This window comes from Streptomyces sp. LE64 (genome assembly GCF_052606915.1).
On sequence record NZ_CP199708.1, the window covers coordinates 682,613 to 738,859 of the forward strand.

A 56,247-nucleotide genomic window follows, 5' to 3' on the forward strand; every position below is an offset into this window, starting at 1 on the left:
AGGTATTTCGGCGCGGTCGGGCGCCCGGGGGGATGGGGGTCGAGGGCCGCGCGGCGCGGCGGGCCGTCCACGGGGGCGTCGAGTCCGAGCGCGTCGCCGAGTTCGGCCTCCCGCTGGAGCATGCCGGCGCGCACGTCGAGGGCGAACTCGCGCACCCGGTGGCCCGCGTCGAGGGCCTTGTCGGCGGCCTGGGCGGCGAGGCTCTCCGGGGTGAGCTGCTTGAGCTTGCGGTTGACCTTGGCGGTGGCCCAGACACCGGCCGCGGCACCCGCGGTGAACCAGAACGCACGGCGGAACATCGCTGTCTCAGTCCTTCTTCCGCCGGCCGCGGCGGGCGGTGGGCACGGTCCGGCCGACGATGACGGTGCGGCGGTTCCGCTGGGCGGGCTGGGCGGGAGCGGGCGCTGCGGACTCGGGGTCGGCGCCCTTGCGTCCGATGGCGCGGCGCACCCCGTAGCCGAACGCGGCGACCTTCACCAGGGGGCCGCCGAAGGTGGAGGCGACGGTGGTGGAGAGCGCGGAGGCGTTCGAGGTGACCTCCTGCACGTCGGAGGCGATGGCGTCGACCCGGTCGAGCTGCGTCTGGGCGGAGCGCACAGCCTCGGTGGCACCGGCGAGCAGCGGGACGGCCTGGTCGGTCACGTCCGCGACGAGCTTGGTGGTCGCCTTGAGCGTCTGGGTCAACCTCACCAGCGCGACGGCGAGGAAGGAGACCAGGATCGCCCAGAAGACGGCCACCAGGATCCCGGCAACCTCTCCACCGGACACTGTGCACCGCTCCCTGAGATGTGCGCCCGAACGGGCCGGGCTCGTATGTGGTCGTTCGCCGCCGGTCGTGGCCGACGGACGTCGTACGAGCCTATCGCGCCGGGGGTGGGGTTCCGCACGCGCGATTCCCCGCCCGCGCGGAGGGGAACCCCGGGGCGGGGCCTCGAACGGGGCCCGCGCGCACCTGGACTGATTGTACGTAACGCTTATGCGTGGGTACGCTCCGTTGCTCATGCGACCCACATCGCGGCACGGGCGGCGAACGAACGATTCTGCGCGCAGCGCCCGGGCGCCCCGTGACCTCCCGCTGGAACTGACCGCCCTGGTGGGCCGCGCCCCCGAGCTGACCCTGCTGGGCGAGGCCACGGCGCACTCCCGGCTGGTGACCGTCGTCGGCCCCGGCGGGATCGGCAAGTCACGGCTGGTCGCCCGGGCCGCCGCCACCTGCGCCCTGCCGGACGGGGCTCGCCTGGTGGACCTCGCCCCGCTGGCCGCCGGCGAACTCGTCGAGTACGCGGTGGCCCAGGCCCTGGGCCTGACCGAGCACGCGGTCCGACCGGCCCGCGCGGTGCTGGTGGACCACTTCGCGCCGCAACGGGCCCTCCTGGTCCTGGACGGCTTCGAGCACCTGGTGGACGGCTGCGCCGGGCTCGTCCGCACCTTGTTGCGGGCCGCACCGGGCCTACGGGTGCTCGCCGCCGGGCGGCGCCCCCTCGGGGTGCGGGGCGAGCGGGTGGTCCCGCTCGCCCCGCTGGCGGAGGGCGACGCCGTGGCCCTGTTCGCCGACCGGGCCGGTGCGGTCCTGCCCGGCTTCGCGCTGGACGAGGCCAACGCGGCGGACGTGCGGGAGATCTGCCGCCGGTTGGACGGCATCCCGCTCGCCGTGGAGCTGGCCGCCGGCCGGCTCACCGCGCTGTCCCCGGGGCAGTTGCTGCACCGCCTCGACGACCGGTTCCGGCTGCTGACCGGCGGCGGGCGGGACGCGCTGCCCCGGCACCGGACGCTGCGCACCGCCATCGGGTGGAGCCACGAGTTGTGCACCACGCAGGAGCGGTTGCTGTGGGCACGGCTGTCGGTCTTCTCCGGCACCTTCGACCTGGAGGCCGCGGAGTACGTGTGCGGGGGCGACGGGCTGCCCCCGGACGAAGTGCTCGACGTGCTGAGCGCCTTGCTGGACCAGTCGGTGGTGCACCGCGAGGACGGGCCCTCGGGGGCGCGCTACCGGATGCTGGAGACGGTCCGCGCCTACGGGGCGGACTGGCTGGAGGGCTCCGGGGACACGGCCCGGCTCCGCCGGCGCCACCTGGACTGGTACGCGGCGCTGGCCGCCTGGTGCGAACTGGAGTGGTTCTCCCCGCGGCAGCGGGAGGTCGCCGCCCGGGCCGCGGCGGAGCTGCCCAACGTGCGCGCGGCCCTGGAGCACGCCCTGACCGAACCCGGCGGCACCCCGGTGGCCCTGCACGTCGCGGGCACCCTGTGGTTCTGCTGGGTGGGGTGCGGTCGACTCGCCGAGGGCCGGCACTGGCTCCAACGCGGGCTGGAACTCGACTGCGGCCCCGAGGGGGCCTGCGAGAGCCCGCCGGACGTCCGGCTCAAGGCGCTGTGGGTGCTCGGCCACGTCGCGGCGCTCCAGGGTGACACGGTGGCGGCCCTCGCCGCGCTGCACGAGTGCCGGGAGGAGGCGGAGCGCACCGACGACGCCTTGGCCGTCGCCCACGCCGAACACCGCACCGGGGTGCTGGCGCTGGTCGCCGACGACGCGGAGCGCGCCGAGCGGCTGCTGCGCTCGGCGCTCGACCGCTACCGGGAGATCGGCGAACTGAACAGCAACGTGCTGATGGCCCGGGTGGAACTGGCGACGGCACTGATCTTCCAGCACGATCCGCTCGCCGGAGGGCCCGGGGACCCGGACGGAGGCCGGGACGCGGTGGCGGAGGCCGTGCGGTGGTGCGAGGAGGTGCGCGAGGCGTGCGAGGACCACGGGGAGCGCTGGGCGCTGTCCTACGCGCTGCTGGTGCTCGCCTACGCGGCCTGGTCCGAGGGCGATCCGGCCCGGGCCCGACGGCTGTTGGAGGAGGGCCTGGTCATCGGCCACGCCTTCGGGGACCTGCTGGGCGTCGCCCTGGCCGTCGAACTGCTCGCCCTGGTCACCCTGGACGAGGGCGACCCCGGGGAGGCGGCGGTGCTCCAGGGCGCGGCGGGCGGTCTGTGGCCCTCGGCGGGGCGGCCGTCGTTCGGGCCGGCGTCGCCGAGGGCGGCGCGGGCGCCCCGTGCGCTGGGCGAACGACGCGCCCGCGCCGCCCTCGGCGACGCACGGTACGAGGAGGGCCTGCGGCGGGGCGCGCCGCTCGGCCTGGACGCGGCGGTCCGGCGCGCCCTGGGGCGGGGCGCCGGCCCGGTGCCGGCCCCGCCGGAGTGCCCGCGGGAAGCGGCGGACGCACGAACACCGGGGCCCGTCGCCCCGCCCGCTCCGTGGAGCGGGGAGGCGACGGGCCCCGGTGCGTGACGCGGAGGTCTACGTCCGGATCAGCGGGCGTAGTACTCGACGACGAGCTGCTCGTCGCAGATCACGGGGATCTCCTTGCGCTGCGGGTCCCGGTCGAGGCGGAAGGCCAGGGCCTTCAGGTTGACCTGGAGGTAGCGCGGGGTCTCGCCGTCGGCGGCGTAGCCACCCTCGCGGGAGACCTGGAACAGCGTCTTCTCGCGGGAGCGCTCGCGCACCATCACGACGTCGTCGGGGCGCACGCGGAAGGAGGGCTTGTCGACCTTCTTGCCGTTGACCTCGATGTGGCCGTGGACGACCATCTGGCGGGCCTGGTAGATCGTGCGGGCGATCCCGGAGCGCAGGACCAGCGCGTCGAGGCGCCGCTCCAGCTCGATGATCAGGGCCTCGCCGGTCTTGCCCTGGACCTTGCTGGCGCGGTCGTAGGCGCGGACCAGCTGACGCTCGGAGACGTCGTACTGCGCGCGCAGGCGCTGCTTCTCCAGCAGACGGACCTTGTAGTCCGAGGTCTGCTTGCGACCGCGGCCGTGCTCGCCCGGCGGGTAGGGGCGGGCCTCGAAGTACTTGACGGCCTTGGGGGTCAGCGCGATGCCGAGGGCACGCGACTTCTTGACCTTGGGACGGGACTGGTTCGCCACGAACCAACCTCTCTCACTCTGTACGAATACGGCTTCACCAGGGTTAGGGGAGGTCGCATCCGCAGCCGGGGAAACCCGCCGGACCCGGAGGGTCCTTCGGGCAGCCGCTCCCCTGGTCTGGGCACATACGTGCAGCACGCGAGTGGCCCACCGACCTCCGCAGGGGGGTGGTGGGCTGCCCGCGACACCGTTCGACGGTGCGCGACGCTCCTGGGACCGTCCTCGCGGACGGATCCCGGCTGCCTGTCCCGCTCTGGTGAGCCGACCGGGGTCGGACACGGGACGCAGCGCTCCGGCAAGTTTACCCGGTGTCCGGGGCGCCGGTGACCCGGCTACTGCTCCGGGGCCGGCGGGGCCGGCGGCGGCTCGCCCTTGAGGCGCGCCCGGACCCGCTCCACCACGTCCGCGTAGCGGGCCTCCGCCCCGTAGCGGGTGGGCTGGTAGTAGCGCTTGGCCTCGACGGCCTCCGGGGCGTACTGCTGGGTCGCGATGCCGCCGGGCACGTCGTGCGGGTACACGTACCCCTGGGCGTGGCCGAGCTTGGCCGCGCCCCGGTAGTGGCCGTCCCTCAGGTGCGGCGGGACCGGGCCGGCGAGGCCCGCCCGGACGTCGGCCAGGGCGGCGCCGATGGCGAGCGTCGCGGCGTTGGACTTCGGGGCCAGTGCCAGGGCGATGGTCGCGTGGCTGAGGGTGAGCGCGGCCTCGGGGAAGCCGATGAGCGCCACGGCCTGGGCGGCGGCGACGGCGGTGGGCAGGGCGGTGGGGTCGGCGAGGCCGATGTCCTCGCTGGCGGAGATCATCAGCCGCCGGGCGATGAAGCGGGGATCCTCACCGGCCTCGATCATGCGGGCCAGGTAGTGCAGGGCGGCGTCCACGTCGGAACCGCGGATGGACTTGATGAGGGCGCTGGCCACGTCGTAGTGCTGGTCACCGGCGCGGTCGTAGGTCACCGCGGCCCGGTCGACCGACTCCTCCAGGGTGGTCAGGGTGAGGGCGCCCTCGCCCTTGGCCAGGGCTGCGCCGGCACCCGCCTCCAGGGCGGTCAGGGCCCGACGGGCGTCCCCGCCGGCGATCCGCAGCAGGTGCCCCTCGGCGTCCTCGTCGAGGGTGAGCGCGCCGTCGAGCCCCCGGGCGTCGGCGAGGGCCCGGCGCAGCAGTCCGCGGACGTCGTCGTCGGCCAGCGGCTCCAGGGTGAGCAACAGGGAGCGGGAGAGCAGCGGGGAGATCACCGAGAAGTAGGGGTTCTCGGTGGTGGCGGCGATGAGGGTGATCCAGCGGTTCTCCACGGCGGGCAGCAGGGAGTCCTGCTGCGCCTTGCTGAAGCGGTGGATCTCGTCCAGGAAGAGAACCGTTTCCTTGCCGTAGCCGCCGGTGGCGCGGCGGGCGCCGTCGATGACGGCGCGGACCTCCTTGACGCCCGCGGTGATCGCCGACAGCTCCACGAACCGCTTGTTGGTGGCCTGGGAGACGACGTACGCCAGGGTCGTCTTGCCGGTGCCGGGCGGGCCCCAGAGGATCACCGAGGAGGGCCCCGCGGGGCCGCCACCGCCCTCGCCGACCAGTCGGCGCAGGGGTGCGCCCGGCTTGAGCAGGTGTTGTTGGCCGACGACCTCGTCGAGGCTGCGCGGACGCATGCGCACGGCCAGCGGCCTGCTCGCCGGGTCCCTCTCCTGACGTTCCTCGGCTGCCGCGGTGAAGAGATCGGGTTCCACATCGGGAAGCCTATGTCACGGCACCGACAGCGCGGCCCGTGCCGCCGGCGGCACGGGCCGCGGGGCTCAGCTGGCGTTCCAGAGCTGGTCCTGCCAGCGGGTCAGCACCAGCATGGCGATGATGCCGACGTGCACCAGGGGCAGGACCCAGGTGAACTCCTCCAGGAAGCGCTTCAGCCCGGCCGGCGCCGGCAGGAAGCCGTTGCGCACGTTGAACGAGGTCACGTACCAGAACATCAGGATCGTCGCGACCCAGGCGAGGTTGCACCACAGGCACAGGGCGTTGATCTCGTACAGCGACTGGTAGGTGAGCCAGGCGCAGAAGCCGACGCCGAAGAGCATGCCGGCGTTGAGGGTGAGCCAGTACCAGCGGGGGAAGCGGGCGCCGGCGAGCAGGCCCATACCGACGCAGATGACCATGCCGTAGGTGACCAGCCCCAGCATCGGGTTGGGGAACCCGAAGACGGACGCCTGGTCGCTCTTCATGATGTTGCCGCAGGAGATGATCGGGTTGACGCTGCACCCGGGGACGTAGTCCGGGTCCTCCAGCAACTTGAACTTGTCCAGGGTGATGATCCAGGAAGCCAGCAGGCCGGCGGCGCCCGTGACCACCAGCAGCAAGGCGAGCCCCCGCCCGGCCCCCGCTCTGGTGGTGGGGTCCGGCGAGGGGGAGGGAACCCGGGGTTCTGCCGCCGCTGTCTTGGTCATCTCGGTCATCTCGCCGCTTCCGTCAGTCGAGTCACGGTCCAAGGGCATCGTCATTGTGCCGTACCCGCCTGTGGACGCACCGTTCGCTGCGCATAAGCGTCGTCCGCCGGGCCGGGCGCCGTCGCAGGTGGCCGCGGGCCGGGGACGGGACGAGGGGGTCGAACGGCACCCGGCCGCGCGACCCCCTCGTACGGTTGTGCTCCCCGCGCCTCAGCCGAGCCGGGAGCGGACCCCGTCCACGACGGAATCCAGGGCGATCGGTTCCTGGGCGCCCGACTCCATGTCCTTGAGCTGGACGACGCCCTCGGCCAGGTCCCGCTCCCCCGCGACCAGCGCGAACCGGGCGCCGGAGCGGTGGGCGGACTTCATCGCGGACTTGATGCCCCGGCCGCCGTAGGCGAAGTCGGCCGCGATCCCCGCCCGGCGCAGTTCGGCGACCACCCCGAAGAGCGTCCTGCGGGCCGCCTCGCCGAGCGGGACCGCGTACACGCTGGTGGCGGGCGGGAGGTCGAGGACGATCCCCTCGGCCTCCAGGGCGAGGACCGTCCGGTCCACGCCGAGGGCCCAGCCCACCGAGGGCAGCGCGGGGCCGCCGATCATCTCGGACAGGCCGTCGTAACGACCGCCGCCGCCCACCGCGGACTGGGCGCCGAGGCCGTCGTGGACGAACTCGAAGGTGGTGCGGGTGTAGTAGTCGAGACCGCGCACCAGCCGCGGGTCGTCCTCGAAGGCGACGCCCTGGGCGATCAGCAGCTCGCGCACCTCGGCGTGGTAGGCCCGGCACTCCTCGCACAGGTGGTCCCGCAGCAGCGGGGCGCCCACCAACTGCGCCTGCACCTCGGGACGCTTGTCGTCGAGCACCCGCAGCGGGTTGATCTCGATGCGGCGGCGGGTCTCCTCGTCGAGGTCCAGACCGCGCAGGAAGTCCTGGAGGGCGGCCCGGTAGGCGGGCCGGCAGACGCGGTCGCCGAGCGAGTTGAGCAGGATGCGGAACCGGCTCAGGCCCAGCGACCGGTACGCCTGGTCCGCGAGCACGATCAGCTCCGCGTCCAGGGCCGGGTCCTCGGTGCCGATGGCCTCGGCGCCGACCTGCGAGAAGTGGCGGTAACGGCCCTTCTGGGGGCGCTCGTAGCGGTAGTAGGAGCCGGAGTACCAGAGCTTGACCGGCAGGTTGCCGGCCTTGTGGAGGTTGGCCTCCAGTGCGGCGCGCAAGACGGAGGCGGTGCCCTCGGGGCGCAGCGCGAGTTCGCTGCCGCCCTTGGTGGTGAGGGTGTACATCTCCTTGGTGACGATGTCGGTGGACTCGCCGACGCCGCGGGCGAAGAGTTCGACGTCCTCGAAGCCGGGGGTCTCGACGTAGCCGTAGCCGGAGGCGCGCAGCGGGGCGGCGAGGGCGTCCCGCACGGCGAGGAACGCCGCGCTGGTCGGGGGGATCAGGTCGTACGTGCCCTTGGGGGCGGTGAAGGTGCTCACGGGGTCTTCGTCTCGTCACATTCCTCGTCGGGGAGCCGTGGGGGCTCCCTGGCCGTCGGCCACCTGCCGCAGATGGGGGTTGGTGGCGCGTTCCCGGCCGATGGTGGTCTGGGGACCGTGGCCGGACAGCACCACGGTCGAGTCGTCCAGGGGCAGGCACACCCGGGCCAGGGACCGCAGGATCTCGGGGTGGCTGCCGCCGGGCAGGTCGGTACGTCCGATGGAGCCGGCGAAGAGCAGGTCGCCCGAGAAGAGGACGGACGGGACGTCCGCGGCCTCGGGCATCCGGAAGGTCACCGACCCCCTGGTATGGCCCGGGGCGTGCGCGACGGAGAACTCCAGACCGGCCAACTCCAGCGCCGAGCCGTCGGTCAGCTCCCGCAGGTCGTCGGGCTCCCCCACGGTCAGCTCGCCCATCAGGGGGGCGCCGATGGCCCGGCCGAGCGCCTTCTCGGGGTCGCTCATCATGTACCGGTCCTCGGGGTGGATCCAGGCGGGCACGTCGTGCGCGCCGCACACCGGGACCACCGAGGCGACGTGGTCGATGTGGCCGTGGGTGAGGACGACCGCGACGGGCTTGAGGCGATGCTTGGCGATGGCCTCCTCGACCCCCTGGGCGGCCTGGTGGCCCGGGTCGATGATCACGCACTCCTCGCCCGCGGCGGGGGCCACCAGATAACAATTGGTGCCCCAGGCCCCGGCGGGGAACCCCGCAATGAGCACGATCGTCCTTCGTGTGTCTCGGATCTTCTCGCCGACGCCCCGCACGAACGCGTACGAACGGGAGGCCGTGACGCCCTCCGTCCGGAGGGCTCGACTTCCCCAGAGCCTACCGGCGCTGCCGTTCCCACAGCGAACCCGGATACGGTACGGGGCACATGTGCAAGCGGTCAGGGTCTTGCAGGCGGAGCGACGACCCGGCCACGACAGGAACGGAGACATCCCGTTGGTCAGCCAGGAGCAGCGGCGGCGGCAGCTCGCCCGGGAGAAGTTCTTGCGGCAGCAGCAGCGGCGCGAGGACGCGCGCCGCCGGGGGCGGACGCGCAACGCGGTGATCGCGTCGGCGCTCGCGGTGGTGTTGGCCGGCGGCGCGGTGTCGTACGCGGCGGGCGCCTTCGACGGCGACGACAAGAAGAAGGAGACCGACGCCGCCGCCCCGCCGAGCAAGGGCCCGGACCCGTGCGCCAAGCCGGCCGCGGGCAAGCCGAAGACGGCGACGTACAAGAAGGAGCCGAAGCTCGCGATCGACGAGTCGGCGACCTACACGATGAAGCTGGACACCACCTGCGGTGCCATCGACGTCGAGTTGGACGCGGCGGCGGCGCCCCGCACGGTGAACTCGTTCGACTTCCTGCTGGACAAGGGCTACCTGGACCACACGACGTGCCACCGGCTCACCACCACCGGCATCTACGTGCTCCAGTGCGGCGACCCGCAGGGCACCGGGCAGGGCGGGCCGGGCTACTCGATCCCGGACGAGAACCTGAAGGACAAGCGGCTCAAGGGGAACGTGTACCCGGCGGGCACGGTCGCCATGGCCAACCAGTACAACCCGCAGACGAAGCAGGGCCGGGACACCGGGGGCAGCCAGTTCTTCCTGGTCTACCAGGACAGCCAGCTGCCGCCCGACTACACCCCGTTCGGGACGGTTTCCGCGGAGGGCATGAAGGTCCTCAAGAAGATCGCGGACGCCGGTGCGACGGCCCCCGACCAAATGGGGATGACCAAGCCCAATGCGACGGTGGTCATCAACAAGGCCACGGTCACCTCGTCCTGATCCCCAACTGCACAATTCCGATCGCGCGGGATGCGGACAGCCGCCCCGCCGGTCGCCTAGATTGACCGTGACGAAACTGTGGACGATGTCCGGGGGCCCTTCGGCCCGCGCGGGCATCATGTGGAGGAGGCGCTGTGAGCAGCGACCCGTGGGGCCGCGTCGACGAGACGGGGACCGTGTACGTGCGGACGGCCGAGGGTGAGCAGGTCGTCGGTTCCTGGCAGGCGGGCTCTCCCGAGGAGGCGCTGGCCTACTTCGAGCGCAAGTACGAGGGTCTGGTCGTGGAGATCGGCCTCCTCGAACGTCGGGTGAAGACCACCGACCTGTCGGCCAAGGACGCCCAGACCGCCGTCGACCACCTCCGCGAGCAGGTGGACGCCCACCACGCGGTGGGCGATCTGGACGCGCTCCGCAAGCGGCTCGACGCCCTGGTGGGGACGGTCGAGACGCGTCGTGAGGAACGGCGTGCGGAGCGGGCCAAGCAGTCCGACGAGGCGCGTCACGCCAAGGAGGCCCTGGTCGCCGAGGCGGAGGAGCTGGCGCGCAGCGACCAGTGGCGGTCCGCCGGGGAGCGCCTGCGGGCGCTGGTGGACACCTGGAAGGGGCTGCCGCGGCTCGACCGCAAGTCGGACGACGAGCTGTGGCACCGCTTCTCGCACGCCCGTTCCGCGTTCTCCAAGCGGCGCAAGGCGCACTTCGCGTCCCTGGACGCGCAGCGCGAGGACGCCCGCAAGGCCAAGGAGAAGCTGGTCTCGGAGGCCGAGGCGCTGTCGGGTTCGACGGACTGGGGGCCCACGGCCGCCCGTTACCGCGAGCTGATGGCGGACTGGAAGGCGGCCGGGCGGGCCCAGCGCGAGCACGAGGACGACCTGTGGAACCGCTTCCGCGGCGCCCAGGACGTCTTCTTCGCGGCGCGCAGCGGGGTGTTCGCGGAGCGCGACGCGGAGCAGGCGGAGAACCTGAAGCTGAAGGAGGAGTTGGCCGGGGAGGCCGAGAAGCTCCTCCCGGTGACGGACCTGAAGGCGGCGCGGGCCGCGTTCCGTTCGATCAACGAGCGCTGGGAGGCCATCGGCCACGTGCCGCGGGACGCCCGCGGCCGGGTCGAGGGCCGGATGCACGCCGTGGAGCGGGCCTTCCAGGAGTCGGAGGAGGCCGAGTGGCGGCGGACCAACCCCGAGGCTCGGGCCCGTGCCGCGGGGCTGACCGGCCAGCTCCAGGCCGCCGTGGACAAGCTGCGGACGCAGATCGACGCGGCCCGTGCCCAGGGCAACACCGCCAGGGCCGACAAGCTGGCGCGGGAACTGGAGGGGCGGCAGGCGCTGCTCGACCAGGCGCTCAAGGGCCTCCAGGAGTTCGGGGGCTGACCCAGGTCGCGCCCACGGGAAGGGGGCGGGCCGCACCGGATCGGTGCGGCCCGCCCCCTTTCCGGTGTGCGGGGTGCGGCGGGCCGGTCAGGGCCGCCGGGCGGAGGTGACGCGGTAGACGTCGTAGACGCCCTCCACGCCGCGGACCGCCTTGAGGACGTGGCCCAGGTGCTTGGGGTCGCCCATCTCGAAGGTGAACCGGGAGGTGGCGACCCGGTCGCGGGAGGTCTGGACGGCCGCCGAGAGGATGTTGACGTGCTGGTCCGACAGGACCCGGGTGACGTCGGAGAGCAGTCGGGACCGGTCCAGCGCCTCCACCTGGATGGCGACCAGGAACACCGAGGACTGGGTGGGGGCCCACTCGACGTCCAGGATGCGTTCGGGCTGCTTGGACAGGGACTCGACGTTGACGCAGTCCGCACGGTGCACCGAGACGCCGCTGCCCCGGGTGACGAACCCGATGATCGGGTCGCCGGGGACGGGGGTGCAGCAGCGGGCCAGCTTGACCCAGACGTCCTCGACGCCCTTGACGACCACCCCGGGATCGGCGTTGGAGCGACGCTTGCGGGTCCGCCCGCGGGCCGGCGGGACGCTCTCCGCGATGTCCTCGCTGGCCGCCTCCTCGCCGCCGAGCGCGTGGACGAGCTTCTGGACCACGTTCGCCGCGGCGACGTGACCCTCGCCGATCGCCGCGTACAGCGAGGAGATGTCCGGGTAGCGCATCTCGTGGGCGAGGGTGACCAGGGAGTCGCCGGTGAGGATGCGCTGGATGGGGAGGTTCTGCTTGCGCATCGCGCGGGCGATGGCGTCCTTGCCCTGTTCGATGGCCTCGTCGCGGCGTTCCTTGGAGAACCAGGCACGGATCTTGTTGCGGGCGCGCGGGGACTTCACGAAGCCGAGCCAGTCCCGGGAGGGGCCGGCGCCGGCCGCCTTGGAGGTGAACACCTCCACCAGGTCGCCGTTGTCGAGGGTCGACTCCAACGGGACGAGCCGACCGTTGACCCGGGCCCCTATGGTGCGGTGCCCGACCTCGGTGTGGACGGCGTAGGCGAAGTCGACCGGGGTGGCGCCGGCGGGCAGGGCGATGACGTCGCCCTTGGGCGTGAAGACGAAGACCTCGTTGCGGGAGAGGTCGAAGCGCAGCGACTCCAGGAACTCGCCGGGGTCCTCGGTCTCCTTCTGCCAGTCCAGCAGCTGGCGCAGCCACGCCATGTCGTTGACGGCGGCGCCGTCCTTGCCGGCCTTGCCCGCCGGGCTCTTGGGGGCGTCGGTGCGGACCTTGGAGGCGCCCGCCACCGCCTCCTGCTTGTACTTCCAGTGCGCGGCGATGCCGTACTCGGCGCGGCGGTGCATGTCGAAGGTGCGGATCTGGAGTTCGACGGGCTTGCCGTTGGGGCCGATCACCGTGGTGTGCAGCGACTGGTACATGTTGAACTTGGGCATCGCGATGTAGTCCTTGAAGCGCCCCGGAACCGGGTTCCAGCGCGCGTGGACGGTGCCCAGGGCCGCGTAGCAGTCGCGGACGGTGTCCACCAGGACGCGGATGCCCACCAGGTCGTAGATCTCCGCGAAGTCCCGGCCGCGGACGATCATCTTCTGGTAGACGCTGTAGTAGTGCTTGGGGCGGCCGGTGACCGTGGCCTTGATCCGGGCGGCCCGCAGGTCGGCCTGGACCTCGTCGGTCACTATGGCCAGGTACTCGTCCCGCTTGGGCGCGCGCTCGGCGACCAGGCGGACGATCTCGTCGTACATCTTGGGGTAGAGGATCGCGAAGGCGAGGTCCTCCAGCTCCCACTTGATGGTGTTCATGCCCAGCCGGTGAGCGAGCGGGGCGTAGATCTCCAGGGTCTCGCGGGCCTTCTTCTCCTGCTTCTCCCGCTTGAGGTAGCGCATGGTGCGCATGTTGTGGAGCCGGTCCGCGAGCTTGATGACCAGCACCCGCGGGTCCTTGGCCATCGCGACGACCATCTTGCGGACCGTCTCGGCCTGGGCGGCCTCGCCGAACTTGACCTTGTCCAGCTTGGTGACGCCGTCCACGAGGAGGGCGACGGTGTCCCCGAAGTCCCGGCGCAGGGTGTCCAGCCCGTACTCGGTGTCCTCGACCGTGTCGTGCAGCAGGCCGGCCATCAGGGTCGCCGGGTCCATGCCCAGCTCGGCCAGGATGGTGGTGACGGCCAGCGGGTGCGTGATGTACGGGTCCCCGCTCTTGCGCTTCTGGCCGCGGTGCCAGCGCTCGGCGACCTGGTACGCCTTCTCCAGCTGGCGCAGGGTGGCCGTCTCGGTCTTCGGGTCGTTGCCGCGCACTATCCGCAGCAGCGGTTCCAGGACCGGGTTGTACGGGGTGGAGCGCTGGACGCCCAGCCGGGCGAGGCGGGCCCGGACGCGGTTGGAGGAGGCCGGACGCGCGGGGACCTGCCCCTGGGTGACCCGGGCCGGGACCGAGGAGGCGGCGGCGGGGGCGGGCCGTGCGGGCGCCTTGGGGCGCGAGGGCTCCTCGGCCCGGCCGCCGCGCTTGTCGGCGGGCTTGCCCGGCCGCCCGTCCGGTGCGGGCCTGGCGGGCGCGGTGGTGCGGGCCGCCGCCCGTTCTGCCTGCGGATCGGGCGTGGCGGCGACTGGCTGGGGCTCGTCTGGCAAGTGCGCTCCTCGTGCGCTTCCGGGTCCCCCGGTCAGGTCCCGGAAGGCCCATGGTATCGACCCCGGGCCGGGACCTCCTGTCGTGGTGGGGCCGTCGGGCTCCCGGCCCCGCTCTCGGGGACCGGGCGGGACGGTCGCGGGAGGACCGGGTCCCGGGGGACCTGCGTCGGGGGCGCCGTCCCGGTGGTGCCCGGGAGGGCTTCCGGTGCCCATGGGACATCCTGTGTGGGGTGAACGCAAGAGACGGGCCCGGAATTTCTCCGGGCCCGTCGTTCACTGCCACCGCACGTGCGAGCGCGGTGTCACAGGGTGATCAGCGCCTCCAGCGGGGCGCCGTCCAGGGCGGACTCCAGACGGGCGCGGCCGTTCAGGAAGCCCAGTTCCATCAGCACGACGACGCCCGCGACCTCGGCGCCGGCCCGGTGTATCAGGGACAGCGAGGCCTCCGCCGTGCCGCCGGTGGCGAGGACGTCGTCGATGACCACCACCCGGTCCCCCGGGCTGAGGTCCTCGGCGTGCACCTCGATCTCGGCGGAGCCGTACTCCAGGTCGTAGGACTGGCTGAGGGTCGCTCCGGGAAGCTTGCCCGCCTTGCGGACCGGGATGAAGCCGACCCCGGCGCGCACGGCGGCCGGAGCACCCAGGATGAAGCCCCTGGCCTCCAGCCCGACGACCTTCGTGGCCCCCTGCCGCACGGCGAACGCGGCCAGCGTGTCGGTCAGCTGGGTGAACGCCTCGGGGTCCGCGAGCAGCGGGGTGATGTCCTTGAACACCACTCCCGGCTCCGGGTAGTCGTTGACGTCGCGGATGCGACTGAGCAGCAGATCGCGCACCTCGGTCACCGGCGCTTCCCCGAGGATCGGCCGTGGCCCCGTTGGCTCCGCGGACCGACGACCGCGGGCTGCGTTCCGTCCGGGTCGGCGTCCCGCGCCCCGCCGTCGGAGAACCCGCCGGCTTCGGTTTCGCGCGTGGCCTGGGCCCGCTTGGCGAGCACGCGCTTCTTGAGTGCCTTCATCTGCGGTTCGCGCTCCTTGAAGTCGGCGACCAGTGGCGTGGCGATGAAGATGGACGAGTAGGCGCCGGCCGCGAGGCCGACGAACAGCGAGAGCGAGATGTCGTTCAGCATGCCCGCGCCGAGCACGCCGCCGCCGATGAACAGCAGGCCGGCGACCGGCAGCAGTGCCACGACGGTGGTGTTGATGGAACGCACCAGGGTGCTGTTGATGGACCGGTTGGCGACCTCGCTGTAGGTGAAGCGGGTCTGCTTGGTGAGGTCCTTCGTCTGTTCCTTCAAGGAGTCGAAGACGACCACCGTGTCGTACAGCGAGTAGCCGAGGATCGTCAACAGACCGATGACCGTACCCGGGGTGACCTCGAAGCCGACGAGCGCGTAGACCCCGACGGTGATGGTGAGGTCGTGGATCAGGGCGATCAGGGCGGCCAGCGCCATGCGCCATTCGAAGGCGATGGCCAGGTAGATCACCACGAGGATCATGAACACGCCGAGGCCGGTCCATGCCTTGTTGGCGATCTGCTCGCCCCAACTCGGTCCGACCAGTTCGGCGTTGATGTCCTCCGCCTTGACGCTCAGCTCCTGCGCCAGCAGCGGACGGAGCTGGTCGGCCTTGGCGGTGTCGACGTTGCTGATCTGGATGCGCATGCCGCCGGTGCCGAGTTCCTGCACGATCGCGTCGTGTCCGGCCGCCTCCTCGGCGACCTTCTCCGCCTGCGAGGCGGAGACGCTGGTCTTCGGCGTGGTGAAGACGGCACCGCCCTGGAACTCGATGCCCATGTTCAGCCCGCGCACCGCCAGGCCGACGATCGCCGTGATGGTGATCAGGATGGAGACGCCGTACCAGAAGCGGCGCTTGCCGACGAAGTCGTACCCGACCTCGCCGCGGTACAGCTTGGCGCCCAGTTCGCCGAGTCGCGACATGTCACGCCTCCTTCGGGTCGGTCAGGGGGGCGGAGGGGCGACGGCCGCGGCGGATCGGCGGTGTGATCCCGAGGCGCTTGGGGTCGAAGCCGGACCACGGGTGGCCGTCCGCGAAGAACTTGGTGCGGGCCAGCAGGGTCAGCAGCGGCTTGGTGAAGAAGAACACCACGACCACGTCGAGCAGGGTGGTGAGGCCCAGAGTGAAGGCGAAGCCCTGCACCTTGCCCACGGTGACGACGAAGAGCACCGCGGCGGCCAGGAAGGACACGAAGTCGGAGACCAGGATGGTGCGCCGGGCCCGGGGCCAACCGCGTTCGACGGCCGGCCGCAGCGAGCGGCCCTCGCGGATCTCGTCACGGACCCGTTCGAAGAACACGATGAACGAGTCGGCGGTGATGCCGATGGCGACGATGGCACCGCAGACCGCCGGCAGGTTCAGCGCGAAGCCGATGGCCGGGCCGAGCAGCGCCATGATCACGTAGGTCAGCGCCGCGGAGACCAGCAGCGAGGCGATCGCGACCAGGGACAGACCGCGGTAGTAGACCACCAGGTAGATCACGACGAGCGCCAGACCGATGGCACCCGCGATCAGACCGGCTTCGAGCTGCTCGCCGCCGAGGGCCGCGGTCACCGTGGTGACGCTCTGCTCCTCGAAGGTCAACGGCAGTGCACCGTAGGAGAGCATGTTGGCCAGGTTGGTGGCCTCCTCCTGGGTGAAGCTGCCGGAGATCTGGGCGTTGCCGCCGGTGATCGGGCCGTTCACGGAGGGGGCGGAGGCGATCTCGCCGTCCAGGACGATCGCGAACTGGTTCTGCGGGGCGGCCTTCTTGGAGATCTCGGAGGTGATCGTGCCGAACTGGTCCGAGCCCTTCTTGTCGAAGTCCATCGTCACGATCCAGCCGGAGGCGCCCTGGGTGTCGATGGTGGCCTCGGCGTCGGAGATCTGCTTGCCCTCGACGGCCACCGGACCGAGCGAGTACTTGAACTGGGAGTCCGGGTCACAGGCGACGACGGGGTCCTCGGGCTTCGCGGCCCTGGCCTTGTCGCTGGCGGCGAGGCGGGCTTCCCTGGTCGAGCAGTCGAGCGCTTCGAGCTGCTTGTCCAGACCGGTGGGGGCCGGGGCGGCGGGGGTGGCCGGGGCCGAGGGCTCGGCGGAGGGGCTGGCCGAGGCGCTGGGCGTGGCGTCGGCGGCGAGGGCGCCGGTGAGCGCGCGTCCCTGGTTGGTGGCGCCGTCCGAGGGCTCGGCGGAGCTGCTCGCGGTGGGCGCGGCGCTCTTGTCGTCGTCCTTGCCGTCCTTCTCGTCCTTGCCGCTGGAGGCACTGGGGGACGGGCTGGGCGAGGCACTGCCCGGGTCGGTGATCGGCAGACCGTTCAGCACGGGGCGGAAGGACAGCTTGGCGGTCGTGCCGACCTGCTCGCGCGCCGTCTTCTCGTTGGTACCCCGGGGGATGTTGACGATGATGTTGTCGTTACCCTGGGTCTGGACCTCGGCCTCGGAGACACCGAGGCCGTTCACCCGCCGCTCGATGATGCCGACGGCGGTTTCCATGTTGGTCTTGTTGACCGCGTTCTTCTGACCGGGCTCGCTCTTCGCCTTGAGCGTGATGCTCGTGCCGCCGGCGAGGTCGATCCCGAGTCGCGGAGTGGTGTGCCCCGATAGGAACATCCCCCCGGTGAGCGCCACGATGGCGATCAGGATCAGGACCAGCGTGCGCCCGGGCTTCCCCTGTGCGCTCGGCTTACGGCCCTTCTTGGGTGCTGCCACCTTGTCGTTTCTCCCTCTCCAGCCGCCCCGCGCAGGTCGGGCGCCGACGGCCGGTCACTGGTGTGGAGACCCGCGTGAAGCCAGCACGACCCGGGAACCCCGCACACGAGCGGTGGGGTCGGGGTTCCCGGGCGTGACTACTTCGCGTCGGACTCGCCGTCGGTCTTCTTCGGCTCGGCGTCGGCCTTCTTCGCGGCCTGGTCCGCCGTGCCCTCGGCGGTGTCAGCGTCGCTCGTGCCCGGCTTGGCCAGGTCGATGCGGGGGGAGTCAGCGGCTTCGGTGAGGGAGGATGCGTCGTCGGGGACGACTGCGCCGTCGATCTCCCCGGACTCGTCGTCGTCGGCGAATTCGGGACCGTGGACGAGACGGTTGTACTCGTCGTCGTCGAGGACGGCGCCGATCGCGTTCTTGGCGAAGATCAGGTGGACGCCCGGGGCCGCTTCGAGGAGCACCGTGTCCTCGCTGACCTCCTTGACGGTGGCGTACATGCCGCCGATCGTGCGGACACCAGATCCGGGCTGGATGTTGTCGCGCATCTGGACGGCCTGCTGCTGCTTCTTCTTCGCAGACCGCGTCATCAGGAACATGGCCCCGATGAGCACGATGAACGGGAGGAGGGTCACGAGACTCACGGGTCGGAACTTCCTTCAAGGGACCGCTTGCGATGCGGCCTGGTCATTGGGGGTGGGTGGCGCCCCCGACAAGGGGGCATCGGCGGAGTCTAAGCGAGTCCGCATCGTTGGAACAACGCTCAGCATGGCACCGGGGTTCCCGCCCCCGCGAGGACGCGCGCCGTCACGCCCCGAACAGGCCCTGTTGTCCTGATCCGCCCACGAGCCCGCCCGGAGCCTGCTGCGGGGCGGTGAGTCCCAGGTGCGCCCAGGCCGCCGGGGTGGCCACCCGACCACGGGGCGTACGCGCCAGGAGCCCTTCGCGCACCAGGAAGGGCTCGGCGACCTCCTCCACCGTCTCGCGCTCCTCCCCCACCGCCACGGCCAGGGTGGACAGCCCGACCGGGCCGCCGCCGAAGAGCTTGAGCAGCGCCTCCAGCACCGCCCGGTCCAGGCGGTCCAGTCCACGGTCGTCCACCTCGTACACCCGCAGGGCAGCCGCGGCGACCTCCCGGGTGATCGCACCGTCCGCCTTGACCTGGGCGTAGTCGCGCACCCGGCGCAGCAACCGGTTGGCGATGCGCGGGGTGCCCCGGGAGCGTCCGGCGATCTCGGCGGCGCCCTCGGCGTCGAGGGGGACGTCGAGGAGGCCGGCGGAGCGGTGGACGACGCGCTCCAGCTCGGCCGCTCCGTAGAACTCCATGTGCGCGGTGAAGCCGAAGCGGTCGCGCAGCGGCGGCGGGAGCAGACCGGCCCGGGTGGTGGCGCCGACCAGGGTGAAGGGCGGCAGCTCCAGCGGGATCGCGGTGGCGCCGGGTCCCTTGCCGACGATGACGTCGACGCGGAAGTCCTCCATCGCCATGTACAGCATCTCCTCGGCGGGCCGCGACATCCGGTGGATCTCGTCGAGGAACAGGACCTCGCCCTCCTGGAGGGAGGAGAGGATAGAGGCCAGGTCGCCCGCGTGCTGGATGGCGGGGCCGCTGGTGATGCGGATCGGGGCGCCCATCTCTGCGGCGATGATCATGGAGAGGGTGGTCTTGCCGAGGCCGGGGGCGCCGGAGAGCAGGACGTGGTCGGCGGTGGCCCCGCGGGCCCGGGCCGCCCGCAGCACCAGGTCGAGTTGTTCGCGGACCTTCTCCTGGCCGATGAACTCGTCCAGGTCCTTGGGACGCAGGGCGGCCTCCACGGCTTGGTCCTCGCCGTCGGCCGACGGTCCCACCAGCCGGTCCGCCCCGGAAGCAGAGGTCGCGTCGGTCGTGTCGTCCCAGTTCATCAGGTGTGCCTCGGGGGTCGGGGGCGGGCCGGCGCGGGCAGCGCTCAGCGCGCCCGGTTCAGGGTCTGGAGGGCGGCCTTGAGGAGGTGACCCACCGGGGGGACGCCCTCGGCGGCCTCGGCCTGCGGGGTCACGGCCTCCACGGCCGCGTCGGCCTCGCGGGTGGCGTAGCCGAGGCCGATGAGGGCGGTGTGGAGTTGGTCGCGCCAGCCGGGTGCGGCACCGGCGGCCGGCGTCCGGACCTCGGTGCCGACGGGTGCGCCCAGCCGGTCCTTGAGCTCGATCAACAGCTTCTGCGCGCCCTTCTTTCCGATGCCCGGGACCGCGGTGAGCGCCTTCTCGTCCGCCGCGGCGACCGCCCGGCGCAGCGCGTCGGGGCTGTGCACCGCGAGCATCGCCTGGGCGAGTCGGGGACCGACCCCGCTCGCGGTCTGGAGCAGTTCGAAGGTCTGCCGTTCGTCGTCGTCGGCGAAGCCGTAGAGCGTCAGCGAGTCCTCGCGGACCACCAGCGAGGTCGCGATCCGCGCGGGCTGGCCCAGCCGCAGCGCGGAGAGGGTGGCCGGCGCGCACTGGACGGCGATCCCCACGCCGCCGACCTCGACGACGGCCCCATCCGGGTTGAGGGCGGCGATCGGGCCGCTGACGAAGGCGATCATCGGTTGACCTTCCGTGCGAGGGCGTGGGCGCGGCGGGCGGCCTCGTGGGCCTGCTGGAGGCGGTTCGCGGCGGGGGCGCGCCAGATGTGGCAGATGGCGAGGGCGAGGGCGTCGGCGGCGTCGGCGGGCTTGGGCGGGGCGGTGAGCCGGAGGATGCGGGTGACCATGGCTCCGACCTGCGCCTTGTCGGCCCGCCCGCTGCCGGTGACGGCGGCCTTGACCTCGCTGGGGGTGTGCAGGGCGACCGGCAGCCCGCGGCGGGCGGCGCAGAGCACCGCGACGGCGCTGGCCTGCGCGGTGCCCATGACGGTGCTGACGTTGTGCTGGCTGAAGACCCGCTCGACCGCGACGTACGCGGGACGGTGCTCGTCCAGCCACCGCTCCACGCCCTCCTCGACGGCGACCAGGCGGTGGCCGAGGTCCGCGTCGGCGGGGGTGCGGATGACGCCCACGCCGATCATGGCGAGCGGGCGGCCGGCGACGCCCTCGACGACCCCGACGCCGCACCGGGTCAGCCCGGGGTCCACCCCCAGTACGCGCACGCCGTACCGCCTTCCGTCGATCATGTGTTCAGGCAGGCTATCGGGGACCGCTGACAATCGCGGACCGCGACGCGTGCGGCAGCCCGTCGGGGCCGAACGCGTCGACGGGCCGGCGGGGTGCTCCCCCATCGGCCCGTCGACGAGCGGGCTCGCGCGCCCGGTCCGGCACGCGTCAGGCGTCGATCTTCGCCATGACGTCGTCGGAGACGTCGAAGTTGGCGAAGACGTTCTGCACGTCGTCGCTGTCCTCCAGGGCGTCGATCAGCTTGAAGATCTTGCGGGCGCCCTCCTCGTCCAGCTCGACCTGCATGGTCGGGACGAAGTTGGCCTCGGCGGAGTCGTAGTCGATGCCGGCGTCCTGGAGGGCGGTGCGCACGGCGACCAGGTCGGACGCCTCGCTCAGCACCTCGAAGGACTCGCCGAGGTCGTTGACTTCTTCGGCACCCGCGTCGAGGACCGCGCCGAGGACGTCGTCCTCGGTCAGCTCGCCCTTGGGGACGATCACCACGCCCTTGCGGTTGAACAGGTACGACACCGAGCCCGGGTCGGCCATCGAGCCGCCGTTGCGGGTCATCGCCACGCGCACGTCGGAGGCGGCGCGGTTGCGGTTGTCGGTGAGGCACTCGATGAGGACGGCCACGCCGTTGGGACCGTAGCCCTCGTACATGATCGTCTCGTAGTCGGCGCCACCGGCTTCGAGACCGCCGCCGCGCTTGATCGCCGAGTCGATGTTCTTGTTCGGCACCGACTGCTTCTTGGCCTTCTGCACGGCGTCGTACAGCGTCGGGTTGCCGTCGAGGTCGACGCCGCCGAGGCGGGCCGCGACCTCGACGTTCTTGATCAGCTTCGCGAAGAGCTTGCCGCGCTTGGCGTCGATCACGGCCTTCTTGTGCTTCGTCGTGGCCCATTTAGAGTGGCCGGACATCTGCCTGTCTCCTTCGCGTAACACATCTCTTTACGAACGCCAGCGATCCTACAAGGATCGCGCGGCCCGCCGTTCCGTCCGCGGGGAAGACTCCCCGGGGCGTCTGCCCCGACGTTCCGCAGGCCGCGGACGCCGCCGTCTCAGGCCGCGAGGGCGGCCCGTGCCATCGCCACGAAGTGGGCGTGCACCCGGTGGTCGCCGGTCAGCTCGGGGTGGAAGGAGGTGGCGAGCGCGTTCCCCTGCCGGACGGCGACGACATGGCCCCCGTGGGTGGCGAGCACCTCGACCCCGGGGCCGACGGACTCCACCCAGGGCGCCCGGATGAAGACCCCCTCCACCGGTGCACCGGTGATCCCCTCGACGGTCACCGCGGCTTCGAAGGACTCGTTCTGACGGCCGAACGCGTTGCGCCGCACCACCATGTCGATGCCGCCCACGGTCTGTTGACCGGAGCGCGGGTCGAGGATCCGGCCCGCCAGCAGGATCAGCCCCGCGCAGGTCCCGTAGACGGGCATGCCGGCGGCGACCCGGGCCCGCAGGGGTTCCATCAGGCCGAAGAGGACCGCGAGTTTGGAGATGGTGGTGGATTCGCCGCCCGGGATGACCAGGGCGTCCACCCGGGAGAGCTCCTCGGGACGGCGGACCTGGCGGGCCGTGGCCCCGGCCGCGTCCAGGGCGGCCAGGTGTTCGCGCACGTCGCCCTGGAGGGCGAGCACCCCGATCACGGGCGCGGGTCCGTCCGCCACCGGTGCGGCGGGGACGACGGGGGGTGCGGAGGGGGTGGTCATGGCGGGGTGCCCTGTGCCTCACTGCTCGGTGCGGTACGGGGCACGGCGCCACGGGGACGCCGTACCCCGGGGGTCGGGACGCGCGGTCACCAACCGCGGTTGGCGTACCGCTCGGTCTCGGGGAGGGTGTCGCAGTTGATGCCCACCATGGCCTCGCCCAGGTTGCGGGAGGCGTCGGCGATGACCTTCGGGTCGTCGTAGAAGGTGGTGGCGCGGACGATCGCGGCGGCCCGCTTGGCGGGGTCACCGGACTTGAAGATGCCCGAGCCGACGAAGACGCCCTCGGCACCGAGCTGGCGCATCAGCGCGGCGTCCGCGGGGGTGGCGACGCCGCCGGCGGAGAACAGCACCACCGGGAGCTTGCCCAGCTCGGCGACCTCCTTGACCAGCTCGTAGGGCGCCCGCAGGTCCTTGGCGGCGGCGTACAGCTCGTTGTTGTCGTAGCCGCGCAGGCGCGCGATCTCGTTCTTGATCTGCCGCAGGTGGCGCACGGCCTCGACCACGTTGCCGGTGCCCGCCTCGCCCTTGGAGCGGATCATCGCCGCGCCCTCGGCGATCCGGCGCAGCGCCTCGCCCAGGTTGGTGGCCCCGCAGACGAACGGGGTGGTGAAGGCGAACTTGTCCGAGTGGTTGACCTCGTCGGCGGGGGTCAGCACCTCGGACTCGTCGATGTAGTCGACCCCGAGCGCCTGGAGGACCTGCGCCTCGACGAAGTGGCCGATGCGGGACTTGGCCATCACGGGGATGGAGACGGCGTTGATGATGCCCTCGATCATGTCCGGATCGGACATCCGGGCCACGCCGCCGTCCTTGCGGATGTCGGCGGGGACCCGTTCCAGGGCCATGACGGCGACGGCACCCGCGTCCTCGGCGATCTTCGCCTGCTCCGGGGTGACGACGTCCATGATCACCCCGCCCTTGAGCTGCTCCGCCATGCCGCGCTTCACGCGCGCGGTACCGGTGGCGGGGTCGGCCTGGGCGGCCTGGTCGGTGGGGGCAAGCGTGCTGGACACGGAGGACCTCGCTCGGAAGGGTTCGGAAGACTCGCGGAGGAGTCTCGGGGGGTGGAGTTCTGCTGCCCCGAGGAAACCTCCCGGGCTCTTCGAGCGGCAAGGGCCAATGGGGAGCCGGTGGATCGTTTTCCCCCGCTCAGGGGCCCGGTGGATGCCTCCGGTGCCCCTGGTGGCCCCACCGCACCCGGCCACGCTCAGGCGGCGCGGTCGGCCAGGGCGGTCGGTGGCTGGTCGTCCATCTCGAAGGCCAGCGGGAAGGGCGCGTGGCCGGCGAGGCGGAACCAGCGGACCTTGCGGTGCCGGCGCAGTGCCCGGGCGGCCCGCACGGCGTCGTTGTGGAACCGCCGGGCCATCGGCACCCGGCGCACCGCCCGGGCCAGTTCACCGGCGGCCTCCTCGCCACCCGGCGCCTCGCGGACCGCCTCCACCTGAGGGGCCTCGCCGAAGACCGCCCGCAGCGCCTGGCTCAACTCGCTCTCGGCGACCTCCCGCTGCTCCTCCTCCGCCTGCCGGGCCGCGTGGGCCGCCTCGTACAGGACGATGGAGGCCGCCGGGTCCAGGACCCCCGAGGTCGCGAGTTCCTGGGCGACGGAGGCCCGGCGCAGCAGTTCGGCGTCGAGGGCGGCGCGGGCGGCGTCGATACGGGTGTGCAGCCGGTCCAGACGGCCCGCGGTCCAGCTGAGGTAGAGGCCGATGACCAACAGGGCCACCGCGATCCAGATGAATGTCGAGGTCACGGGGGAAGGCTAGCCGTCCGGTGGCCGGCCACCGGACGGCCCGTCCTCAGCTCCCGATGCCGAAGCGGGCGCGCAGCCCGGTGGCCCGTTCGTCGGCGGCGACGGCCGCGGCGCCCGCGGTGACCGTCTCGTACACGGACAGGATGTCCGCACCCACGGTGGACCAGTCGAACTGGCGCACGTGCTTGCTGCCGTGCTCCCGCAGTTCCGTGCGCCGGTCCGGGTCGCCCAACAGGCGCACCGCGGCGTCGGCGAGGGCCTCGGCGTCCTCGTTGGCGAAGAGTTCGCCGGCGCTGCCGTGGTCCAGCACCTGGGCGAACGCGTCGAGGTCGGAGGCGAGCACCGGCGCCCCGGCGGACATGGCCTCGACCAGGATGATCCCGAAGCTCTCGCCGCCGGTGTTGGGCGCCACGTACAGGTCGACGCTGCGCAGCAGCCGGGCCTTCTCCTCGTCGCTGACCATGCCGAGGAACTCGACCCGGGAGCGGAATTCGGCGGGCAGCGGGGCGAGGGCCTCCTCGGTGTCCCCCCGGCCGGCGATCAACAGCCGGGCGTCCGGCCGCTCGGCGAAGATCCGCGGCAGGGCCCGCATCAGCACCGGGAGGCCCTTGCGGGGCTCGTCGATCCGTCCGATGAAGCCGAGGGTGTCGCCCTGCCACTCGGGGCGGGGCTCGGCCCGGGCGAAGAAGTCGACGTCGACGCCGTTGGGGATGACGACCGCGTCGCCCCCCAGGTGCTCGACCAGGGTCCGGCGGGCGTACTCGCTGACCGCGATGCGGGCGCTGATCTTCTCCAGGGCCGCCTGGAGGATGGCGTAGGCGGCGATCATCGCCCGGGAGCGCGGGTTGGAGGTGTGGAAGGTCGCCACGATGGGCCCCTGGGCGGCCCAGCAGGTCAGCAGGCCGAGCGAGGGCGAGGCGGGTTCGTGGATGTGGATGACGTCGAAGGTGCCCTCGTGCAGCCAGCGGCGGACCCGGGCGGCGGAGAGGAAGCCGAAGTTCAGGCGGGCCACCGAGCCGTTGTACGGAACGGGAACGGCGCGGCCGGCGGAGACCACGTACGGCGGCAGCGGGGTGTCGTCGTCGGCGGGTGCCAGGACGGACACCTGGTGGCCGAGCCCGATCAGGTGCTCGGCGAGGTCCCGGATGTGGAACTGCACGCCGCCGGGGACGTCCCAGGAGTACGGGCAGACGATGCCGATCCTCATGCCGTCCCTCCCCCGGGTGCGCCGGCTGCGGGGGCGAGGTCCGCGAGCCACAGCCGCTGGAGCATGTGCCAGTCCTCCGGATGGTCGGCGATGCCCGAGGCGAAGGCGTCCGCCAGGGCCTGTGTCATGACGGACGTCTTCTCGGCGCGGGTGCCTGACACGGGCACCTCGACGGGCGGGTGGACCCGGCCGTGCATCGTCGTGTCGCCGTACCAGAGGGTCGCCGGCATCAGCAGGGCGCCGGTCTGCTGGGCGAGCAGCGCCGGTCCGGCGGGCATCCGGGCCGTCTCGCCGAAGAAGTCGACCTCGATGCCGGATGCGGACAGGTCGCGGTCGGCCACCAGGCAGACCAGGCCGCCGGCGCGCAGACGGCGGGCGAGGACACCGAAGGCGGCACCGCCGTCGTGCGGAAGCACCTCCATGCCGAGGCCCTCCCGGTAGGCGACGAAGCGGTCGTACAGGGTCTCCGGCTTGAGGCGCTCGGCGACGGTGGTGAACGGGGTCTTCAGCGCGGTGGTGACCCACGCCCCGGCGAGGTCCCAGTTGGCGAGGTGCGGCAGCGCCAGGACGACGCCCCGGCCGGCGGCGAGGGCGTCGGTGACGCGGTGGATGTCCGCTATCGCGCATCCGGCGCTCACCCGCTGCTCGCTCCAGGTGGGCAGCCGGAAGGACTCCATCCAGTAGCGCAGGTAGGACCGCATGCCGGCGCGGGACAACGCGGCCAGCCGTTCGGGGCCGGCGTCCGGCACCACGCGGGCCAGGTTGGCCTCCAGCCGCAGCACCGCAGGGCCGCGTCGCCGCCACGCCAGGTCGGCGAGGGTGCGGCCGAGGCGGGTGGCCACCGGTTCCGGCAGCCGCTTCACGGTGGCCCACCCGGTGCCGTACAGGGCGTCGCTGAGGCGGTCGCCGAAGCTCATCCGGCGTTCTCACCGCCGAGCGCGCCCCGCCCGCTGGGCGGGTTCGGCTGGCCGGCGTCGGCCTCCGCGGCCTCGCGACGGACGGTGACCACCCGCTGGACGAGCGTGACGAGGCTGCCCAGGGCGACGATCCACAGGGCGACGGGCAGCAGGACGTCGATGCCGGGGACGCCGAAGGCGTGCAGTCCGGCGAGGCCGGCGGCCACCAGCGAGACCACGAGCCGTTCGGCCCGCTCGACGAGGCCGTTGACGGCGACCGGCAGACCGATGGACTCGCCGCGGGCCTTGGTGTAGGAGACGACCTGGCCGCTGGCCAGGCAGAAGATCGACACCGCGCACAGGACGTCGTTGTCGCCCTGCCCCGCGTACCAGAGGGCGAACCCGCCGAAGATCGCCCCGTCGGCGACCCGGTCCAGGGTCGAGTCGAGGAAGGCTCCCCAGCGGCTGGAGCGACCGAGCTGACGGGCCATGTTGCCGTCCACCAGGTCCGAGAAGACGAACAGGGTGATGACGACGGTGCCCCAGAAGAACTCGCCCCGGGGGAAGAAGGCCAGCGCGCCGACCACCACTCCGGCGGTTCCGATCAGGGTGACCGTGTCGGGGCTCACCCCGCGGCGGATCAGAAACGCGGCGAACGGCGTGAGGACACGCGTGAAGAATGCACGCGCGTACTTGTTCAGCATGGCCTTCCCGGATGTTCGGTGGATCGGGCGGCCCTGATGACCACCGGCTGGCCCATGGTAGCCACGCTCGGCCCGATGCTCCCCCGGGGCGCCGTGCGCCCCGGACGCCGCGTCCGACGGACGGACGTGCAGGAGGAGGGGTGGCGGGGGCGGTCCGGGGGTGCCGCGGGCCTCCCCGGAGCCGGCTCCCTGCGCCGCGGGCCCCTCAAGCCGTCCGCGGGGCGCGCCCCGCGGACGGGCGTCCCGGATGCCGGGCCGAGCGTGCGGAACGGGGTCCGAGCTGGGCGTCCGTGAGCATGCGCCGGCGCGGGCCGGGGCGCGTCGGTACAGCCGGCCGCTCCCCGCACCGGGTGGCCTTTTCCCGTCCCCTGACGGATGCGCACCCCGGCGGATACGCTGAGTCCTGATCGGGTCGCGGTGTGCGTCACCTGCCGCGACCGCGACGGACGGGACGCCCGCTCCGCTCGTCGGTCTGATCAACAGGCGTGCGGGGTAGGCAAGTCGGGAAGCCGCAGCAGCGACAACGCGGCGAAGGAGGGGGTTCCGCGGTGGCGGAGGGTTTCGATTTCACTCCGGGGGCTCAGGTTCCGCTCTCGGGCTCGTCGGGGCAGACCGCGGCCACCACGGCGCTCGCCTCGGCCGCGTACCGGGACGGCCCGTTGGAGGACATCAAACAGGCCGATAACGACTGGTACCAGTCCGGCATCAGCGGGGGCCGCAAGTGGGCCACCCTGTTCACCCCGAACCTCGGTGAGGCGTTCTCCCGGGCGATCCAGGTGCGGATGCTCGGTGGTGGGCGCGCACCGCTCATCCAGTCCTTCGGGATCGATCCGCAGTCGGTGGTGGAGCACGCCCTCGCGGCGAGCCGCATCCGCAAGCACCGCGACAGTTGGCTGACCGCGATCATGGCGCTGTGCGGGCTGGTGTTCCTGCCAGGCCTGCTCGGCTGGCTGTTGGTGTTCCAACTGCGCAAGTGGGCCAACGGGGCCGGCGACAAGCGGGCCTCGACCCTGAGCACCGCCCTGCTGGTCGGGGTGTGCCTGTTCGCCGCCCTCCTGCTGCTGCGGCTGCCGTTCACCGGCTTCTGGCCCTGGTACGCGCGGGCCGCGATCGTGGTCCCGGTCATCGGCTGGGTGTGGGCCAAGCGGATCTGCGAGCGCACGGCGCACGACCTGCGCGCCCGCTGGGACGGTCTGCTGTCCGGGGGCGGGGTCGGGGCGAAGGTCCCCGAGTCGGTGCCCACCCACCCGGGCCAGGGCGCGGCCGAGGCGCTGCGGCAGGGGTTGGCCAGGCTCGGCGCCGAGCAGCAGTCCAATTCCATCTTCTACGCGGGGCCCAAGGGCATCCTCGGCATGGGCACCCGTTGGGGCAGTTGGCAGCTCGCGGAGGAGTTGGTGTCCCGCGAGCCGGGCAAGGAGATCCATCCCTTCCGCAGCTGGGACGTCATCCGGGCGATCCACGACCAGCTGAAGATGCTGACCCGCGGTCCCCTGCACACCGGCGGCTTCCCGACCCCGTCCATACGCCACTGGATCGTGACCCCGGTCGGCGAGGGCGCCAAGGGCGTGTCCCGGCCCAGCGGTTCGGACGTGGACGCGTACCAGATCAAGCAGCACGAGATACAGCGGATCTGCAACGAGCAGCAGTTCGGCAGCGGTGACCGGCACTACCTGGGCGTGCAGTTCGTGCTCTGGGACGGCCAGTTGGTGATCACGATGATGATCACCGTGACCGTGCTCCACGAGACCCTGCGCATCGAGGTCACCGGGTACGCCCTGGGACCGGTGCACGGGCTGTTCACCACCAAGTCGTCACCGCGGACGAAGTCCGTGTCGAAGGCGATCAGGTTCTGGGAGAGCCGGACGGTGACCCTGCCGTTGATCGAGTCGGACGAGGTGGTGCGGTTGGCCGTACGGGCCCCGTTCACCTGGTACCCGCCGCTGCTGGACTGGCTCGGCGGCAAGCTGTCGCTTCCGGAGCCCTTCGGACTGCGGCACGCCTGGGCGGCGGCGCCGTGGCGGCACCGCTTCATGGCGGACGACGCGCTGCGCGCGGCCACCCCGGTGCTGCGGGTGGTGCACAAGGCGGCGTTGAAGGTCCTGGAGGAGAACGGCGTCGACACCACTTCGTTCGGGTCCCGCTCGTCCTCGCTCTCCGGTGCCGTGCAGGACGCCGCTCCGCGCAAGGCCGACCTCTACGACGCCTGACCCCGGGCCGGACCGTTCCCCGGTGCACGGGGAACGGCGGCCGGGCCGGCTCAGGCGGGCCAGGCGTCCGCCAGGAGGGCCCGGGTGTCGGCAAGGAGTTGGGGCATCACCTTGGTGTGACCGACGACGGGCATGAAGTTGGTGTCGCCGCCCCAGCGGGGCACCACGTGCTGGTGCAGGTGGGCGGCGATGCCCGCACCGGCCACGGTCCCCTGGTTCATGCCGATGTTGAAGCCGTGCGCCCCGGAGGCCGCCCTCAGGGCCGTCATCAGCCGCTGGGTGAAGTCCGCGAGCTCCAGCGTCTCGCCCCGGTCCAACTCGGTGTAGTCGGCGACGTGCCGGTAGGGCACGGCCATCGCGTGGCCGCCGGTGTACGGGTACAGGTTCAGCACCGCGTAGACCAGTTCGCCCCGGGCGATGACCAGCCCGTCCTCGTCCGATTTCGTCGGGATGGTGCAGAACGGACAACCGTCGTCCACTCCGGGGCCGGTCGGCTTGTTCTCTCCCTGGATGTACGCCATCCGGTGGGGGGTCCACAGCCGCTGGAACGCGTCGGGGACGCCCACTCCGATCTGCTGCTCCGGCTCACTCGTCGTCATGCTGTGCAGCATAAGACCCCCGGGAGGGCGATCCTCCCGGGGGCCGTGGGCCGGACGTCGATCAGACCTGGGTGCGGTCCGCGACGACCTGTTCGATCTTGGCCAGGGCGTCGGCCACCGGGATGCCGTTCTCCTGCGAGCCGTCGCGGTAGCGGAAGGACACCGCACCGTTGGCCATGTCCTCGTCGCCCGCGATGATCATGAACGGCACCTTCTGCCGCTGCGCGTTGCGGATCTTCTTCTGCATCCGGTCCGAGGAGGAGTCGACCTCCACGCGCAGCCCCCGGCGACGGGCCTGCCGGGCGAAGTCCTCCAGGTACGGCACGTGTGCGTCCCCGATCGGGATGCCGGTGGCCTGCACGGGCGCGAGCCACGCCGGGAAGGCGCCCGCGTAGTGCTCCAGGAGCACCGCGAAGAACCGTTCGATCGAGCCGAACAGGGCCCGGTGGATCATGACCGGACGCTGCTTGGACCCGTCGGGGCCGGTGTACTCCAGGTCGAAGCGCTCGGGCAGGTTGAAGTCGAGCTGCACCGTCGACATCTGCCAGGTGCGGCCGATGGCGTCCTTGGCCTGTACCGAGATCTTGGGCCCGTAGAAGGCGGCGCCGCCCGGGTCGGGGACCAGCGGCAGCCCCTGCTTCTCCGCCACCTTGCGCAGCGTCTCGGTGGCCTCCTCCCACACCTCGTCGGAGCCGACGTACTTCTCCGGGTCCTTGGTGGAGAGCTCCAGGTAGAAGTCGGTGAGCCCGTAGTCGCGCAGCAGGCCCAGCACGAAGGTCAGGGTCGAGTCCAGCTCGTCCGCCATCTGCTCCTTGGTGCAGTAGATGTGCGCGTCGTCCTGGGTGAAGCCGCGGGCCCGGGTGAGACCGTGCACCACGCCGGACTTCTCGTAGCGGTACACGGTCCCGAACTCGAACAGGCGCAGCGGCAGCTCGCGGTAGGAGCGCCCGCGCGCGTCGAAGATCAGGTTGTGCATCGGGCAGTTCATGGGCTTCAGGTAGTAGTCCACGCCCTCGTCGAGCTGCATGGGCGGGTACATGCCGTCGGCGTACCAGTCGAGGTGCCCGGAGGTCTCGAAGAGCTTCCCCTTGGTGGCGTGCGGGGTGTAGACGAACTCGTACCCCTCCTCCTCGTGGCGGCGCCGGGAGTAGTCCTCCATGACCCGGCGGACGATGCCGCCCTTGGGGTGGAAGACGGCGAGGCCGGAGCCGATCTGCTCGGGGATCGAGAAGAGGTCCAGCTCGTTGCCGAGCTTGCGGTGGTCACGCTTCTCGGCCTCGGCGAGGAAGTCGAGGTGTGCCTTGAGCTCCTCCTTGGACGGCCAAGCGGTGCCGTAGATGCGCTGGAGCATCGGGTTCTTCTCGCTGCCGCGCCAGTACGCGGCGGCGTTGCGCATCAGCTTGAACGCGGGGATGTTCCGGGTGGTGGGCAGGTGGGGGCCCCGGCAGAGGTCCTTCCAGCACAGGTCGCCGGTCTTGGCGTCCAGGTTGTCGTAGATCGTCAGCTCGCCGGCGCCGACCTCGACGTCCGCACCGTCCTCGTGGGAGGCCGCGCCCTTCAGACCGATGAGCTCCAGCTTGTACGGTTCGTCCGCCAGCTCCTCGCGGGCCGCCTCGTCGCTGACCACCCGGCGGGAGAAGCGCTGGCCCCGCTTCTGGATCTCCTGCATCTTCTTCTCGATGGCCTTGAGGTCCTCGGGGGTGAACGGCTTCTCGACGTCGAAGTCGTAGTAGAAGCCGTCCCGCACCGGCGGGCCGATGCCGAGCTTCGCCTCGGGGAAGAGCTCCTGCACGGCCTGGGCCATGACGTGCGCGGTGGAGTGGCGCAGGATGTCCAGGCCGTCCTCGGAGGCGATGTCGACGGGCTCGACGGACTCGCCGTCCCGCACCGCGTACGCCAGGTCCTTCAGCTCGCCGTCCACCCGGGCCGCGACCACCGCGCGCTCGCCCGGGAAGAGCTCGGCAGCGGTGGTGCCCGTCGTCACCGTGCGCTCTTCCCGCTCGGAATCGCGTTGGATGATCACACGGACGTCTGACACCGGTCTCTCCTGCCTGAAGGTGGGGCGCTCCGGTCGATGGGAGGCGCTCCCCGGATCGTACCGAGCCGGGGCCGCCCCTCGCGAAACGGCTACCGCCCGCGACGCTCCGCGCACGCCCCGGCGGTCCGGCCCCCGCCGGGTCCCGGGGCGCCCGCGGGTGGGCGGGGTGCGCCGGGGCGCGTCCGCTGCGCCCCCGGTGGTCCCGGTCCGTCGTCGAACTTCCGTATCCGTGGCGGACCTTGCCGGGCCCGGGTGTGCTCCCGGCCCGCCCGGGTATCACCCGGGCAAGCAGGGCGAGTTCAACTGCCGGGGGCGACGGAGGAGTTGGGTGACATGATGCTCTGGTACGAAGGCCCGCTGACCGCCTTCGGCACCGAGACCACCGGTCCGGACGTCGAGTCCGACCGGATCGTCTCGGCCGCCGTGGTCTGCCAGGACGCGCCCGGCGGACGCCCCCGGGTGACCCGCTGGCTGGTGAACCCGGGGGTGCCGATACCCGCCCGGGCGACGGCGGTGCACGGCCTGACCGACGAGCAGGTGGCGCTGACCGGGCGCTGGCCCTCGCCCGTGGTGGAGGAGATCGCCCGGGCCCTCGGCGAGCAGGGGGCGGCGGGCCGTCCGGTGGTGGTGATGAACGCGCCGTTCGCCCTGACGCTGTTGGACCGCGAGGTGCGGCGGCACCGGGCGACCCCGCTCGGGCAGTACCTGGAGACCGCCCCCCTGCGGGTCCTCGACCCCTGGGTGTTGGACCGGCACTTCGACCGCTACCGCAAGGGCGACCGGACCCTGACCGACCTCTGCGCCCACTACGACGTGGAACCGGTCCCGGCCCACGAGGCGGCGACGGACGCGCTGGCCGCACTGGAGGTGGTGCGCGCACTGGGCCGCCGGTTCGCGTCCCGCCTCGACCGGCTCACCCCGGCCGAGCTGCACACGCTGCAAGCGGTCTGGCACGCCGCGCAGGCCCGCGGCCTCCACACCTGGTACGCCCGCACGGGGACCGAGGAGGCGGTGGACCCGGCCTGGCCACTGCGTCCGGAGCTCCCGACCGCGGTGTGACGCCACCGGCCCGAACCTGCGGGCAACGCGAAGGACCGGCCCGCCGAACGGCGGACCGGTCCTCTCCGGGTGGGCGATACTGGGTTCGAACCAGTGACCTCTTCGGTGTGAACGAAGCGCTCTCCCACTGAGCTAATCGCCCGGGAACGGACTGAACCATACAGGTCCCCGGTCGGTTCGTTCAAACCGTTCCGCGCTCGCCCCCGGACCGGCGCCCCGGACCCCGCTCGGCGGCCAGCAGGGCGCGGAGGCCGCGCCCTCCGCCGCGCATCATCCAGCGGTGGTTCAGCCGGAAGAAGGGGCGCCCCGGCACCGCCAGCCGGCGCATCGCGGGCCGCCGCACGTCGACCACCTGGTCGAACAGCACCCGGGTGCCGGCCCCCCGGGCCACCAGGGTCCACCGGGCCCAGCCCTCCAGGTCACCCCCCAGGTCGACCTCCAGGACCCCGGGGGCCGGCGGGCCGGGGGCCTGGGACACGGTGACGGTCAGCGTGTAGGGGAGGAGGGAGCGGAACCGCGCCTCACCAGTGCGCCCGTCGGGAGCGGGAACCACCGCGCGGACCTGGCGCCACCAGCGGGGGTACTCCTCGGCCCGTTGCAGGACGGCGAGGACTGCCGCGGGCGGCCCGGGCAGGTCCCAACGGCTGTGGAAGCGGTAACGGCACCAGTCCATGGAGGCAGTGTGCCCGCCGGGAGGCCCCCTCCGCGGCGGGCGCGCGGCGCGTCGGGGCCACGGGCCGCGAGGCGGGGGCGAACTGATCCCCGGTCAGAATCCCGGCGAACGAACGGAGTTCCCGAAGGGAATTCACCGAAAGCGTGAACGCCGAATTCAACGGGGCCGCCGCCGGGGAAGAAACACGCCAAAAAGCCCGTGACCCGGAGGCTTTGGGCCTCCGGGTCACGGTCCGGGGTGGGCGATACTGGGTTCGAACCAGTGACCTCTTCGGTGTGAACGAAGCGCTCTCCCACTGAGCTAATCGCCCGGGCACACGGAGAACATTACCCCATGTCAGCTGGTGCCCCGACCACCGCCCGCCGGGCCGTCGCGACGGCCCGTTGACGCGCCGGCCGCCTCACTCGCCGACCTTCCACGGCAGGGTCAGCCCGTACTGCCACAGATAGACGGCCGACAGGACACCCACGATGGTCAGACCCAGCGCCGTGAGGATCATGTTCCGGCGTCGCACCTTGGGATCGAGGGCACGCTGTGCCGCCTCGGTGACCTTGCGTTTCGTCCAGCGGAGCACCAGTTGCGCCCAGACGAACTCGGTCCCCCAGATCGCCATGCCGGCGAAGATCACCAACCACCCGGGGCCGGGCAGCACCAGCATCGCGACGCCCGCGCCGACCACGGCGAGACCCACCACGAACACGCCGACCTGCCAGCTCAGGTGCAGCACCCTGCGCCGCTGGATGTACTCCGGAGCCCGCGAACCCAGCGGGCGCTCCGGCTGCTCGTCGTCTGCTTCGTCGACCGCCAAGGCCGCCTTCCCCATTCCGTCACTCCCCGTATTCATGTGGACAAACGTACCTGAAGGATTCTGGTCACCGGAATGGTCCCGTGGTACCAACAATGACTCCGCCGTACGGGGTACCTAAAGACACGCAAAACGCTCAGAGGGGTTTACAACGGCACCGTAGGTGGCATGTCGATTTCGCCGACGTGCGAATCCCCGAGCGCACACTGAGCGAAAGGCCATGGCGCTTATGAACACCACGGTCAGCTGCGAGCTGCACCTGCGCCTCGTTGTGTCGAGCGAGTCCTCACTGCCTGTTCCCGCGGGACTGCGGTATGACACGGCCGATCCCTACGCCGTGCACGCCACCTTTCACACCGGAGCCGAGGAGACCGTCGAGTGGGTTTTCGCCCGCGACCTCCTCGCCGAGGGCCTGCACCGGCCCACCGGCACCGGAGACGTCCGTGTCTGGCCGTCCCGGAGCCACGGTCAGGGCGTGGTCTGCATCGCTCTGAGCTCCCCCGAGGGCGAGGCCCTGCTCGAAGCCCCGGCGCGGGCGCTGGAATCGTTCCTCAAGCGGACGGACGCCGCCGTACCCCCGGGTACGGAGCACCGGCACTTCGATCTCGACACCGAGCTGTCCCACATCCTGGCCGAGAGCTAGGACCTCCGGACCGACACGACACGAGGGAGCGCAGGACGGAGCCACCCGAACGAGCCCGCCGCCGTCCGACTCGGGGAGACGGCGCGGGCCCGGCAGTGCCGGGTGGATCCGCACGGACGGCGTCACCGCGCGGCGTAACGCGCGGTGACGCCGTCCGCGTGCGGGGTGCGACGGGGGCACGGCCCCGGAGGCGGTCAGCGGCCCAGCAGGAACAGGTCGTGGACCGCCCCCATCATCAGCAGGGTGCCGATCACCGTGAGGAAGATCATGAGCGGGGGTTGGGAGAGGGCGAACAGACACCCCCGGGCCTCCGGCGAGGGGCCCTGTGGCGCCGCCCCGGCCGCGGTGCGGGGCTGACCCCCGACCGGGTCGGCCCCGGGGGCCTGAGGGCCCGCTGGGGCCTGTGTGGCCCCTGGTGCGGAAGCGGTCGCCGCGGCCCCGGCCGGGGCGGACGACGACTTCGGGGAATCGGTCACCCGGGGTGACCGAGCGGGTTCGCTCCGGGGCGCCGGGCGGGCATGGACGCGCCGGACCCCGGGCGGGGTCGGCGGCGCGCTGCCCGGGGAGGCCGCGGTGGCGGCGCGCCCCGGGGCGTGGGCGCGCCGGTTCCGCGCCCGGTGGGCGGCGGCGCGCATCGCGTGGACGGGGGGAGTTGGGTGTTTCCTGGTGGCGCCGTTGTCCAGGGGGGCCTGGCCGGCCCCGTCCGTCGTGCGTGCGACGGGCGGGTCGGAACGGGCGGCACCGTGGTGCGTGGTGTCGAGCATCTCCCGCAGATGATGACCCATCGCCGAGCTGTGGCGCGGTCAACACGCCCGTATTGGACGGGAGTTCACCGGATTCTGTGTCACATCTTGAGACGGCCTGGTAATGGGACGGTGACCTGTGCAGGAGGCGTGTTCGGCGGTTCTGGTGAATGTCGGGAGATGGCTCAGATGCCGTGCTTCTTGAGGATGGCCTCGATGTCGCTGAAGTCGTCGCCACCGCCCGCCGCCGGTGCGGACTTCTTCTTCCGGGAGGTGAGGGAGGGCCGCCCGGTCGCGGGCGTGGCGGCACCCGGCGCCACCGCGTCCCGCCCGGCGCCACTGCCGGCCGCCGGCCGGTCCTCGGCTCCCTTGTCCTTGTCCCCGCCCCGGCGGCGCTCCACGAGCCGGGTGGTCATGAACAGCGCCCACGCCACCCCGAGCACGCCGAACCCGGCCCACTTGGCCGGGCTGAACACGAGGTCCGAGATCCACTGGACGGCTCCGGTCATGACCAGGCCGAGCGGCACCAGTGCGTACGCGGCGGTGCGGGCCGCCGCGAGGAAGCGCTTGCGGTAGGCGGTGACCGCCGCGATGCCCAGGCCCGCCACGGCCACGGCGGAACACACGGTCTCGGCAATCATTCCGACCTCCAGTTGATCTGTGGAACGGTTCCCCCCGTCCATCCTGCCCCGGGTCGTGGCCCCGGGGCCACGACCCGGGGCCACCTCTCAGGGAGAACTCCGGGTCCCGCCTCCTCCCCAGGTCCCGGCCCGGGCCGCCCGGGCTGAGCTGCGAGACTGACCCCATGAGCGACTCGACCGCCCCGTCCGCGCCCCGCCCCGTCCTGCTCGACGTGTGGTGCGAACTCCAGTGCCCCGACTGCCACACCGCGCTGGACGACGTCCGCGCGCTGCGCGCCCGCTACGGCGACCGGCTGGAGGTGCGGCTGCGCCACTTCCCGCTCCCCAAGCACCCGCACGCCTTCGCCGCGGCCCAGGCCGCGGAGGAGGCCGCCGCGCAGGGACGGGGATGGCCGTACGTCGAGGCCGTCCTCGCGCGGACCGCGGAACTGGACCGGCGGGGCGAGGCACTGCTCCTCGCGGTCGCCGCGGAACTCGGCCTCGACACGGAGGAGTTCGACACCGCGCTCATCGACGGGCGGCACATCCTGACCGTCGACGCCGACCAGGCCGAGGGCAAGGCGATCGGGGTGACGGGCACCCCCACGTACGTCGTCGACGGCCGGCGCCTCGACGGGGGCAAGAGCCAGGAGGGGCTGCGGGAACGCGTCGAGGGGATCGTGGACGGGCTCCTCGCCGACTGAACCGCCGGCGGTGCCGGGTCGCCCGCTCACACCAGCGGCTTGTACAGGTGGTGGGCGACCGGCCGGTACCCCAGGGACTCGTACAACCGCAGCGCCGGGGTGTTGCCCGCGAAGACGTTGAGGCCGAGCCTGGTGTGGCCGGCGTCCAGGGCGATCCGTTCGGCGTGTCGCATCAGGGTCCGGCCGTGGCCCTCGCCCCGGCGTTCCGGTGCGACCTCGACGTCGAGGACGAAGGCCCCGTCGTCGGACGGCGCCGAGGTGGTCACCCAGATCGTGCCGACCGTGGCGCCGTCGTGCTCCAGGACGCCGAACGCCGCGCCGGGGGTGGCCGGCCCCTCGGGCAGCAGCCGTGCCCAGTCGTGGGCGACCTTGGCCCGCGCCTGGGGCTCCGGCACTCCCCGCTCCGTCCACTCGGCGAGGTAGGCGGCGCCGGCCGCCTCCCGCCAGGGACCGTACTCGGCCGGTTCCATCGGCCGCGCGGTCGAGCCGGGCGGCGGCGCGGGGACGAGGTCCAGCCGCTTGGTCAGGTGCCGGCTGCGCTCGGTGTACCCGAGGGCGTGGGCGAGGCGGAGCGCCACCGCGGCGTCCGCCGGGACGGACGCCTGGAGCTGCTGGCAGTCCCACCCCCGGGCGACCTCCTCGGCGGCGAGGGCGGCCACCGTGCCCCGGCCCCGGCCCCGCTCCGGCTCGTCGACGTGCAGTGCGCGCACCTGGGCGACCCGGGGGCCGAAGCCCTCGTGGGTGGCGAGGTGGATCTCGCCGACGGGACGGCTGTTGACGCAGATCCGGAAGGTGCGGGAACGCCCCCCGTCGGCCTGCTGCTGGAGCGGCCCGACCGGCCGCAGGGTGGTGGTCACCCCCTGATGTCTACCCACCGGCCCCGCCCCAGTCATCCGGATTCCGGCCGCGCCGGGCGCTCAGGGATCCAGGTCGGCCGCGGACCGCTCGGCGAAGATCCGCACCGCCTTGGCGGTGACGGGTCCGGGCGCCGGCAGTTCGCGGTCGTCGACCCGGTGGACGGCCTGGACGTCCCGCAGGGTCGAGGTGAGGAAGATCTCCTCGGCGCGGTCGAGGACGTCCAGTGGCAGATCGGTCTCCCGGGCCCCGGTCCACTCGACGGCGAGGGCCCGGGTGACTCCGGCGAGGCAGCCGGAGGCGATCGGCGGGGTGTGGACCTCTCCGTCGAGGACGACGAAGACGTTGGATCCGGTGCCCTCGCACAGCGACCCCGTCGTGTTGGCGAACAGCGCCTCGGTGGCGCCCCGTTCCCGGGCCCGGGCCAGGGCGACCACGTTCTCCGCGTACGAGGTGGTCTTCAAGCCGGCCAGGGCCCCGCGCTCGTTGCGGGTCCAGGGCACGGTGATCACCGCCGTGGTGGGGGCGGGCGGCGGGACGGGCCCCAGGGCGACGACGAGGGTCGGCGGATTGTCCCCCCGGTCGGAGCCGAGCGGGCAGACGCCTCCGGTGTAGGTGACGCGCAGCCGACCGCGCGCCGTCGGGTTGGCCTCCAGGACCGCCCGGCAGGCCCGGCGCACCTCGTCGAGGTCGGGCTCGGGCAGGGCGAGGCCGCGGGCGGAGCGGGCGAGGCGGTCCAGGTGGCGGGTGAGGGCGAAGGCCCGCCCGTCGACGGTCTTCATGGTCTCGAAGATCCCGTCGCCGACCGTCAGCCCGTGGTCGAACACGGAGACCTGCGCGGAGGCGGCGTCGCGCAGTCCGCCGTCGAGCCAGAGTTTCACGTGGAGCCCTCTCTACGGTTCGGTGGCGACGGGGTCGCCCGAGGCCACGGCGAGCAGCCGGGCGGCCTTCAGTTCGGTCTCGTGCCACTCGCGTTCGGGGTCCGAGCCCCAGGTGATGCCGGCGCCGGTGCCGAAGCGCAGCAGGCCGGCGGCGCGGTCGAGCCAGAAGGTGCGGATGCCCACGGCCAGTTCGCCGGTGCCCCGGTCGGCGTCGACCCAGCCGATGCCGCCGCAGTAGGGGCCGCGCGGCGCGGTCTCCAACGCCTCGATGATCCGCAGCGCGCTGGACTTGGGCGCCCCGGTGACGGAACCGGGGGGGAAGGCGGCGGCGAGCAGGTCGCCCCAGCCCGCGTCGGGCAGCAGTTCACCGCCCACGGTGGAGACGAGGTGGACGAGCCCGGGGTGCTTCTCGACGGCGCACAGGTCCGGGACGGTGACCGAGCCGGTGGTGCAGACCCGGCCGAGGTCGTTGCGGACCAGGTCGACGATCATCACGTTCTCGGCGAAGTCCTTCTCCAGCAGGTCGGCCTCGGTGCGCCCGGTGCCCTTGATCGGTCCGGACTCGACGGTGCGGCCGTGCCGGCGCAGGAAGAGCTCGGGCGAGGCGGTGGCGACCTCCACCCCGTGCTCGGGGAGCCGGATCGTTCCGGCGTACGGGGCGGGGTTGCCCCGGGCGAGCAGCGCGGTCAGGGCGTCGACGTCGGCGTCGGGAGCGATCGGGGCGGACAGCACCCGGCACAGGTTCGCCTGGTACACCTCGCCCGCGGCTATGCGCTCGCGTATCCGGCGCACGCCCCGGGTGTACGCGGCGCGGTCGAGCGAGGACAGCCAGTCGCCGGGGGCGGGGCCCCGCCAGGCGCCGGGGACCGGCGCGGGAACCGGCGCCGGTCGCACCTCGGCGAAGCGCGCGCACACCGTGCGCCCCTCGAAGTCGGCGCACACGGCCCAGAAGCCGCTGCCGTCCAGCGCGGCGACGTCGCTGGTCACGTCGCGCAGGCCGGTGGCGAGGCGGCCACCGAAGCGGGCCAGGGGAGGAAGGGTGCGCACGGCTGCGAGTCTAGGCGGGGGACCGTGCCCGGCGCCCCGGCACGGCCCGGTCCAGCACGCTGCGTAAACGCGTTTTTGAGGTTCCCCGGGAATCCGCTAGAGTTCAACACGTCGCCGGGACGCGCAAGCGGACCGAAACGACAGGCGGACGTAGCTCAGTTGGTAGAGCGCAACCTTGCCAAGGTTGAGGTCGCGAGTTCGAGCCTCGTCGTCCGCTCAGGAGCGGGGAGTTCCCAGAGCACCCCGCGCCCTGGTGGAGTGGCCGAGAGGCGAGGCAACGGCCTGCAAAGCCGTCTACACGGGTTCAAATCCCGTCTCCACCTCCATGGACGATTAGCTCAGCGGGAGAGCGCTTCCCTGACACGGAAGAGGTCACTGGTTCAATCCCAGTATCGTCCACTGGACCCGATCTTCGGGTACCCGCGCGATTAGCTCAGCGGGAGAGCGCTTCCCTGACACGGAAGAGGTCACTGGTTCAATCCCAGTATCGCGCACGCAGCACCCGGTGGATCCGGGCGACCCGAGAGGGAGTGCCCTGGTAGCCTGCCGGAACGTCCCGCGCGATTAGCTCAGCGGGAGAGCGCTTCCCTGACACGGAAGAGGTCACTGGTTCAATCCCAGTATCGCGCACCGCACCCCGGCCCCCGGTCGTCCTCGACGCCGGGGGCCGGGTCGTTCCCGAACGGTGTGCGCCGACCCCGGTGGCGGGGGCGGCGCATGCGCTCACGAGGAGAACAGCATCCGGCCGAAGCCGCGGTTCCGGTGGCCGTGACCGTGGTGGCCGTGCTGGCCGTGGCCGCCGTGCGGGGCGCCCCAGGCCGGCGCGGGCGGGGCGGCGGGGTAGCCCTGCGGCGCGGGCGGGGGCGGCGCGGGCTGCGTCCACTGGGACTCCAACCGGGTCAGCGCCTCCAGCTCGCCGTAGTCCAGGAATATCCCGCGGCAGCCGGAGCACTGCTCGATCTGGACGCCGTTCCGGTTGTACGTGCTCATGACCGCGTGGCATTTCGGACACTGCATGGGCGGGTTCAACTCCTCGTCGTTCACTACCGCTTCACCGGGCCGCTGCCCGGCTTCCGTTCCCCTGCACCTTACTTCGCTTCCGTTCCCGCCAACTCCCCCGGTCGACAGCTCATTCGACGGCGGACGGAACGCCCATCCGGTCACAGGCCGTGATCACCGCCCACTCGTCGGGGTCCGGGCCCCGGCCCTCGCGCCGGGCGCGCACGACGGCGAGGGCGGCCGTCTGCACGGTCAGCGCCCGGGCGACCGGGTCCAGCGCGGGCCAGGGGTCGCCCGTCGCCGGGACGGCCGGGCCGCCCGCCGCCCGGTACGCGCCCAGGAAGCGGTCCCACTCGGCGGGGCCGAGGAGGCCGCAGGCGTACCAGGCGGCCGGGCGGGCCAGGTCCCAGACCGCCGGACCGACCCCGAGGTCGTCCACGTCGATCAGCCGCCACGGGCCGTCCGGTGCCGGGGCCCGGACCAGCTGGCCGAGGTGGAGGTCTCCGTGGCAGAGGGTGTCCGTACGCGGGGCGGGCGTCTCGTCACGCGCCCAGCGGGGCAGGGTCAGCCAGGCCCGTTCCACCGCCGCGGCGGCCGGTGCCGAGGCCCGGGCCGCCGGGGTGCCCGGCGCCGCGGCGCGCATCCGCCGGACCGCCCGGGCGGCCTTCGCCGGCCCCCGCATCGGCGGCAGCGGCCCGGGCAGCCGCGCCACGTCGACGCGGTGCAGCCGGGCCAGCAGTTCCCCGGCCTCCGCCCAGGGGGCGCGGTCGGGGGCGTGCGGGTCGACGGGGGTGCCGTACGGCCAGAGGCTGACCGGACGGCCGTCCGGCAGGGCGGCCTGGGCGCGGCCCAGCGGAGGCAGCAGGACCTCGGCGAGCAGCGAATGGGCCGCCACCGCGAGCCGGGCGGCCAGGCCGTCGGGGTCCGTCTCACCGGCGTGCGCCTTGGCGACCACCGCCCCGTGCCGGACGACGACGCCGTCGTCCCGCTCGGCGAGCACCCGCCCCGCCTCCACGCAGGCGCAGGGGCCGTCCGGACGGTGCACGGCCGTCCGGGCCCTGACGCGCAGCCCCCGCACCACCGCACCGCTCATCGACGCCCCGCCCCTGTCCGTCGTGGAACGGCCGGGACGGCCGTTCCCGCCCAGCCTACGAGCTCGGGCCCGGGGCCCGGACACGGCAAAGTGCCCGCGCAACCTCCCCAGGTTGCGCGGGCCTTGTGCCGTCCGTCGCACCCCCGTCCCCACGGGGTTTCATGGTCGGATGTCCCCGCCCGGACCGCTCTTCCGGGCCCGGGGCGCCGCTCAGCGCCCCAGCACCTCGACCACGGACGACGCTTGGGTGACCACCGCCTCCCAGCCGCCGAAGACGACTACGAGCAGGGCCGCCAGGGGAAGCACCATGGCCGTGGCCACCAAGGGGTGGCGCCGACCGGACCGGCCGCCGTCGAACGCCGCGTACAACCGGCGTCCTCGTGCACGGATCATCGTCCGGGTGGCCGTGTCCGCCATGGTCCCTCTCCTGGATCGGTTCGTGTGCGGGCCGGGTGTGCCCGCGCCACCGTCTGTGGCCGCGGCGGGCGCTTGACCTCGGGGGACGAGTACCGCACCCGCCGCTTGACGACCAATCTACGGCGCGGGTTCCCTCGGGGGCGTCATGCCCTCGTACCGGTTCCTGGCCTCCGCAAGGATGACCGCGCCCCGGACGCGTACTCCCCTGGGTGGAGACGGCGCCCCCGGTCTCGGGGTCTTCCCCGAAGGGACGGGGAGCCGTGGGCCCGGTACCGCGCCCGTACCCGGGCCGGGGTGACTTCGCTCACTTCCCCGTGACCGGCACCGGCCCGCGTGCCGGTGGACCGGACCGCTCCCCCGAGGCGTCCGGGCCGCCGGTGCCGGGTGCGGACCCCTGCCGCGGCGGCCGGGGAACGCCCCTCCGCCGTCGCGCCAATCCCCTTGGCGATCCGTGCGGTTGGATCCGTCCGCAGCCGGAATCCGCCGGAAAGCGGCGGTCCCTGACCGCCCCTCACCACGCCTGCGCAGCGCCGTCAACCGATCGGATCGGGAGGGCGCGGCCTCTGCGCGCTCCGGGCCCGGTGTACGTAAGCTGTGCTCGTCAACCGGACCGGGCAGCGGGGATGAACATGGCGATGATGCGCCTGAGGCGTGAGGACCCGCGCGTGGTCGGCTCGTTCAGGCTGCACCGCCGGCTCGGGGCCGGTGGCATGGGCGTCGTCTACCTGGGGTCCGACCGCCGTGGCCAACGGGTCGCGTTGAAGGTCATCCGGCCGGACCTCGCCGAGGACCAGGAGTTCCGTCAGCGGTTCGCCCGCGAGGTGTCGGCGGCCCGCCGCATCCGCGGGGGCTGTACCGCCCGGTTGGTCGCCGCCGACCTGGAGGCCGACCGTCCCTGGTTCGCCACCCAGTACGTCCCCGGCCCCTCCCTGCACGACCGGGTCGCCGACGGGGGCCCGCTCCCCGCGGCCGACGTCGCGGCGGTGGGGGCCGCGCTCTCCGAGGGGCTCGTCGCGGTCCACGAGGCAGGTGTGGTGCACCGGGACCTGAAGCCGTCCAACATCCTGCTCTCCCCCAAGGGACCGCGGATCATCGACTTCGGCATCGCCTGGGCGACCGGTGCGAGCACCCTGACCCATGTGGGCACCGCGGTCGGCTCCCCCGGGTTCCTGGCGCCGGAACAGGTGCGGGGAGTCGCGGTCACCCCGGCCACCGACGTGTTCGCGCTCGGCGCCACGCTCGCCTACGCCGCCACCTCCGACTCCCCCTTCGGGCACGGCAGTTCGGAGGTGATGCTGTACCGCGTGGTGCACGAGGAACCGCAGCTGCACGGGGTGCCCGACGCCCTGGCTCCGCTGGTGCGGGCCTGTCTGGCGAAGGACCCGGAGGAGCGGCCCAGCACCCTCCAACTCTCGCTGCGGCTCAAGGAGATCGCGGCGCGCGAGGCCCAGGGGTTGACCGACCCGCGTCCCCCCGTCCCGCGCGGGGAGCCGGACCGGCCCTCCGGGGGGCTCGCGGCGGAGTACGCGGCACAGCGCACCCAGCGGCGTTCCCCGGGCACTCCCCCGCCCCGGTCCTCCTCCGCGCGGCCGTCGCGCGGTTCCGGTTCCGCCCGGCGCTCCGGTGCGGTCGGTCCGACGCGCGGCGGGCAGTCCTCCGGGACGGGCCGCAGCGGAGGTCGGGACTCCCGGGCGACCGGCGGTTCGCGCGGCGGCCGGCCCGCCCGGTCCGGCACCCGCCCGCTGCCCCGGAAGGGGCAGCCCCGTCCGCGGCCGACCGGGACCGGGCGTCGCCCGGCGAACCCCCGGTTGTTGCGGCAGCGGCTGATCGTGTTCGTGGTCGTGACCCTGCTGGTGGCCTTGGGCATCGCCGCCGCCCAGGGCTGCCAGGGCCCCTCCCGGGGCGCCGGGGAGGTTCGGCCCCCGGCGGGGGCGACGGCCGCCGCCCCGCCGGACCCGGCTCAGTCGACGGGGCGCCCCGAGGTCACCGCGTAGAAGGCGACGGCCGCCGCGGCGCCGACGTTGAGCGAATCCACTCCGTGGGCCATCGGGATACGCACCCGCTCGTCGGCGGCGCGCAGCGCCCGGGGGGACAGTCCGGTCCCCTCCGCGCCCAGCATCAGGGCCACCCGCTCCCTGCGGTGCGGGGCCGCCGTGTCCAGGGTGACGGCCGTGGCGTCGGGGGTCAGCGCGAGCAGGTCGAAGCCGGCTTCGCGGACGGTCTCCAGGGCGTGCGGCCACGGCTCCAGCCGGGCGTAGGGCACGGAGAACACGGCGCCCATCGAGACCTTCACCGAGCGGCGGTACAGCGGGTCGGCGCAGTCCGGGGAGAGCAGCACGGCATCCATGCCCAGGGCGGCGGCGGAGCGGAAGATCGCACCGATGTTGGTGTGGTCGTTCACGGACTCCATGACCACCACCCGGCGGGCGGTGGACAGCAGGTGCCCCGCGCTCGGCAGCGGGGTGCGGGCCATCGAGGCGAGCGCGCCGCGGTGGACGTGGTAGCCGGTGACCCGCTCGGCCAGTTCGGGGGTGACCGCGTAGACGGGTGCGGGGAATTCGTCGATCACGTCCCGCATGGCATCGACCCATTTGGACGACAGCAGCATCGACCGCATCGCGTAGCCGGCGTCCAGCGCCCGGCGGATGACCTTCTCGCCCTCGGCGATGAAGAGCCCCTCGGCGGGTTCGCGGCGCCGGCGCAACTCGACGTCGGTGAGCGCGGTGTAGTCGCGCAGACGGGGGTCGTCGGCGTCCTCGACGGTGATCAGTTCGGCCACGGGGTGGTGCCGCCTTGTCGGTGTGGTGCGGGTGGGGGTGCGGGCCGGTGGGGGCCGACCGGCCCGCGGTGGTGGCTCAGTGCGGGGTCGGCCCGTGGGCGGAGGAGGCGTCGGGGCCGATCCGGACCACCTCGCCGATGACGATGACCGCGGGCGGCCGCACGCCCTCGCGTTCGACCACGGCGGCCACGGTGCCGAGCGTCGCGTCCACCCGGCGCTGGGCCGCGGTCGTGCCCTCCTGGACCAGGGCCACCGGGGTGTCGGCGGCCCTGCCGTGGGCGATCAGCGCCTCGGCGATCCGGCCGATCTTGTCCACGCCCATCAGCACCACCAGGGTGCCGCGGAGCTCGGCGAGGGCCGCCCAGTCCACCAGCGAGCGGGGGTCCTCGGGTGCGACGTGCCCGCTGACCACGGTGAACTCATGGGCGACACCGCGGTGGGTGACCGGGATGCCGGCCGCGCCGGGCACCGAGATCGAACTGGAGATGCCGGGCACCACCGTGTACGGGATGCCCGCCTCGGCCAGTGCCTCGGCCTCCTCCATCCCGCGCCCGAAGACGAACGGGTCGCCGCCCTTGAGCCGGACCACCGACCGGCCCGCCTTGGCGTGTTCGACCAGGGCCGCGTTGATCGCCTCCTGGGCCATGAACCGCCCGTAGGGGATCTTCGCGGCGTCGATCACCTCGACGTGCGGGGGCAGTTCGGCGAGCAGGTCACGGGGGCCGAGCCGGTCCGCGATGACCACGTCGGCCTCCGCGAGCAGTCGACGGCCCCGGACCGTGATCAGGTCGGGGTCGCCGGGCCCGCCGCCGACGAGGGCGACGGAGCCGGCGCGGCTGCGGTGGTGGCGGGCCACCAGGGTGCCGTCGCGCAGCCCTTCGACCACCGCGTCCCGGATGGCGGCGGTGTGCCGCGGGTCGCGGTCCCGGGCGTCGGTGGTGAGCACCGCGACGGTGACCCCCGCGCTGTGGCCGGTGGCGGGCGTCCAGGCGGTGGCGACGTCGGCGTCGTCGGAGCGGACGCACCAGATGCGGCGGGCCTCGGCCTCCGCGGACGCCCGGTCGTTCGCCGTCCGGTCCGAGGTGGCGACCAGCACGTACCAGGCGTCGGCGAGGTCGCCGTCCTGGTAGCGGCGGCGGTGCCAGGTGAGTTCGCCGGTGTCGGCCATGGCCTCGACGGACGGGGTCGCCGACGGGGAGACCAACTGGATGTCGGCGCCGGCGGCGATCAGCGCCGGCAGCCGCCGCTGGGCGACCTGACCGCCGCCGAGGACCACGACGCGGCGGCCGGTGAGGCGGAGACCGACGGGGTAGGCCGGATCACTGGCTGACGTGGGCATGGCGGCTCCTCGGGTGGGCCGCTGCGACGGTGGAGCGGCGGACTGGTCCGGACGGTGGGGATCACCCGGGCCCGGGTACGGACGCGTGGACGTCGGCGGGGCGGGGTTCCCGACCGTCAACGATACGGTTCCGCTGGTCACGGGCACCGGCGGGGCCGGCACCGGGGTGTCCCGGAACCGGCCCCGGGGGCTGGCGGCCGGCGACGGGCCGGCGGGCCCCCTACTTCTCGGTGACCCCGGCGGCGTCGAAGGTCGCCACCTCGTGCATGACCCGCGCCGCGCTCTGCACCAGGGGCAGGGCGAGCAGCGCGCCCGTCCCCTCCCCCAACCGCAGGTCCAGTTCCACCAGGGGACGCAGCCCCAGCTTGTTGAGGGCCGCGACGTGTCCGGGCTCGGCGCTGCGGTGACCGGCGATGCAGGCCGAGAGCGACTCGGGGGCGACGGCCCGGGCCACCAGGGCGGCAGCGCCGGCGCTCACCCCGTCCAGGATCACGGGGGTGCGCAGGGAGGCACCGCCGAGCACCAGACCCACCATGGCGGCGTGCTCCAGACCGCCGATCGCCGCGAGCACGCCGATCGGGTCGGCCGGGTCGGGCCGGTGCAGTGCCAGCGCCCGGCGCACCACCTCGGTCTTGCGGGCCAGGGTCTCGTCGTTGATGCCCGTGCCCCGACCGGTGATCTCCGCGGGGTCGATGCCCGTGTACACGGCGATGAGGGCGGCGGAGGCAGTGGTGTTGGCGATGCCCATCTCGCCGGTGAGCAGTGCCTTGTTGCCGGCGGCCACCAGATCGCGGGCGGTCTCGATGCCGACCTCGATCGCCGCGGTGACCTCCTCGCGGGTGAGCGCCGGGCCCGCGGTCATGTCGGCGGTGCCGGCCCGGACCTTGCGCGGCAACAGCCCCGGCGTCGTGGGCAGGTCGGCCGCGACGCCCACGTCGACCACGCACACCTCGGCGCCGACCTGCTTGGCGAAGGCGTTGCAGACCGCGCCGCCGTTCAGGAAGTTGGCGACCATCTGCCCGGTGACCTCCTGCGGCCACGGGGTCACGCCCTGGGCGTGCACCCCGTGGTCACCCGCGAAGATCGCCACAGCGGCGGGCTCCGGGATGGGCGGCGGGCAGGTCCGGGAGAGCCCGCACAGCTGCGCGGAGAGGATCTCCAGCATGCCCAGCGCACCGGCCGGCTTGGTCATCCGCTTCTGTCGTTCCCATGCCTCGCCGAGCGCCTTGGCGTCCAGCGGCCGGATGCCGGCGACGGTCTCGGTGAGCAGGTCGTGCGGCTCCGCGCCGGGCAGCACCCGACGGCCGTACGTCTCCTCGTGGACGACCCAGGCCAGCGGACGCCGCTGGGACCAGCCGGCCTGCACCAGTTCCGGGTCCTCGGGGAACTCGTCGACGTACCCGACGCAGAGGTAGGCGACGACCTCCAGGTGTTCGGGCAGGTCGAGGGCGCGCACCATCTCGCGCTCGTCGAAGAAGCTGACCCAGCCGACGCCGAGGCCCTCGGCGCGGGCGGCCAGCCACAGGTTCTCGACGGCGAGCGCCGAGGAGTAGGGGGCCATCTGCGGCTGGGTGTGACGACCGAGCGTGTGGCGGCCGCCGCGGGTGGGGTCGGCGGTGACCACGATGTTCACCGGCGTGTCGAGGATGGCCTCGATCTTCAGTTCCTTGAACTGCTTGGCACGGCCCTTGGGCAGGGTCCTGGCGTACGCGTCCCGCTGGCGCTCGGCCAGTTCGTGCATGGTCCGCCGGGTCTCCTCGGAGCGGATGACCACGAAGTCCCAGGGCTGGGAGTGCCCGACCGAGGGGGCGGTGTGCGCGGCCTCCAGCACCCGCAGCAGCACCTCGTGCGGGATGGGGTCGGGCCGGAAGCCGTTGCGGATGTCCCGGCGCTCCCGCATGACGCGCAGCACCGCTTCGCGCTCCGCGTCCTCGTAGCCGGGTGCGGGGGCCTCGGGCCGGGGGGCCGGGGGCCGGGCCGCGGGCTCGACGGGGGTCTCCCCGGCCGGACCGGTGGGCTCCGGTGCGGGGGCGGCGGCCTGCACGGGGGGCACGCCGACCGTGACGGTGACCGCCTCGGTGGCCTCGGGTGCGGCGGCCGGCTCGTCGTCGCCGGAGTGCGTCGGCAGACCGTCCGGGGTCTGGGCGGGGGCCTCGGCCTCCGGGTCCGCCGCCTCCGCGGCCGGGGGCTCGTCCGCCGGGGTGGCCACGGCCGCCTCGTCCGCCGGTGCGGTCTGCGGCTGCGCCACCGCCTCGGGAGCCTCGTCGTCCTCTGCGTGGACGGGGGCGGGCTCGGGGGTCCCGGTGACGACCGCGGCGGGTTCCGCGGCGGCCGGCTCGGCCACCGCTTCGGCAGCGGCCGGTACGGGTGCGGGCTGCGGCTGGTCCTCCACCGGGGCCGGCTGCTCCGCGGCAGGGGCTTCGTCGGTCGCGGGGGGTGCGGCGGGTGCCTCCTCCTGCGGCGGGCCCTCGGGGGTCGCCGGCGGCACCACCGGGGCCTCGTCCGCTTCCCCGGACACCGGAGCGGGGACCTCGGTGACGGGCTCGGCCACCGCCGGCTGCGGTTCGGCGGGCCGTTCGGCGACGGGCACGGGCCGGGGGGCCTCGACGGGCTCCGGCGCGGGCTGCTCCTCGGTCGGGGCGGCGGCCGGTGCCTCGGCGGCGGGCGGCACGGCCGTGACCGGGGCCGGCTCGGCTTCGACGGGCGGCTCCGGGAGGGCGGGAACCGGCTCGACGGCGACGGGTTCGGGCGTCTCCGGGGTCGCCACCGCGGGGGTCGCCTCCGCGGCGGGCGCCTCGGCTGCGGGTTCCGGGACGGCCTCGACCGTGGCCTCGGCGACGGGTGCCTCCGGGGCCGGGGGCTGTTCGGGGGCCGCCGGGGCGGGCGGTGCCTCGGCGGGCGCCGCCTGGACCACCGGGGTCGGGGCCGGCGTGGTGGTGGCGGGCTCCGGCGTCCCGGTCGGCCCGGGCTCCACGGGGGCGACCGGAGCGGGGGCGGGGGCGGGCCCGGCGGGGGCCTCGACCGGGGCGGCGGCCGCCACGGGCTCGGGCTGGGGGTGCGGCAGGGTCAGCGGGTGGGACGGGGTCGGGGCGAGGTGCGGGGTGGTCGGCACCGAGCCCTCGACCGGGACGAACTCGCCCACCGGAACGGCGACTCCGGCCGGCGGGGTGTGCGGAACCGTCACCGAACCGGTGGCCCGGGCCACCGCGGCGAGCGCGGCGTCGGGTGCGGGCGTCACCGGGGGGGCGAGGGGGACGCCCCGCCCCGCGGTGGGCGGAGCGGTCGGCGCGGAGGGCTGCGGAACCGCCTCGGAGGGGGCCTCCGCCACGGGCTGCTCGGCCGGCGGGACGGGCACCGCCCCGGTGTCGGTGGAGGAGGCGGGCACCTGGGTCCCGTCCATCGTGGGGACGGTGGTGGTGGCCTCGGGAGCGGGCGGGAACGCGGGGGCCGTCTCCGGTGCGGCCGAGGGGGCCACCTGCGCGGGAGGCGCCCCCCAGGGGGCGCCGGCCTGCGGCGGGATCTCGGCGAGCTGGGGGCCCGGGAACGGCGCGGCGGCCGGCGGCTGTTCGGGGGCGGCCGAGGGCGCGGGCTGCCGGCGCACCTTGACCGCGCCCCGACGGGAGCCGGCGGGGCCGCGGTCGGCGAGCGAACGGACCGGGCCGGAGGCGGTGTCCGGGGTGGGCGGCGCGGCGTGCAGGGGGCGTCGGGGCGTGCCGGTGGGCTGGCCGGGCGCCGGGTGTGCGCCGGGCGCGCGGACGTCTGCCCCCTCGGCCGCGGGGGCCGGACCGCTGTCCCGACCGCCCGTCTCGTGCGGACCGGGCTCGTGCGCTCCGGCCAGCGCTCCGGCTGCGGGCTCGACCGGTGCGGGGGCAGCTGGATGGGGCTGCGGGGTGGGCGCGGAGGTGTTGGCGGTCACGGGTGCGTCGGCCTCGTACGGGTTCGGGGGCTCGTCGTCGTCCGGTGTCTCCAGCGAGGTGGGAACCGAGAGGACGGGGGCGGGCCCTGCGGGCACGGTGGGGCGCGGCCGGGCGGCGGACCCGGACGGCGCGACGGGGCTGCCCGTCGGCGGGGGCGGGGTGGCTCCCGTGGTGTGGACCACCGGCGGATAGGCGTCGCCCGCGGGGGCGGTCGCGCGCGCCGAGGGGACGCCACGGCCGTCGCTCCAGGCCCCCTGGGAACCGGGCATCAGGAGTTGGTCGTCGTCGTGGGTCTCGGCGGGGCCCGGCGGCGGTGCCGTCCCGCTCCGGACGGACGCGGCGACGGTCCCCTCGCCGGGGTGGTCCGGCTGTGCCTCGTCCGAAGTCCGGCCGGTGTCGGTCATGCGTACCCCTCGCGCATCGGTAGTCTTCCTCGTCCGTCCCGGTCCCGCCGGACCGCCCGACCCGAGAACGAGCGGGCGCGCCGCGCGGCACGTACCGGTGCCGTCGACACCAGGCATTGTCCCGGCTGGCCCCCACCTCGGCACGCGGTTCCGGAACGGACGCCTGTGGACTGCGCCACGTCGCGCGTCCTCAGCCTTCGCCGTACCGCGGTCCACCCAAAACGGGCGGGTCTTTCGGACATTGGGCCATGAACGAGCCACCGGTCCGGTGCGGTACAACGATCGGCCAGCCTACCCCGGGCTGGCCCCGCAGCGCTCAGGGGGCGCGGCCCGGAAGGCGTCCGGAAAGGAGGAAACCGACCGTCCGTTCCTTCTCCGTCCAGGCCCGGGTGTCGAGTTCCACGGCCTGGAGGAGGGCGCACTCGACCTCGTATCCGTGTTCGATCAGGTCGCGGCCGACCCGTTCGGCGGCGTCCCGGGTGGCCGCATGGGTGACGATCCGTCCGGGGCGGCGGTCGGCCACCGCGGACACCACGGCCGCTCCCCCGCCGCCGACGCGCACCACGTCCGGTTCGGGCAGCGTCTCCAGGACGTGCGGCGCACGGCCGTGGACCGTCTGGAGCTGGACGCCGAAGCGACGGGCGGTGGCGGCGGCGCGGGCGCAGTTGTCGGGGTACTGGTCGACGGCGATGACGGCGGCGCCGAAGCGGGCGGCCTCCACCGAGAAGGCCCCGCTGGCGCACCCGATGTCCCAGACCAGGTCGCCGACGCGGGGCCCGAGGCGGGCGAGTTGGGCGGCGCGCAGCCGCTCGTTCTCGCTCTCGCCCAGTCCGGGCCCGAGCTCGGCGGCGGGCAGGGTCCAGCCGCGGGGGCCGGTGCCGGGGTCCCGGCCGGCGATCCAGCCCGGTTCCGGGGTGACGCCGCTGCTGCCCCCGATGCAGAGGACGACGTTGGGGTCGCGCCAGGCGTGGTCGGCGGCCTTGTCCGAGGTGACGACGGTGACGCGTTCGCGATCGGTGCCGAGTTCCTCGCAGATGACGAAGGTGCGGTGCACGCCTTCGAGCAGGAGGCCCAGCTCGGCGGGCCCGGCGCCCGGCGCGGTGAGCACGGCCACCTTGGGGTGGGCCCGGCAGACGTTGACCGCGCGGCGCAGGGTGCGGCGGTGGGCCACGACGACCTCCGCGTCGTCCCAGGGCATGCCGGCCCGGGCGAAGGCCCGGGCGACCGCGGAGGTCGCGGGCAGCACCTCGACCTCCAGGCCGAACTCGGGATCGCGCAGCGCCCGGACGACGCCGAAGAACCCGGGGTCGCCGTCGGCGAGGACCACGGCGGTGCCCCGGTGGGCGGCGATGCGGCGGGCGGCGAGGGCGATGCTGCCGAGCCGGATGCGCTCGGCGCGCTCGGGCACGTCGGGGAAGGCGAGGTGGTGGGCCGCGCCGGCGACCAGGGTGGCCGCGGCGAGTGCCGAACGCGCGGCGACGGAGAGCGGGGAGCCGTCCCAACCGATCACCGTGACCCGGTCGGCCATCGTCGTCAGTCTCCAGAGGTCGAGGGGCCGGACGGGTCCTGTGCCGGGGGCGCGTCGGGGGCGGAGCGGCACCGGTGGCGTACGCGGGCGCACGGACGGGCCCGGGCGACGGAGGGGTGCCGCGTGCCGCGCACCAGAGCATCGTGAGCGTACCGGGTGCGGGCGGTCCACGCGCCCCGGGTGCGCGGTTCGGGGGAGGCGCCGGGCGCGGGCGAGGGGCGCACCGGACCCGCGGGGCGCGTCTGCCGGAGCGTCAGTTCCAGTCGGTGAAGGCGGTGTAGGCGTCGGAGTCGGCGAAGGCGTCCGCCGTGCCCTCCAGGTCCTCGGGGAGCAGGCTCCACACGATGAGGTCGGTCCGGTGTTCGGTCCAACCGCCGTCGTCGGTCCTGGTCCGCGCTATCCAGGCGCCCCGGAGCACGCCCTCGCTGATGCAGCCGATCTTCTGGGCCACCTGTTGGGCCGCGGTGTTGTCGGCGGCCGTCCGCAGCTCCAGGCGCTCGAACTTCTGGTCCCGGAACAACCACCCCGCGACCGCCAGCGACACCTCGCAGGCGTAGCCCTCGCCGCGCGCCCAGGGGGCGGTGACGCAGCGCAGTTCGGCGGAGCGGACGCGCCAGTCGGCGGCGCGCAGCCGGGCCGTGCCGACCAGCCGGCCGGTGAGGAACTCGGTCACGGCGAAGACGATGCCGTGGCCGGCCGTGCGTTCGCCGGGGGCGCCCTCGGTGACCCAGGCGCGGGCGTCCTCCTCGGTGTACGGGTGGGGGGCGGAGGCCCAGACCACGACCGACTCGTCGTTCATCATCTCGGTCAGGGCCGGAACGTCCACGTCCTCGAAGGGGCGCAGGACCAACCTTTCCGTGCTGAGGGAGACGTCGGGGAAGGTGGTCGTCATGGGCCGCTCCGTAACCTTCAGGAACCTGCAGGTCTGCTGCTGAGTGGACCAGCATGCAGCATCGGGACGCGGGTACGCACCACGGGACCCGGGTGGGAGGGTCGGTCCCGTGGTGCGCGAGGGGTCCGGGGCGCCCGACGTCACGGTCGTCGAACGCCCCGGAGGTCCGGGCGGCTCCTTCGAGCGGTGGTGCGCCGGCTCAGAAGGCCGGGATGACGGCGCCGTCGTAGGTGTCCTCGATGAACTTCTTCACCTCGGGCGAGGTCAACAGCTCGGCGAGCTTCCTGACCCGGGGGTCGTCCTCGTTGCCCTTCTTGACGGCGAGGAAGTTGCCGTAGGGGTTGTCCTTGGCGTCCTCGGCCGCGATGGCGTCCTTGGCCGGGCTGAGCTTCGCCTCGATGGCGTAGTTGCCGTTGATCACCGCGGCGTCGACGTCCGCGAGGGCCCGGGGCAGCTGGGGGGCCTCCAGTTCGCTGAACTTGAGGTCCTTGGGGTTGTCGGTGATGTCCTTGGGCGTGGCCGCGAACCCGACGCCGTCCTTGAGGGTGATCAGGCCCTTGGCGGCGAGCAGCTGGAGGGCGCGCGCCTCGTTGGTGGTGTCGTTGGGGACCGCGATGGTGGCCCCCTTCTCCAGGTCCGCGAGGTCCTTGACCGTCTTGGAGTAGACGCCGAGCGGCTCCAGGTGGACCGTGGCACCCGGGACGGGCACGATGTCGGTGCCCTTCTTCTTGTTGAAGTCGTCCAGGTACGGCTTGTGCTGGAAGTAGTTGGCGTCGAGCTCGCCCTCCTGGACGGCGGTGTTGGGGGTCACGTATTCGGTGAACTCCCTGACCTCCAGCTCCAGGTCGGCCTTGGCCGCGAGCTCGTCCTTGATGTAGGTGAGGATCTCGCCCTGCGGGGTGGCGGTCGCGGCGACCTTCAGCGGCCCGTCGGAGTCGGAGCCCTGGTCGGAGCCGCAGGCGGTGAGGCCGAGCGTGAGGGCTCCGGCGGCGAGGACAGCGGCGGTGATCTTGGTGGTGTTACGCACGAAAAGTGCCTTTCTCCATGGGTGGTACCGGTCCCGGCGGTCTGCGCGGGACGCGTGTGAGGGGGTCGACGGTCGGACGGCCGCCGACCGGGTCAGGGGGTCTTGACGGCTTCGAGCTCGGCGCTCGCCGGAGCGACGCCTTCGGTCGGCGGGGCGGAGCGCAGCAAGCGCAGCCGGGGCCCTGTCCCGGCCCGGCCGGTGCGGCGGTGCAGGGAGCGGGCGGCGAGGTCGCCGGCGAACTGGATGACGGAGATCACGACGGCGAGGATCGCCACGGTGACCCACATCAGTTCGGTCTCGAAGCGCTGGTAGCCGTAGCGGATGGCGATGTCGCCCAGGCCGCCGGCGCCGACCGTGCCCGCCATCGCGCTGTAGCCGATGAGGGCCACGACGGTGGTGGTGGCACTGGAGATCAGCGAGGGCAGCGACTCGGGGACCAGGACCCGGCGGACCACGGTCCAGGTGTTCCCGCCCATCGCCTGGACGGCTTCCACGAGGCCGCCGTCCACCTCGCGCACGGCGGTCTCGACCAGGCGGGCGAAGAACGGGATCGCGCCGATCGCCAGCGGCACGATCGCGGCCTCCCGGCCGATGGTGGTGCCGGTGATCTCCCGGGTGAAGCCCATCAGGGCGACCATCAGGATGATGAACGGCATCGAGCGGGCCACGTTGACGAGTTGGCCGAGGACCTTGTTGAGGACCACGTTCTGGAGCAGTCCGCCCCGGTCGGTGAGGACCAGCAGGACGCCCAGCGGCAGCCCGCCGACGACGGCGATCACGGTGGACCAGCCGACCATGTACAGGGTGTCCCAACACGCCTGCTCCAGCAGCGGCCACATCTCGGACCAGGTCACTTGGCACCCTCCTTGGCCAGGGCGGACGGCAGGGGGCGGGGCGTTGCGTCGGCTTCGACGACGTCGACCTGGAGTCCCTGCTCGCGCAGGAAGCCGACCGGCACCACGTTGTCCTCGTAGCGGCCGGGCAGTTCGATGCGCATGCGACCGACCTGCTTGCCGGCGACCGTGTCCATCGCGGCGCCGAGGATCGAGATGTCGATGTTGTACGTGCGGGAGAGCTGCGAGATGACGGGCCGGGTGGCCGCTTCGCCGTGGAAGGTGACGTCCACGACGGTGCGGTCGGGGCCGGTGGCGTCGCCGGCGACCGGGAAGAGCGCCGAGGCGAGTTCGGAGCCCGGGGTGGCCAGCAGTTCGCCGACCGTGCCGGACTCGACGATCCGGCCGTGCTCCATCAGGGCCGCGGAGTCGCAGATCGACTTGACCACGTCCATCTCGTGGGTGATGAGCAGCACGGTCAACCCGAGCTGCCGGTTGAGGTCGCGCAGCAGGTGGAGGATGGCGCGGGTGGTCTCCGGGTCGAGGGCGCTGGTGGCCTCGTCGGAGAGGAGCACCTTGGGGTCGCCGGCCAGGGCCCGGGCGATGCCGACGCGCTGCTTCTGCCCGCCGGAAAGTTGGGCGGGGTAGGCCGGGGCCTTGTCGGCGAGGCCCACCAGGTCCAACAGTTCCAGCGCCTTACGGGAACGTTCCTTCCCGGAGGTGCCGAGGATCTCCAGGGGCAGTTCGACGTTCTCCCGGACGGTCCGCGTGGAGAGCAGGTTGAAGTGCTGGAAGACCATGCCGATCCGGCTGCGCGCCTCGCGCAGCGCACGGCCCGCCCGGGGGCCGCGGCCGGCGAGGGCGGTGAGGTCCCGGCCGTCCACGGTCACGGTGCCGGCGGTGGGGCGCTCAAGGAGGTTGATGCAGCGGATGAGGGAGGACTTGCCGGCGCCGCTCTGGCCGATGACGCCGTACACCTCTCCTTCTCGTACCTGGAGGTCCACGCCGTCGAGGGCGGTGACCTCGCGTCCGCGGGAGCGGTAGACCTTGGTGAGGCCCTGGGTGGTGATCACTGGGATTCCGTCACTGTCGAGTGCGGGCGTCCTGCTGGACGCCGGGCACGGGGCATTCGTCGGGGAACGCGGCACGGTTCTCGGTGGCGGGTGTGCGGGGGGAGAAACGCGCGCTCGGGGCGGGCGGGTCCGCTCGACGCACGGTCGGGGACACGGCTCAGCTGTCTCGCTTCGGGGCGCGAGGCTGATGGTGCGGGGGCCCTCAGAAGGCGCACATTCGACACATACAAGCAGCACCGGGCGTCTTCATCGCCTCGGTCGCAAAGGTGCGGCTGCTGGTCGTGGTCATGTCGGCAAGTAAAGCAGACCCCGGGGCGCTGTCCACCCCCTCTGTCCGTATAGCGGACACTCTCGGACAATCCTCGGACGGCTTCCCGTACCGCCGCCAAGGCCCGCATCCCGCCCGTCACCAGTCGCCACGGGGCTCCCGGAGCACCTC

At 73.3% G+C, this 56,247-nt stretch carries 50 protein-coding genes and 7 tRNA genes (1 of these 57 running past the window's edge); 13 read left to right on the top strand and 44 right to left on the bottom strand.

Annotation, left to right across the window (positions count from 1 at the left end; genetic code table 11):
* Window positions 1-299 carry the 5' portion of a hypothetical protein gene (locus tag ACSMX9_RS02930; protein WP_445399728.1) on the bottom strand. Its footprint begins 61 nt before the window's first position, so only the first 299 of its 360 coding nucleotides appear in the window; its start codon is at window positions 297-299; the stop codon falls past the left edge of the window.
* 7 nt (window positions 300-306) lie between these two features.
* Window positions 307-768, bottom strand: a complete 462-nt coding sequence (locus tag ACSMX9_RS02935) for a DUF948 domain-containing protein (RefSeq protein ID WP_445399730.1) — start codon at window positions 766-768, stop codon at window positions 307-309.
* Between the two features lie 232 nt (window positions 769-1,000).
* Here ACSMX9_RS02935 and ACSMX9_RS02940 point away from each other — a divergent pair, with 232 nt between their 5' ends.
* Window positions 1,001-3,274, top strand: a complete 2,274-nt coding sequence (locus tag ACSMX9_RS02940; RefSeq protein WP_445399732.1) for an ATP-binding protein — start codon at window positions 1,001-1,003, stop codon at window positions 3,272-3,274.
* A gap of 20 nt (window positions 3,275-3,294) precedes the next feature.
* Here the strand turns inward: ACSMX9_RS02940 and rpsD are convergent, their stop codons facing one another.
* From rpsD to ACSMX9_RS02965, 5 genes are all read right to left on the bottom strand, one after another.
* Window positions 3,295-3,909: a 30S ribosomal protein S4 gene (gene rpsD / locus ACSMX9_RS02945; protein WP_445399734.1), complete on the bottom strand. Its 615-nt coding sequence runs from the start codon at window positions 3,907-3,909 to the stop codon at window positions 3,295-3,297.
* A gap of 332 nt (window positions 3,910-4,241) precedes the next feature.
* Window positions 4,242-5,621 (bottom strand): replication-associated recombination protein A, encoded by a 1,380-nt coding sequence (locus ACSMX9_RS02950; protein WP_445399736.1) that lies wholly within the window; start codon window positions 5,619-5,621, stop codon window positions 4,242-4,244.
* 66 nt (window positions 5,622-5,687) lie between these two features.
* Window positions 5,688-6,329 carry a vitamin K epoxide reductase family protein gene (locus tag ACSMX9_RS02955; RefSeq protein WP_445402872.1) on the bottom strand — a complete coding sequence of 214 codons (642 nt, stop codon included), beginning with the start codon at window positions 6,327-6,329 and terminating at the stop codon, window positions 5,688-5,690.
* Between the two features lie 210 nt (window positions 6,330-6,539).
* On the bottom strand, window positions 6,540-7,802 hold the full coding sequence (gene hisS, locus ACSMX9_RS02960) for a histidine--tRNA ligase (protein ID WP_445399738.1): 1,263 nt from the start codon (window positions 7,800-7,802) through the stop codon (window positions 6,540-6,542).
* Between the two features lie 15 nt (window positions 7,803-7,817).
* Window positions 7,818-8,525 (bottom strand): MBL fold metallo-hydrolase, encoded by a 708-nt coding sequence (locus ACSMX9_RS02965; protein ID WP_366117795.1) that lies wholly within the window; start codon window positions 8,523-8,525, stop codon window positions 7,818-7,820.
* Window positions 8,526-8,748: 223 nt separating this feature from the next.
* On the opposite strand from ACSMX9_RS02965, the gene ACSMX9_RS02970 reads away from it, so the two are divergent.
* Window positions 8,749-9,579, top strand: a complete 831-nt coding sequence (locus tag ACSMX9_RS02970; RefSeq protein WP_366117794.1) for a peptidylprolyl isomerase — start codon at window positions 8,749-8,751, stop codon at window positions 9,577-9,579.
* Window positions 9,580-9,713: 134 nt separating this feature from the next.
* A complete protein-coding gene (locus tag ACSMX9_RS02975; protein ID WP_351240501.1) occupies window positions 9,714-10,943 on the top strand; it encodes a DUF349 domain-containing protein in 1,230 nt (409 codons plus the stop codon).
* Window positions 10,944-11,030: 87 nt separating this feature from the next.
* On the opposite strand, the gene ACSMX9_RS02980 is transcribed toward ACSMX9_RS02975, so the two are convergent.
* The 15 genes from ACSMX9_RS02980 to pgsA form a co-directional block, all read right to left on the bottom strand.
* Entirely contained in the window at window positions 11,031-13,577 is a 2,547-nt protein-coding gene (locus tag ACSMX9_RS02980) for a RelA/SpoT family protein (protein ID WP_445399740.1), read from the bottom strand.
* 302 nt (window positions 13,578-13,879) lie between these two features.
* Window positions 13,880-14,419 (bottom strand): adenine phosphoribosyltransferase, encoded by a 540-nt coding sequence (locus tag ACSMX9_RS02985; protein ID WP_445399742.1) that lies wholly within the window; start codon window positions 14,417-14,419, stop codon window positions 13,880-13,882.
* Window positions 14,416-15,513, bottom strand: a complete 1,098-nt coding sequence (gene secF, locus ACSMX9_RS02990) for a protein translocase subunit SecF (RefSeq protein WP_445399744.1) — start codon at window positions 15,511-15,513, stop codon at window positions 14,416-14,418. The genes ACSMX9_RS02985 and secF overlap by 4 nt, the downstream gene beginning before the upstream one ends.
* Window position 15,514: 1 nt before the next feature.
* Window positions 15,515-17,278 carry a protein translocase subunit SecD gene (gene secD, locus ACSMX9_RS02995; protein WP_445399746.1) on the bottom strand — a complete coding sequence of 588 codons (1,764 nt, stop codon included), beginning with the start codon at window positions 17,276-17,278 and terminating at the stop codon, window positions 15,515-15,517.
* Between the two features lie 137 nt (window positions 17,279-17,415).
* Window positions 17,416-17,910 (bottom strand): preprotein translocase subunit YajC, encoded by a 495-nt coding sequence (gene yajC, locus ACSMX9_RS03000; RefSeq protein WP_351240491.1) that lies wholly within the window; start codon window positions 17,908-17,910, stop codon window positions 17,416-17,418.
* Window positions 17,911-18,073: 163 nt separating this feature from the next.
* Window positions 18,074-19,165 carry a Holliday junction branch migration DNA helicase RuvB gene (gene ruvB / locus ACSMX9_RS03005; RefSeq protein WP_445399748.1) on the bottom strand — a complete coding sequence of 364 codons (1,092 nt, stop codon included), beginning with the start codon at window positions 19,163-19,165 and terminating at the stop codon, window positions 18,074-18,076.
* 44 nt (window positions 19,166-19,209) lie between these two features.
* Window positions 19,210-19,821, bottom strand: coding sequence for a Holliday junction branch migration protein RuvA (ruvA, locus tag ACSMX9_RS03010; RefSeq protein WP_445399750.1), 612 nt, complete (start codon window positions 19,819-19,821; stop codon window positions 19,210-19,212).
* Window positions 19,818-20,363 (bottom strand): crossover junction endodeoxyribonuclease RuvC, encoded by a 546-nt coding sequence (ruvC, locus tag ACSMX9_RS03015; RefSeq protein WP_445402873.1) that lies wholly within the window; start codon window positions 20,361-20,363, stop codon window positions 19,818-19,820. Before ruvC ends, ruvA begins: the two co-directional genes overlap by 4 nt.
* 172 nt (window positions 20,364-20,535) lie before the next feature.
* A complete protein-coding gene (locus tag ACSMX9_RS03020; protein WP_351240485.1) occupies window positions 20,536-21,288 on the bottom strand; it encodes a YebC/PmpR family DNA-binding transcriptional regulator in 753 nt (250 codons plus the stop codon).
* Window positions 21,289-21,428: 140 nt separating this feature from the next.
* Entirely contained in the window at window positions 21,429-22,076 is a 648-nt protein-coding gene (pdxT, locus tag ACSMX9_RS03025; protein ID WP_351240483.1) for a pyridoxal 5'-phosphate synthase glutaminase subunit PdxT, read from the bottom strand.
* A gap of 86 nt (window positions 22,077-22,162) precedes the next feature.
* Window positions 22,163-23,011 carry a pyridoxal 5'-phosphate synthase lyase subunit PdxS gene (gene pdxS / locus ACSMX9_RS03030; RefSeq protein ID WP_445402874.1) on the bottom strand — a complete coding sequence of 283 codons (849 nt, stop codon included), beginning with the start codon at window positions 23,009-23,011 and terminating at the stop codon, window positions 22,163-22,165.
* A gap of 272 nt (window positions 23,012-23,283) precedes the next feature.
* The gene (locus ACSMX9_RS03035) at window positions 23,284-23,826 is read right to left on the bottom strand and encodes a hypothetical protein (RefSeq protein WP_351240479.1); all 543 of its coding nucleotides are present in this window, start codon (window positions 23,824-23,826) and stop codon (window positions 23,284-23,286) included.
* Window positions 23,827-23,872: 46 nt separating this feature from the next.
* Window positions 23,873-25,033, bottom strand: coding sequence for a glycosyltransferase family 4 protein (locus ACSMX9_RS03040; RefSeq protein WP_351240477.1), 1,161 nt, complete (start codon window positions 25,031-25,033; stop codon window positions 23,873-23,875).
* On the bottom strand, window positions 25,030-25,950 hold the full coding sequence (locus ACSMX9_RS03045; protein WP_445399752.1) for a phosphatidylinositol mannoside acyltransferase: 921 nt from the start codon (window positions 25,948-25,950) through the stop codon (window positions 25,030-25,032). Before ACSMX9_RS03045 ends, ACSMX9_RS03040 begins: the two co-directional genes overlap by 4 nt.
* Window positions 25,947-26,633 carry a phosphatidylinositol phosphate synthase gene (gene pgsA / locus ACSMX9_RS03050; protein ID WP_445399754.1) on the bottom strand — a complete coding sequence of 229 codons (687 nt, stop codon included), beginning with the start codon at window positions 26,631-26,633 and terminating at the stop codon, window positions 25,947-25,949. The genes ACSMX9_RS03045 and pgsA overlap by 4 nt, the downstream gene beginning before the upstream one ends.
* A 548-nt stretch (window positions 26,634-27,181) precedes the next feature.
* Here pgsA and ACSMX9_RS03055 point away from each other — a divergent pair.
* Window positions 27,182-28,840 (top strand): hypothetical protein, encoded by a 1,659-nt coding sequence (locus tag ACSMX9_RS03055; protein WP_445399756.1) that lies wholly within the window; start codon window positions 27,182-27,184, stop codon window positions 28,838-28,840.
* 50 nt (window positions 28,841-28,890) lie between these two features.
* Here the strand turns inward: ACSMX9_RS03055 and ACSMX9_RS03060 are convergent, their stop codons facing one another.
* Together ACSMX9_RS03060 and thrS are read right to left on the bottom strand one after the other, a co-directional pair.
* Complete coding sequence (locus tag ACSMX9_RS03060) at window positions 28,891-29,451, bottom strand: HIT family protein (RefSeq protein WP_445399758.1); 561 nt, start codon at window positions 29,449-29,451, stop codon at window positions 28,891-28,893.
* Between the two features lie 49 nt (window positions 29,452-29,500).
* Entirely contained in the window at window positions 29,501-31,477 is a 1,977-nt protein-coding gene (gene thrS, locus ACSMX9_RS03065) for a threonine--tRNA ligase (protein ID WP_351240467.1), read from the bottom strand.
* Between the two features lie 333 nt (window positions 31,478-31,810).
* Here thrS and ACSMX9_RS03070 point away from each other — a divergent pair, with 333 nt between their 5' ends.
* The gene (locus ACSMX9_RS03070) at window positions 31,811-32,536 is read left to right on the top strand and encodes a 3'-5' exonuclease (RefSeq protein WP_445399760.1); all 726 of its coding nucleotides are present in this window, start codon (window positions 31,811-31,813) and stop codon (window positions 32,534-32,536) included.
* 70 nt (window positions 32,537-32,606) lie between these two features.
* On the opposite strand, the gene ACSMX9_RS03075 is transcribed toward ACSMX9_RS03070, so the two are convergent.
* The 4 genes from ACSMX9_RS03075 to ACSMX9_RS03090 all read right to left on the bottom strand — a co-directional run bounded on the left by ACSMX9_RS03075 (window position 32,607) and on the right by ACSMX9_RS03090 (window position 34,053).
* Window positions 32,607-32,678, bottom strand: a tRNA-Val gene (locus ACSMX9_RS03075).
* Window positions 32,679-32,717: 39 nt separating this feature from the next.
* Window positions 32,718-33,209: an SRPBCC family protein gene (locus ACSMX9_RS03080; RefSeq protein ID WP_445399762.1), complete on the bottom strand. Its 492-nt coding sequence runs from the start codon at window positions 33,207-33,209 to the stop codon at window positions 32,718-32,720.
* A 238-nt stretch (window positions 33,210-33,447) separates the two neighbouring features.
* Window positions 33,448-33,519: transfer RNA gene (locus ACSMX9_RS03085), tRNA-Val, on the bottom strand.
* 90 nt (window positions 33,520-33,609) lie between these two features.
* Complete coding sequence (locus ACSMX9_RS03090; RefSeq protein ID WP_445399764.1) at window positions 33,610-34,053, bottom strand: TIGR02611 family protein; 444 nt, start codon at window positions 34,051-34,053, stop codon at window positions 33,610-33,612.
* Between the two features lie 190 nt (window positions 34,054-34,243).
* Between ACSMX9_RS03090 and ACSMX9_RS03095 the strand changes: the two genes are divergently transcribed.
* The gene (locus tag ACSMX9_RS03095) at window positions 34,244-34,657 is read left to right on the top strand and encodes an SsgA family sporulation/cell division regulator (RefSeq protein WP_003959770.1); all 414 of its coding nucleotides are present in this window, start codon (window positions 34,244-34,246) and stop codon (window positions 34,655-34,657) included.
* Between the two features lie 194 nt (window positions 34,658-34,851).
* Here the strand turns inward: ACSMX9_RS03095 and ACSMX9_RS03100 are convergent, their stop codons facing one another.
* Together ACSMX9_RS03100 and ACSMX9_RS03105 are read right to left on the bottom strand one after the other, a co-directional pair.
* Window positions 34,852-35,133 carry a hypothetical protein gene (locus ACSMX9_RS03100; protein WP_445403143.1) on the bottom strand — a complete coding sequence of 94 codons (282 nt, stop codon included), beginning with the start codon at window positions 35,131-35,133 and terminating at the stop codon, window positions 34,852-34,854.
* Window positions 35,134-35,585: 452 nt separating this feature from the next.
* Window positions 35,586-36,041, bottom strand: a complete 456-nt coding sequence (locus ACSMX9_RS03105; RefSeq protein ID WP_445399766.1) for a hypothetical protein — start codon at window positions 36,039-36,041, stop codon at window positions 35,586-35,588.
* Between the two features lie 164 nt (window positions 36,042-36,205).
* On the opposite strand from ACSMX9_RS03105, the gene ACSMX9_RS03110 reads away from it, so the two are divergent.
* Window positions 36,206-36,724: a DsbA family protein gene (locus tag ACSMX9_RS03110; RefSeq protein WP_445399768.1), complete on the top strand. Its 519-nt coding sequence runs from the start codon at window positions 36,206-36,208 to the stop codon at window positions 36,722-36,724.
* A gap of 26 nt (window positions 36,725-36,750) precedes the next feature.
* Here ACSMX9_RS03110 and ACSMX9_RS03115 read toward each other — a convergent pair whose 3' ends face one another.
* From ACSMX9_RS03115 to ACSMX9_RS03125, 3 genes are read right to left on the bottom strand one after another with little or no spacing between them, the layout of a single operon-like run.
* Entirely contained in the window at window positions 36,751-37,581 is an 831-nt protein-coding gene (locus tag ACSMX9_RS03115; RefSeq protein WP_445399770.1) for a GNAT family N-acetyltransferase, read from the bottom strand.
* A gap of 60 nt (window positions 37,582-37,641) precedes the next feature.
* Window positions 37,642-38,460 (bottom strand): aminotransferase class IV, encoded by an 819-nt coding sequence (locus ACSMX9_RS03120; protein WP_445399772.1) that lies wholly within the window; start codon window positions 38,458-38,460, stop codon window positions 37,642-37,644.
* 12 nt (window positions 38,461-38,472) lie between these two features.
* A complete protein-coding gene (locus ACSMX9_RS03125; RefSeq protein ID WP_445399774.1) occupies window positions 38,473-39,507 on the bottom strand; it encodes a chorismate-binding protein in 1,035 nt (344 codons plus the stop codon).
* 144 nt (window positions 39,508-39,651) lie between these two features.
* Here ACSMX9_RS03125 and ACSMX9_RS03130 point away from each other — a divergent pair.
* From ACSMX9_RS03130 to ACSMX9_RS03150, 5 genes are all read left to right on the top strand, one after another.
* Window positions 39,652-39,724 (top strand) — tRNA-Gly (locus ACSMX9_RS03130).
* Window positions 39,725-39,759: 35 nt separating this feature from the next.
* A tRNA-Cys gene (locus ACSMX9_RS03135) sits at window positions 39,760-39,833 on the top strand.
* A gap of 1 nt (window position 39,834) precedes the next feature.
* Window positions 39,835-39,906 (top strand) — tRNA-Val (locus ACSMX9_RS03140).
* A 23-nt stretch (window positions 39,907-39,929) separates the two neighbouring features.
* A tRNA-Val gene (locus tag ACSMX9_RS03145) sits at window positions 39,930-40,001 on the top strand.
* Window positions 40,002-40,065: 64 nt separating this feature from the next.
* A tRNA-Val gene (locus ACSMX9_RS03150) sits at window positions 40,066-40,137 on the top strand.
* A gap of 93 nt (window positions 40,138-40,230) precedes the next feature.
* Here the strand turns inward: ACSMX9_RS03150 and ACSMX9_RS03155 are convergent.
* The 3 genes from ACSMX9_RS03155 to ACSMX9_RS03165 all read right to left on the bottom strand — a co-directional run bounded on the left by ACSMX9_RS03155 (window position 40,231) and on the right by ACSMX9_RS03165 (window position 42,016).
* Window positions 40,231-40,524 carry a TFIIB-type zinc ribbon-containing protein gene (locus tag ACSMX9_RS03155; protein ID WP_351240449.1) on the bottom strand — a complete coding sequence of 98 codons (294 nt, stop codon included), beginning with the start codon at window positions 40,522-40,524 and terminating at the stop codon, window positions 40,231-40,233.
* Window positions 40,525-40,636: 112 nt separating this feature from the next.
* Complete coding sequence (locus ACSMX9_RS03160) at window positions 40,637-41,599, bottom strand: phosphotransferase (protein ID WP_445399776.1); 963 nt, start codon at window positions 41,597-41,599, stop codon at window positions 40,637-40,639.
* 210 nt (window positions 41,600-41,809) lie between these two features.
* Complete coding sequence (locus ACSMX9_RS03165; RefSeq protein WP_351240445.1) at window positions 41,810-42,016, bottom strand: hypothetical protein; 207 nt, start codon at window positions 42,014-42,016, stop codon at window positions 41,810-41,812.
* Window positions 42,017-42,639: 623 nt separating this feature from the next.
* Here ACSMX9_RS03165 and ACSMX9_RS03170 point away from each other — a divergent pair.
* Entirely contained in the window at window positions 42,640-44,010 is a 1,371-nt protein-coding gene (locus tag ACSMX9_RS03170; RefSeq protein WP_445399778.1) for a protein kinase domain-containing protein, read from the top strand.
* Here ACSMX9_RS03170 and ACSMX9_RS03175 read toward each other — a convergent pair.
* The 8 genes from ACSMX9_RS03175 to ACSMX9_RS03210 all read right to left on the bottom strand — a co-directional run bounded on the left by ACSMX9_RS03175 (window position 43,977) and on the right by ACSMX9_RS03210 (window position 55,808).
* Window positions 43,977-44,795, bottom strand: coding sequence for a TrmH family RNA methyltransferase (locus tag ACSMX9_RS03175; RefSeq protein WP_445399780.1), 819 nt, complete (start codon window positions 44,793-44,795; stop codon window positions 43,977-43,979). The two genes, ACSMX9_RS03170 and ACSMX9_RS03175, sit on opposite strands and share 34 nt — an antisense overlap.
* A 76-nt stretch (window positions 44,796-44,871) precedes the next feature.
* Window positions 44,872-46,134 carry a uroporphyrinogen-III C-methyltransferase gene (gene cobA, locus ACSMX9_RS03180; RefSeq protein ID WP_351240439.1) on the bottom strand — a complete coding sequence of 421 codons (1,263 nt, stop codon included), beginning with the start codon at window positions 46,132-46,134 and terminating at the stop codon, window positions 44,872-44,874.
* A gap of 220 nt (window positions 46,135-46,354) precedes the next feature.
* Window positions 46,355-50,455 carry a nicotinate-nucleotide--dimethylbenzimidazole phosphoribosyltransferase gene (cobT, locus tag ACSMX9_RS03185; RefSeq protein WP_445399782.1) on the bottom strand — a complete coding sequence of 1,367 codons (4,101 nt, stop codon included), beginning with the start codon at window positions 50,453-50,455 and terminating at the stop codon, window positions 46,355-46,357.
* Between the two features lie 316 nt (window positions 50,456-50,771).
* Window positions 50,772-51,983, bottom strand: a complete 1,212-nt coding sequence (cbiE, locus tag ACSMX9_RS03190) for a precorrin-6y C5,15-methyltransferase (decarboxylating) subunit CbiE (protein ID WP_445399784.1) — start codon at window positions 51,981-51,983, stop codon at window positions 50,772-50,774.
* Window positions 51,984-52,236: 253 nt separating this feature from the next.
* On the bottom strand, window positions 52,237-52,875 hold the full coding sequence (locus tag ACSMX9_RS03195; protein ID WP_445399786.1) for a GNAT family N-acetyltransferase: 639 nt from the start codon (window positions 52,873-52,875) through the stop codon (window positions 52,237-52,239).
* 199 nt (window positions 52,876-53,074) lie between these two features.
* Complete coding sequence (locus ACSMX9_RS03200) at window positions 53,075-53,902, bottom strand: MetQ/NlpA family ABC transporter substrate-binding protein (protein ID WP_445399788.1); 828 nt, start codon at window positions 53,900-53,902, stop codon at window positions 53,075-53,077.
* Window positions 53,903-53,994: 92 nt separating this feature from the next.
* Entirely contained in the window at window positions 53,995-54,756 is a 762-nt protein-coding gene (locus ACSMX9_RS03205; protein WP_445399790.1) for a methionine ABC transporter permease, read from the bottom strand.
* Entirely contained in the window at window positions 54,753-55,808 is a 1,056-nt protein-coding gene (locus ACSMX9_RS03210) for a methionine ABC transporter ATP-binding protein (RefSeq protein WP_445399792.1), read from the bottom strand. Before ACSMX9_RS03210 ends, ACSMX9_RS03205 begins: the two co-directional genes overlap by 4 nt.
* Window positions 55,809-56,247: the final 439 nt, after the last annotated feature.

What these genes read in the sequence shown, in the direction of transcription:
- ACSMX9_RS02940 (WP_445399732.1), top strand. Translation starts at nt 1,001, where the DNA reads ATGCGACCCACATCGCGGCACGGGCGGCGAACGAACGATTCTGCGCGC.
- ACSMX9_RS02955 (WP_445402872.1), bottom strand. Translation starts at nt 6,329, where the DNA reads ATGACCAAGACAGCGGCGGCAGAACCCCGGGTTCCCTCCCCCTCGCCG.
- secF (WP_445399744.1), bottom strand. Translation starts at nt 15,513, where the DNA reads ATGTCGCGACTCGGCGAACTGGGCGCCAAGCTGTACCGCGGCGAGGTC.
- ruvB (WP_445399748.1), bottom strand. Translation starts at nt 19,165, where the DNA reads ATGAACTGGGACGACACGACCGACGCGACCTCTGCTTCCGGGGCGGAC.
- ruvA (WP_445399750.1), bottom strand. Translation starts at nt 19,821, where the DNA reads ATGATCGCCTTCGTCAGCGGCCCGATCGCCGCCCTCAACCCGGATGGG.
- ACSMX9_RS03020 (WP_351240485.1), bottom strand. Translation starts at nt 21,288, where the DNA reads ATGTCCGGCCACTCTAAATGGGCCACGACGAAGCACAAGAAGGCCGTG.
- pdxT (WP_351240483.1), bottom strand. Translation starts at nt 22,076, where the DNA reads ATGACCACCCCCTCCGCACCCCCCGTCGTCCCCGCCGCACCGGTGGCG.
- pdxS (WP_445402874.1), bottom strand. Translation starts at nt 23,011, where the DNA reads ATGGCGGAGCAGCTCAAGGGCGGGGTGATCATGGACGTCGTCACCCCG.
- ACSMX9_RS03040 (WP_351240477.1), bottom strand. Translation starts at nt 25,033, where the DNA reads ATGAGGATCGGCATCGTCTGCCCGTACTCCTGGGACGTCCCCGGCGGC.
- ACSMX9_RS03045 (WP_445399752.1), bottom strand. Translation starts at nt 25,950, where the DNA reads ATGAGCTTCGGCGACCGCCTCAGCGACGCCCTGTACGGCACCGGGTGG.
- pgsA (WP_445399754.1), bottom strand. Translation starts at nt 26,633, where the DNA reads ATGCTGAACAAGTACGCGCGTGCATTCTTCACGCGTGTCCTCACGCCG.
- ACSMX9_RS03060 (WP_445399758.1), bottom strand. Translation starts at nt 29,451, where the DNA reads ATGCTGCACAGCATGACGACGAGTGAGCCGGAGCAGCAGATCGGAGTG.
- ACSMX9_RS03070 (WP_445399760.1), top strand. Translation starts at nt 31,811, where the DNA reads ATGATGCTCTGGTACGAAGGCCCGCTGACCGCCTTCGGCACCGAGACC.
- ACSMX9_RS03080 (WP_445399762.1), bottom strand. Translation starts at nt 33,209, where the DNA reads ATGGACTGGTGCCGTTACCGCTTCCACAGCCGTTGGGACCTGCCCGGG.
- ACSMX9_RS03090 (WP_445399764.1), bottom strand. Translation starts at nt 34,053, where the DNA reads ATGAATACGGGGAGTGACGGAATGGGGAAGGCGGCCTTGGCGGTCGAC.
- ACSMX9_RS03095 (WP_003959770.1), top strand. Translation starts at nt 34,244, where the DNA reads ATGAACACCACGGTCAGCTGCGAGCTGCACCTGCGCCTCGTTGTGTCG.
- ACSMX9_RS03105 (WP_445399766.1), bottom strand. Translation starts at nt 36,041, where the DNA reads ATGATTGCCGAGACCGTGTGTTCCGCCGTGGCCGTGGCGGGCCTGGGC.
- ACSMX9_RS03110 (WP_445399768.1), top strand. Translation starts at nt 36,206, where the DNA reads ATGAGCGACTCGACCGCCCCGTCCGCGCCCCGCCCCGTCCTGCTCGAC.
- ACSMX9_RS03155 (WP_351240449.1), bottom strand. Translation starts at nt 40,524, where the DNA reads ATGCAGTGTCCGAAATGCCACGCGGTCATGAGCACGTACAACCGGAAC.
- ACSMX9_RS03160 (WP_445399776.1), bottom strand. Translation starts at nt 41,599, where the DNA reads ATGAGCGGTGCGGTGGTGCGGGGGCTGCGCGTCAGGGCCCGGACGGCC.
- ACSMX9_RS03165 (WP_351240445.1), bottom strand. Translation starts at nt 42,016, where the DNA reads ATGGCGGACACGGCCACCCGGACGATGATCCGTGCACGAGGACGCCGG.
- ACSMX9_RS03170 (WP_445399778.1), top strand. Translation starts at nt 42,640, where the DNA reads ATGAACATGGCGATGATGCGCCTGAGGCGTGAGGACCCGCGCGTGGTC.
- cobA (WP_351240439.1), bottom strand. Translation starts at nt 46,134, where the DNA reads ATGCCCACGTCAGCCAGTGATCCGGCCTACCCCGTCGGTCTCCGCCTC.
- cobT (WP_445399782.1), bottom strand. Translation starts at nt 50,455, where the DNA reads ATGACCGACACCGGCCGGACTTCGGACGAGGCACAGCCGGACCACCCC.
- cbiE (WP_445399784.1), bottom strand. Translation starts at nt 51,983, where the DNA reads ATGGCCGACCGGGTCACGGTGATCGGTTGGGACGGCTCCCCGCTCTCC.
- ACSMX9_RS03195 (WP_445399786.1), bottom strand. Translation starts at nt 52,875, where the DNA reads ATGACGACCACCTTCCCCGACGTCTCCCTCAGCACGGAAAGGTTGGTC.